The sequence below is a fragment of the Citrobacter freundii complex sp. CFNIH9 genome (genome assembly GCF_002903305.1).
GTDB classification, from domain to species: domain Bacteria; phylum Pseudomonadota; class Gammaproteobacteria; order Enterobacterales; family Enterobacteriaceae; genus Citrobacter; species Citrobacter portucalensis.
Window position 1 is genome coordinate 3,783,418 of the sequence record NZ_CP026238.1, and the last position, 57,671, is coordinate 3,841,088.

Annotated in this window: 41 protein-coding genes, 1 tRNA gene, 3 rRNA genes, 1 pseudogene and 1 other annotated feature (2 of these 47 only partly in view); of the genes and pseudogenes, 25 read left to right on the forward strand and 21 right to left on the reverse strand. The window is 52.8% G+C overall.

What is annotated here, in order from left to right; translation table 11 throughout:
* Positions 1–693: pseudogene (locus tag C2U43_RS19310) on the reverse strand (LysR family transcriptional regulator); it reaches 204 nt to the left of the window's first position.
* 102 nt (positions 694–795) lie between these two features.
* Here C2U43_RS19310 and eamB point away from each other — a divergent pair.
* Entirely contained in the window at positions 796–1,383 is a 588-nt protein-coding gene (eamB, locus tag C2U43_RS19315) for a cysteine/O-acetylserine transporter (RefSeq protein WP_079935361.1), read from the forward strand.
* Positions 1,384–1,462: 79 nt separating this feature from the next.
* On the opposite strand, the gene grcA is transcribed toward eamB, so the two are convergent.
* Complete coding sequence (grcA, locus tag C2U43_RS19320) at positions 1,463–1,846, reverse strand: autonomous glycyl radical cofactor GrcA (RefSeq protein ID WP_003037563.1); 384 nt, start codon at positions 1,844–1,846, stop codon at positions 1,463–1,465.
* A 317-nt stretch (positions 1,847–2,163) separates the two neighbouring features.
* Between grcA and ung the strand changes: the two genes are divergently transcribed.
* On the forward strand, positions 2,164–2,853 hold the full coding sequence (gene ung, locus C2U43_RS19325) for a uracil-DNA glycosylase (RefSeq protein ID WP_060683405.1): 690 nt from the start codon (positions 2,164–2,166) through the stop codon (positions 2,851–2,853).
* Positions 2,854–2,886: 33 nt separating this feature from the next.
* Here the strand turns inward: ung and C2U43_RS19330 are convergent, their stop codons facing one another.
* Entirely contained in the window at positions 2,887–3,966 is a 1,080-nt protein-coding gene (locus tag C2U43_RS19330) for a tRNA/rRNA methyltransferase (RefSeq protein ID WP_103285651.1), read from the reverse strand.
* Positions 3,967–4,173: 207 nt separating this feature from the next.
* On the opposite strand from C2U43_RS19330, the gene trxC reads away from it, so the two are divergent.
* The 5 genes from trxC (at position 4,174) to C2U43_RS19360 (ending at position 9,896) form a co-directional block, all read left to right on the forward strand.
* Complete coding sequence (gene trxC, locus C2U43_RS19340; protein WP_103285652.1) at positions 4,174–4,593, forward strand: thioredoxin TrxC; 420 nt, start codon at positions 4,174–4,176, stop codon at positions 4,591–4,593.
* A 69-nt stretch (positions 4,594–4,662) separates the two neighbouring features.
* Positions 4,663–5,361, forward strand: a complete 699-nt coding sequence (gene tapT / locus C2U43_RS19345; RefSeq protein WP_003835347.1) for a tRNA-uridine aminocarboxypropyltransferase — start codon at positions 4,663–4,665, stop codon at positions 5,359–5,361.
* A 36-nt stretch (positions 5,362–5,397) separates the two neighbouring features.
* The gene (locus tag C2U43_RS19350) at positions 5,398–8,058 is read left to right on the forward strand and encodes a bifunctional acetate--CoA ligase family protein/GNAT family N-acetyltransferase (protein WP_103285653.1); all 2,661 of its coding nucleotides are present in this window, start codon (positions 5,398–5,400) and stop codon (positions 8,056–8,058) included.
* Between the two features lie 114 nt (positions 8,059–8,172).
* Entirely contained in the window at positions 8,173–9,528 is a 1,356-nt protein-coding gene (gene pssA, locus C2U43_RS19355; RefSeq protein ID WP_003835350.1) for a CDP-diacylglycerol--serine O-phosphatidyltransferase, read from the forward strand.
* Between the two features lie 32 nt (positions 9,529–9,560).
* Complete coding sequence (locus C2U43_RS19360) at positions 9,561–9,896, forward strand: YfiM family lipoprotein (RefSeq protein ID WP_008785509.1); 336 nt, start codon at positions 9,561–9,563, stop codon at positions 9,894–9,896.
* Here C2U43_RS19360 and C2U43_RS19365 read toward each other — a convergent pair.
* From C2U43_RS19365 to rluD, 8 genes are all read right to left on the reverse strand, one after another.
* Positions 9,893–11,191, reverse strand: coding sequence for an MFS transporter (locus tag C2U43_RS19365; protein ID WP_103285654.1), 1,299 nt, complete (start codon positions 11,189–11,191; stop codon positions 9,893–9,895). The two genes, C2U43_RS19360 and C2U43_RS19365, sit on opposite strands and share 4 nt — an antisense overlap.
* A 749-nt stretch (positions 11,192–11,940) precedes the next feature.
* Positions 11,941–12,056, reverse strand: a 5S ribosomal RNA gene (gene rrf / locus C2U43_RS19370).
* Between the two features lie 97 nt (positions 12,057–12,153).
* A 23S ribosomal RNA gene (locus tag C2U43_RS19375) occupies positions 12,154–15,061 on the reverse strand.
* A 221-nt stretch (positions 15,062–15,282) separates the two neighbouring features.
* A tRNA-Glu gene (locus C2U43_RS19380) sits at positions 15,283–15,358 on the reverse strand.
* 85 nt (positions 15,359–15,443) lie between these two features.
* Positions 15,444–16,985: ribosomal RNA gene (locus C2U43_RS19385) — 16S ribosomal RNA — on the reverse strand.
* The 16S, 23S and 5S rRNA genes sit together here with 1 tRNA gene alongside, the layout of an rRNA operon.
* Positions 16,986–17,428: 443 nt before the next feature.
* The gene (gene clpB, locus C2U43_RS19395) at positions 17,429–20,002 is read right to left on the reverse strand and encodes an ATP-dependent chaperone ClpB (protein WP_103285656.1); all 2,574 of its coding nucleotides are present in this window, start codon (positions 20,000–20,002) and stop codon (positions 17,429–17,431) included.
* A gap of 129 nt (positions 20,003–20,131) precedes the next feature.
* A complete protein-coding gene (gene yfiH / locus C2U43_RS19400; protein ID WP_008785512.1) occupies positions 20,132–20,863 on the reverse strand; it encodes a purine nucleoside phosphorylase YfiH in 732 nt (243 codons plus the stop codon).
* The gene (gene rluD / locus C2U43_RS19405; RefSeq protein ID WP_103015414.1) at positions 20,860–21,840 is read right to left on the reverse strand and encodes a 23S rRNA pseudouridine(1911/1915/1917) synthase RluD; all 981 of its coding nucleotides are present in this window, start codon (positions 21,838–21,840) and stop codon (positions 20,860–20,862) included. The genes yfiH and rluD overlap by 4 nt, the downstream gene beginning before the upstream one ends.
* 131 nt (positions 21,841–21,971) lie before the next feature.
* On the opposite strand from rluD, the gene bamD reads away from it, so the two are divergent.
* The 4 genes from bamD (at position 21,972) to pheA (ending at position 24,728) form a co-directional block, all read left to right on the forward strand.
* Positions 21,972–22,709 carry an outer membrane protein assembly factor BamD gene (gene bamD / locus C2U43_RS19410; protein WP_003826460.1) on the forward strand — a complete coding sequence of 246 codons (738 nt, stop codon included), beginning with the start codon at positions 21,972–21,974 and terminating at the stop codon, positions 22,707–22,709.
* Between the two features lie 269 nt (positions 22,710–22,978).
* The gene (gene raiA, locus C2U43_RS19415) at positions 22,979–23,317 is read left to right on the forward strand and encodes a ribosome-associated translation inhibitor RaiA (RefSeq protein WP_003031244.1); all 339 of its coding nucleotides are present in this window, start codon (positions 22,979–22,981) and stop codon (positions 23,315–23,317) included.
* A gap of 102 nt (positions 23,318–23,419) precedes the next feature.
* Positions 23,420–23,545 (forward strand) — a sequence feature (Phe leader region).
* Positions 23,421–23,468, forward strand: a complete 48-nt coding sequence (gene pheL, locus C2U43_RS19420) for a pheA operon leader peptide PheL (protein ID WP_100250063.1) — start codon at positions 23,421–23,423, stop codon at positions 23,466–23,468. It overlaps the preceding feature by 48 nt.
* 22 nt (positions 23,546–23,567) lie before the next feature.
* Positions 23,568–24,728, forward strand: coding sequence for a bifunctional chorismate mutase/prephenate dehydratase (gene pheA / locus C2U43_RS19425; protein ID WP_103285657.1), 1,161 nt, complete (start codon positions 23,568–23,570; stop codon positions 24,726–24,728).
* A 96-nt stretch (positions 24,729–24,824) separates the two neighbouring features.
* Here pheA and tyrA read toward each other — a convergent pair whose 3' ends face one another.
* Positions 24,825–25,946 (reverse strand): bifunctional chorismate mutase/prephenate dehydrogenase, encoded by a 1,122-nt coding sequence (tyrA, locus tag C2U43_RS19430; RefSeq protein ID WP_003826456.1) that lies wholly within the window; start codon positions 25,944–25,946, stop codon positions 24,825–24,827.
* 10 nt (positions 25,947–25,956) lie between these two features.
* Positions 25,957–27,027, reverse strand: a complete 1,071-nt coding sequence (gene aroF, locus C2U43_RS19435; protein ID WP_008785515.1) for a 3-deoxy-7-phosphoheptulonate synthase AroF — start codon at positions 27,025–27,027, stop codon at positions 25,957–25,959.
* Positions 27,028–27,242: 215 nt separating this feature from the next.
* On the opposite strand from aroF, the gene C2U43_RS19440 reads away from it, so the two are divergent.
* The 4 genes from C2U43_RS19440 to C2U43_RS19455 all read left to right on the forward strand — a co-directional run bounded on the left by C2U43_RS19440 (position 27,243) and on the right by C2U43_RS19455 (position 30,008).
* A complete protein-coding gene (locus C2U43_RS19440) occupies positions 27,243–27,617 on the forward strand; it encodes a DUF2799 domain-containing protein (protein ID WP_103285658.1) in 375 nt (124 codons plus the stop codon).
* A gap of 158 nt (positions 27,618–27,775) precedes the next feature.
* Positions 27,776–28,294, forward strand: coding sequence for a YfiR family protein (locus tag C2U43_RS19445; protein ID WP_003826451.1), 519 nt, complete (start codon positions 27,776–27,778; stop codon positions 28,292–28,294).
* A complete protein-coding gene (dgcN, locus tag C2U43_RS19450) occupies positions 28,287–29,513 on the forward strand; it encodes a diguanylate cyclase DgcN (protein WP_003826449.1) in 1,227 nt (408 codons plus the stop codon). Before C2U43_RS19445 ends, dgcN begins: the two co-directional genes overlap by 8 nt.
* 12 nt (positions 29,514–29,525) lie before the next feature.
* Positions 29,526–30,008, forward strand: a complete 483-nt coding sequence (locus C2U43_RS19455; RefSeq protein ID WP_003826447.1) for an OmpA family protein — start codon at positions 29,526–29,528, stop codon at positions 30,006–30,008.
* Between the two features lie 131 nt (positions 30,009–30,139).
* Here C2U43_RS19455 and rplS read toward each other — a convergent pair whose 3' ends face one another.
* The 5 genes from rplS to ffh form a co-directional block, all read right to left on the reverse strand.
* Positions 30,140–30,487, reverse strand: coding sequence for a 50S ribosomal protein L19 (gene rplS / locus C2U43_RS19460; protein WP_002914145.1), 348 nt, complete (start codon positions 30,485–30,487; stop codon positions 30,140–30,142).
* Positions 30,488–30,526: 39 nt separating this feature from the next.
* Positions 30,527–31,294, reverse strand: a complete 768-nt coding sequence (gene trmD, locus C2U43_RS19465) for a tRNA (guanosine(37)-N1)-methyltransferase TrmD (protein WP_003031232.1) — start codon at positions 31,292–31,294, stop codon at positions 30,527–30,529.
* A gap of 44 nt (positions 31,295–31,338) precedes the next feature.
* A complete protein-coding gene (rimM, locus tag C2U43_RS19470; RefSeq protein ID WP_003031230.1) occupies positions 31,339–31,887 on the reverse strand; it encodes a ribosome maturation factor RimM in 549 nt (182 codons plus the stop codon).
* An 18-nt stretch (positions 31,888–31,905) separates the two neighbouring features.
* Entirely contained in the window at positions 31,906–32,154 is a 249-nt protein-coding gene (gene rpsP / locus C2U43_RS19475) for a 30S ribosomal protein S16 (RefSeq protein WP_103285659.1), read from the reverse strand.
* Between the two features lie 249 nt (positions 32,155–32,403).
* Positions 32,404–33,765 (reverse strand): signal recognition particle protein, encoded by a 1,362-nt coding sequence (gene ffh, locus C2U43_RS19480; RefSeq protein ID WP_003031226.1) that lies wholly within the window; start codon positions 33,763–33,765, stop codon positions 32,404–32,406.
* 165 nt (positions 33,766–33,930) lie between these two features.
* Here ffh and C2U43_RS19485 point away from each other — a divergent pair, with 165 nt between their 5' ends.
* Both C2U43_RS19485 and C2U43_RS19490 read left to right on the forward strand, forming a co-directional pair.
* Positions 33,931–34,722: a cytochrome C assembly family protein gene (locus C2U43_RS19485; RefSeq protein WP_003031224.1), complete on the forward strand. Its 792-nt coding sequence runs from the start codon at positions 33,931–33,933 to the stop codon at positions 34,720–34,722.
* An 18-nt stretch (positions 34,723–34,740) separates the two neighbouring features.
* Complete coding sequence (locus C2U43_RS19490; protein WP_008785520.1) at positions 34,741–36,030, forward strand: HlyC/CorC family transporter; 1,290 nt, start codon at positions 34,741–34,743, stop codon at positions 36,028–36,030.
* A gap of 49 nt (positions 36,031–36,079) precedes the next feature.
* On the opposite strand, the gene grpE is transcribed toward C2U43_RS19490, so the two are convergent.
* Positions 36,080–36,673, reverse strand: a complete 594-nt coding sequence (grpE, locus tag C2U43_RS19495; RefSeq protein ID WP_003826408.1) for a nucleotide exchange factor GrpE — start codon at positions 36,671–36,673, stop codon at positions 36,080–36,082.
* Between the two features lie 122 nt (positions 36,674–36,795).
* On the opposite strand from grpE, the gene nadK reads away from it, so the two are divergent.
* The 3 genes from nadK to bamE all read left to right on the forward strand — a co-directional run bounded on the left by nadK (position 36,796) and on the right by bamE (position 39,915).
* Positions 36,796–37,674, forward strand: a complete 879-nt coding sequence (gene nadK, locus C2U43_RS19505) for an NAD(+) kinase (protein ID WP_003826406.1) — start codon at positions 36,796–36,798, stop codon at positions 37,672–37,674.
* A gap of 85 nt (positions 37,675–37,759) precedes the next feature.
* Entirely contained in the window at positions 37,760–39,421 is a 1,662-nt protein-coding gene (gene recN, locus C2U43_RS19510) for a DNA repair protein RecN (RefSeq protein ID WP_103285660.1), read from the forward strand.
* Positions 39,422–39,570: 149 nt separating this feature from the next.
* A complete protein-coding gene (gene bamE / locus C2U43_RS19515) occupies positions 39,571–39,915 on the forward strand; it encodes an outer membrane protein assembly factor BamE (protein ID WP_008785524.1) in 345 nt (114 codons plus the stop codon).
* 50 nt (positions 39,916–39,965) lie between these two features.
* On the opposite strand, the gene C2U43_RS19520 is transcribed toward bamE, so the two are convergent.
* Positions 39,966–40,262, reverse strand: coding sequence for an RnfH family protein (locus tag C2U43_RS19520; protein ID WP_008785525.1), 297 nt, complete (start codon positions 40,260–40,262; stop codon positions 39,966–39,968).
* On the reverse strand, positions 40,246–40,689 hold the full coding sequence (gene ratA / locus C2U43_RS19525) for a type II toxin-antitoxin system toxin RatA (protein WP_003826396.1): 444 nt from the start codon (positions 40,687–40,689) through the stop codon (positions 40,246–40,248). The genes C2U43_RS19520 and ratA overlap by 17 nt, the downstream gene beginning before the upstream one ends.
* Positions 40,690–40,843: 154 nt before the next feature.
* Here ratA and smpB point away from each other — a divergent pair, with 154 nt between their 5' ends.
* From smpB to C2U43_RS19550, 5 genes are all read left to right on the forward strand, one after another.
* The gene (gene smpB / locus C2U43_RS19530; protein ID WP_003031211.1) at positions 40,844–41,326 is read left to right on the forward strand and encodes an SsrA-binding protein SmpB; all 483 of its coding nucleotides are present in this window, start codon (positions 40,844–40,846) and stop codon (positions 41,324–41,326) included.
* 583 nt (positions 41,327–41,909) lie between these two features.
* Positions 41,910–53,117 (forward strand): BapA/Bap/LapF family large adhesin, encoded by an 11,208-nt coding sequence (locus C2U43_RS19535; RefSeq protein WP_103285661.1) that lies wholly within the window; start codon positions 41,910–41,912, stop codon positions 53,115–53,117.
* A gap of 100 nt (positions 53,118–53,217) precedes the next feature.
* On the forward strand, positions 53,218–54,627 hold the full coding sequence (locus C2U43_RS19540; protein WP_008785529.1) for a TolC family outer membrane protein: 1,410 nt from the start codon (positions 53,218–53,220) through the stop codon (positions 54,625–54,627).
* The gene (locus tag C2U43_RS19545) at positions 54,624–56,810 is read left to right on the forward strand and encodes a type I secretion system permease/ATPase (protein ID WP_103285662.1); all 2,187 of its coding nucleotides are present in this window, start codon (positions 54,624–54,626) and stop codon (positions 56,808–56,810) included. The genes C2U43_RS19540 and C2U43_RS19545 overlap by 4 nt, the downstream gene beginning before the upstream one ends.
* A gap of 7 nt (positions 56,811–56,817) precedes the next feature.
* A protein-coding gene (locus tag C2U43_RS19550; RefSeq protein WP_085951585.1) for an HlyD family efflux transporter periplasmic adaptor subunit crosses the window boundary here: on the forward strand, positions 56,818–57,671 show its 5' portion. It continues 310 nt past the right edge of the window; 854 of the gene's 1,164 nt are visible here — the first part of the coding sequence; the start codon lies at positions 56,818–56,820; its stop codon lies beyond the right edge, outside the window.

Genomic DNA, 57,671 nt, shown 5'->3' on the forward strand with positions numbered 1-57,671 from the left:
ATTTGCCGATACGCACTGCTTAATGCTTTCAATGCTCCATAACTCAATGGTATTTTCCAGCGTAATCTGTCGTTTACGCAGTAGCCCCTCGAAGCGTTGTCTGAAAATACATTGCGGCTCATTAATGATAAAACTGCAGGGAATGTGCTGGTTATGCTGAGTAAAATCAACGTGCTGAAGCAGTGGCGAAGCAACTAATGCCAGTGACTGATCGCCAAGCGGCATCAACTCCAGGGCATCGTCATTACCCACCCGATAAAAGACCCCCAGATCAACATCATCACTGAGCAATGCATCGCGAATGACATAACAGTTGAGCGACTGTAAAGACAGCCGCACATGGGGCGCACGTTGTTTAAATCGCTGTAAAACCTGCGGCATTTTATACGCCAGCAGCGTTTCGCCTGTTGCGACACGTAGATCGCCGCTCGGCTGCGCATCCTGATGTGCCGACTGTCGAATCGATGCCATCACGCGCGTCAGGTCATGGATATGCGGCATCAGCCGTTTTCCCTCACTGGTGAGACACATCCGGCGACCAATTTTTTCAAACAACTGCACCGAAAGCTCTTGCTCAAGCTGTTGAATATGAAAGGTAACCGTTGATTGCGTACAGCACAGTTTTTGTGATGCCCGCAGAAATGAACCCTCTTCCACCACCGTTTTTAGCGTAATAAACCGACGTAAATCCATCCGCACCAACCCATCGAAAATATCGAACTCAGAATGCAAAAACATTCATTTTTTTTAATATTTTGCCTCGGGTACTGTCTACCAAAACAGAGGAGATAACAAGTGACCCCCACGCTTTTAAGTGCATTCTGGACCTATACATTGATTACCGCGCTAACCCCCGGACCAAACAACATCCTTGCGCTCAGCGCCGCGACGTCACACGGTTTTCGTCAGAGTACACGCGTACTGGCCGGAATGAGTCTGGGCTTTTTAATCGTCATGATGATGTGCGCCGGGATTTCATTTTCACTGGCGGTCATGGATCCAGCCATCATCCATTGGCTTAGTTGGGCTGGGGCCGCTTATATCCTGTGGCTGGCGCTGAAGATCGCCACCAGCCCGACCTCGAACGATAGATTGCAGTCAGAGCCGATTAGCTTCTGGGCAAGTTTTGGCTTGCAGTTTGTTAACGTGAAAATCATTTTGTACGGCATTACCGCGTTATCCACGTTCGTATTACCGTACACTCAGGACGCCCACTGGCTGATTGGGGTGAGTATTCTGTTAGCGCTGATCGGCACCTTCGGGAATGCCTGCTGGGCGCTGGCGGGCCATCTTTTTCAGCGCGTTTTTCGCCGTTACGGTCGACAGTTGAATATCATTCTGGCGCTGCTGTTGGTGTATTGCGCGGTGAGGATCTTTTACTAACAGATGCAAAAAAGCGGAAGACGCACTGGCATCTTCCGCTTTTTGATTCTCTACTAAACGGGGTTATTCCCCGTGAGCCTTACAGGCTCTCAGTAAAGGTACGAGCAATAACGTCGCGCTGCTGTTCTGGGGTCAGAGAGTTGAAACGCACTGCATAACCAGAAACACGGATGGTCAGCTGCGGATATTTTTCCGGATGCTTAACTGCATCTTCCAGCGTTTCGCGACGCAGAACGTTCACGTTCAGGTGCTGACCACCTTCCACGCGGACTTCCGGCTGTACGTCTACCGGTACTTCACGGTATTCGATTTCGCCCAGTTTGCTGACTGCAACGACTTCATCAGCATTGAAACCTGCTTTCGCAACGATGCAGCGTGCTTCGCCTTTTTCGCTGTCCAGCAGCCAGAAAGAGTTCAGCAGGTCGTCGTTTGCAGCTTTAGTAATCTGGATACCTGTAATCATTTGATGCCTCCCCGGCAAAATTATTTGATCTCGGTTGGCCGTCATCCGGCCAATTGGTAAAACCATTGTTGCTTGAGTGTATATATACCCCTCACACACCCTTGAATCTTTGATTTAAATCAACAAAAACCACACATGGAAAGTGGTGATAGGTGGATTTTATTGTTTTACATCAACTTACGCCATGTGTGCAGCTAAACTTTTTACATAAATTTTCAACTATCTTTAAGGGGTAGACCATTGAGTAACGTACAGAATTTTGCGACGTCGAAAGAAGCAGTTAAGCTAGGGGGATTGAAAATTCGCAGGAGAGCGAGATGGCCACCGAATTAACCTGGCACGATGTGCTGGCTGAAGAGAAACAGCAGCCTTATTTTGTTAACACGCTGCATACCGTTGCCGGCGAACGTCAATCGGGTATGACAATTTATCCACCGCAAAAAGATGTGTTTAACGCTTTTCGCTTTACCGAGCTTGGTGATGTGAAAGTCGTCATCCTGGGTCAGGATCCTTACCACGGTCCAGGCCAGGCACACGGTCTCGCGTTCTCTGTTCGCCCCGGTATTGCCACTCCACCCTCGTTGCTGAATATGTACAAAGAGCTGGAGGCAACAATTCCAGGCTTCACGCGCCCAACGCACGGATATCTGGAAAGCTGGGCACGCCAGGGGGTACTGTTACTTAACACAGTACTCACCGTCCGCGCCGGCCAGGCACATTCTCACGCCAGCCTTGGGTGGGAAACATTTACCGATAAAGTCATCAGTCTGATTAACCAACATCGGGAAGACGTGGTTTTCCTGCTCTGGGGTTCTCACGCACAGAAGAAAGGCGCGATTATTGATACGCAGCGTCACCATGTGTTGAAAGCGCCCCACCCATCACCGCTCTCTGCGCATCGCGGTTTCTTTGGCTGCAATCACTTTGTACTGGCGAATGAATGGCTGGAACAACGAGGTGAAAAGCCAATTGACTGGATGCCGGTATTACCCGCAGAAAGCGAGTAAAAAAATGCCAGCGATTCGCTGGCATTTTTATTATCAGGCTTTGTTCTGACGCCACCACTCCGCGAGCAGCACGCCTGTTGCCACAGAAACGTTGAGCGTTTCTACCTTGCCAGTGCCGTCAATTGCAACGCACAGATCGTCGGCTGAGCATGCTGCTTCTGGCAGAGCTTCACGCTCACGCCCTAATACCAGCACCATTTTTTCCGGCAGCGTGGTAGTAAACAGCGGTTTGCCTTTCGCGCTTGAGGTCATCACAACCGTGTAACCCGCATGGCGGAAGTCGTCCAGCACATCAACAATGCTGTCGCCGGTAATCGGCTGAACGTGCTCTGCACCACCTTCAGCGGTACGGATGGCCGCACCTGATTCCAGCAGCGCCGCATCCTGAACCACTACGCCTTTCACACCGAAGTGCGCGCAGCTACGCATCATGCCGCCCAGGTTATGCGGGTTAGCGATATCTTCCAGTGCCAGCACGCAATCTTGCGCCCCTGCCTGACCGACCCACTGCTTAACGGTAGTACCGTTACGTTTTTTGATCAGGAAACAGACGCCACCGTGGTGTTCTGTGCCAGAGGCTTTCGCCAGCTCGGCTTCGTCAACCACGTGATAGGCTTTTCGGTTTGCCGCCATCCAGCGTAATGCTTCTTTAAAGCGCGGGGTTACGCTCTGAACAAACCAGGCGCGGACGATGGCGTCCGGACGACTCTGGAACAGAGCCTGACAGGCATTCTCACCGTAAACGCGGGTTTCTTCCGCACGCTGACGGCGTAATACTTCAGGATCGATAAAGCTCTTACCGCTAATACCGCCGTGATCGGCTTTATCCGCAGCGTCATCATTCGGTGCGCGGGACACGGTACGCCACGGTGAATCTTCACGTCTGCGGTCACGTTCTACATCGCGGTCACGACCACGTTCACGACCGCGTTCGCTGTTCGGACCCTTTCGGTCATCACGGGCAGGGCGACGACCGCCTTCGGCTCGGGAAGTACCGGGGCGACCGCCGCCTTTTCCGGTACGTGGATTTTGGGTGCGTTTATCCGAGTCATCGTCACTGCGGACGTACATCACTTTGACCTTGCCGTTTTTGTTCTTCAGTTCGTCGCTCATGTTTTTCTCCACCTGCTCTGCGCGAAGCGCGCAGATTACCCGATGTGCACGTCGTTAGCCATTATTTCATTTAAAAGCTAAGGACTATTGTACTCATTGAATAAAACGCATTGTTGTTTAGAACAGACTCCCCGATAATATGTAACATAATAGAAACATACTGGCGTTCCTGCCGTGAAGTCCACTCCACTCATCCAGAGGTTAGTTATGAATACCGTTTGTACCAGCTGCCAGGCTATCAACCGCATCCCCGACGATCGTGTCCAGGAAGCGGCTAAATGCGGACGCTGTGGTCACGACCTGTTTGATGGGGAGGTGATCAATGCGACCGGTGAGACACTGGATAAACTGTTAAAAGACGATCTCCCGGTGGTCGTTGACTTTTGGGCCCCCTGGTGTGGTCCATGTCGTAACTTCGCCCCGATTTTTGAAGATGTCGCGGAAGAGCGTAGCGGTAAAGTGCGTTTTGTTAAAGTGAATACGGAAACCGAGCGTGAACTCAGCGCCCGTTTCGGTATCCGCAGTATTCCGACCATTATGATTTTCAAAAAAGGGGAAATTGTCGACATGCTTAACGGCGCTGTACCAAAAGCCCCATTTGATAGCTGGCTTAACGAATCATTATAATCTCTACGGGGCGCATCTTGTGCCCCGTTTTCACCTCTGCGACAATAGCGTTTTTCAACGTGTTTCCCCATGACCGATAACGCTGTTCTTCAGTTACGCGCAGAGCGCCTCGCGCGCGCCACGCGTCCTTTCCTTGCCCGAGGTAATCGCGTTCGCCGCTGTCAGCGCTGCCTGCTGCCGCAGAAACTCTGCTTGTGCGCAACGCTGGCACCCTCTGAGGCAAAAAGTCGCTTTTGTCTGGTGATGTTTGATACCGAGCCGATGAAGCCCAGCAACACGGGGCGTTTGATTGCTGATATTCTGCCCGATACCACGGCTTTTCAGTGGTCACGCACCGAGCCGCCGCAGGCGCTGCTGGAACTGGTGAAAAATCCGGATTACCAGCCGATGGTTGTATTCCCGGCCTCCTATGCGGGTGAAGAGCGTGAAGTGATTTTCACGCCACCAGCCGGTAAGCCACCATTGTTTATCATGCTCGACGGTACCTGGCCTGAGGCGCGTAAAATGTTCCGCAAAAGCCCGTACCTCGATAACCTACCGGTGATCTCCGTTGATTTATCACGCCTTTCTGCTTACCACCTGCGTGGCGTTCACGCTGAAGGGCAATATTGCACTGCTGAAGTGGCCATCGCCTTGTTGGATCTGGCGGGAGATACGCAAGCCGCAGAAGGGTTAAGCGATCATTTCACTCGCTTTAAAACCCGCTACCTGGCAGGAAAAACTCAACATCAGGGAAGCGTCACAGCAGATTCATCAGAAAACGTTTAAAATCATTCGGTCACTGGTGTCATTAAGGAAGCCGATATGAGTCAGCGTGGTCTGGAAGCACTACTGCGACCGAAATCCATTGCGGTGATTGGGGCGTCAATGAAGCCTAATCGCGCGGGTTACCTGATGATGCGTAACCTGCTTGCCGGCGGTTTCAATGGGCCTGTTTTACCGGTGACGCCCGCATGGAAAGCGGTGCTGGGCGTACTGGCATGGCCCAATATCAACAGCCTGCCCTTTAGCCCGGATCTCGCCGTGTTGTGCACCAATGCCAGCCGTAACCTTGCGTTACTCGAAGCGCTTGGCGAGAAAGGCTGTAAAACCTGCATTATTCTCTCAGCTCCCGCGGCGCAGCACGCAGAGCTGCTGGCCTGCGCATCACGCTACAACATACGTTTGCTGGGCCCCAACAGCCTGGGACTTCTCGCGCCCTGGCAAGGGCTTAACGCCAGCTTTTCCCCCGTCCCGATTAAGCGCGGCAAGCTGGCTTTTATCTCTCAATCCGCTGCCGTATCCAACACCATACTCGACTGGGCACAGCAGAGAGAAATGGGCTTTTCTTACTTTATCGCGCTGGGTGATAGCCTGGATATCGACGTTGATGAGCTGCTGGATTACCTGGCGCGCGACAGCAAAACCAGCGCGATATTGCTGTATCTCGAGCATTTAAGTGATGCCCGACGCTTTGTTTCCGCCGCCCGCAGCGCCTCGCGCAATAAACCTATTTTGGTGATTAAGAGCGGTCGTAGTCCAGCGGCGCAGCGTTTACTGCATACCAGCGCCGGGATGGACCCTGCGTGGGATGCCGCTATTCAGCGTGCCGGTTTATTACGCGTGCAAGACACTCACGAGCTGTTTTCGGCGGTCGAAACCCTGAGCCACATGCGTCCACTACGTGGCGACAGGCTGATGATCATCAGCAATGGGGCCGCGCCTGCCGCACTAGCATTAGATGAACTGTGGTCAAAAAATGGCAAGTTGGCGACGTTGAGTGAAGACACCTGCCAGAAATTACGCGATGCATTGCCTGAACATGTTGATATCGCCAACCCGCTGGATCTGCGTGATGACGCCAGCAGCGAACACTACGTTAAGACGCTGGATATTTTGCTCGCCAGCCAGGATTTCGACGCGTTGATGGTGATTCATTCACCCAGTGCAGCCGCTCCCGGAACCGAAAGCGCACTGGCATTGATTGAAGCGGTAAAGCATCACCCCCGAGGAAAATTCGTCTCGTTGCTGACCAACTGGTGCGGAGAGTTTTCCTCTCAGGAAGCCCGCAGACTGTTTAGCGAAGCCGGACTGCCCACCTACCGCACGCCGGAAGGTACCATCACCGCATTTATGCATATGGTGGAGTATCGGCGAAACCAGAAGCAGCTACGAGAAACGCCTGCGCTGCCTGACAGCCTGACCTCCAACACCGCCGAAGCGCATAATCTGTTACAGCGTGCGATTGTTGAAGGAGCGACATCTCTTGATACCCATGAAGTGCAGCCGATTTTACAGGCTTATGGCTTACACACGCTGCCAACGTGGATCGCCAGCGACAGCGCGGAAGCCGTACACATCGCGGAGCAAATCGGCTACCCGGTGGCGCTCAAGCTGCGTTCTCCTGATATTCCGCATAAATCAGAAGTTCAGGGGGTGATGCTCTACCTGCGTACAGCCACTGAAGTGCAACAGGCCGCCAATGCAATTTTCGATCGGGTAAAAATGGCCTGGCCGCAGGCACGCATTCACGGCTTATTAGTGCAAAGTATGGCGAATCGCGCCGGCGCTCAGGAACTTCGCGTCGTCGTTGAACACGACCCGGTATTTGGCCCGTTGATTATGCTGGGTGAAGGTGGTGTTGAATGGCGACCGGAAGAGCAAGCCGTGGTGGCATTGCCGCCATTGAACATGAATCTGGCGCGTTATCTGGTGATCCAGGGGATCAAAAATAAAAAGATCCGCGCGCGCAGCGCACTGCGCCCATTGGATATCGCCGGGTTGAGCCAACTTCTGGTGCAGGTCTCCAACCTGATCGTCGATTGCCCGGAAATTCAGCGTCTGGATATTCATCCGCTGCTGGCCTCGGCCGGAGAATTTACCGCGCTGGACGTTACGCTGGATATTGCCCCTTTCACGGGAGATAACGAAAGCAGACTGGCTGTACGTCCCTACCCTCATCAACTTGAAGAGTGGGTGGAGTTGAAGAACGGCGAGCGCTGTCTGTTCCGCCCCATTTTGCCGGAGGATGAACCTCATCTTCAGCAGTTCATTTCTCAGGTGACAAAAGAAGATCTTTATTATCGCTATTTCAGTGAGATCAACGAATTTACCCACGAAGATTTAGCCAATATGACGCAGATCGACTACGATCGGGAAATGGCCTTTGTTGCGGTGCGTTGTAAAGATAATCACGAAGAGATCCTCGGCGTAACGCGAGCAATCTCGGATCCTGATAACGTAGACGCTGAGTTTGCCGTACTGGTTCGTTCCGATCTCAAAGGGCTTGGACTGGGTCGCCGATTGATGGAAAAATTAATTGCCTATACTCGAGATCACGGACTTATACGTTTGAATGGTATTACGATGCCGAACAATCGTGGGATGGTCGCCCTGGCCCGAAAACTCGGGTTTGTTGTTGACGTCCAGCTCGAAGAGGGAATTGTTGGGCTAACGCTTGATCTGGCCCAATGTGAGGAATCGTGAGTAAGGTACTGGAAATGTTGACCACATTAATGGGTACTGGTGGTATCATTGCCCGCTTATGTCGTCTGCATAGCACAGAGGACCCTTCAATGAACAGAGAAGAAATGCACTGTGATGTTGTCAAAATTTAAGCGTAATAAACATCAACAACACCTTGCCCAACTACCCAAGATTTCTCAGTCAGTTGATGATGTAGATTTCTTTTATGCTCCCGCTAATTTCAGGGAGACTCTGCTGGAAAAAATAGCCAGCGCGACGCGACGGATCTGCATTATTGCGCTGTACCTGGAACAGGATGACGGTGGTAAAGGCATACTTGACGCTCTCTATGCGGCAAAACGGCAGCGTCCTGAACTGGATGTCCGGGTGCTTGTCGACTGGCACCGAGCCCAGCGCGGTCGTATTGGGGCTGCGGCATCCAATACCAATGCTGACTGGTATTGCCGAATGGCGCAAGAAAACCCTGGTATCGATATTCCTGTCTATGGCGTTCCGATTAACACCCGTGAAGCGCTTGGCGTCCTGCATTTCAAAGGCTTTATCATTGATGACAGCGTCCTGTACAGCGGGGCCAGTCTGAACGATGTTTACCTGCATCAGCATGATAAATATCGCTATGACCGTTATCAGTTGATTCGCAACGCGCAAATGGCCGATATCATGTTCGATTGGGTGACGCAAAACCTGATGAACGGTCGCGGCGTTAACCGTCTTGATGATATCAACCGCCCTAAAAGCCCAGAAATTAAAAACGACATCCGCCTGTACCGTCAGGAACTGCGCGATGCGTCATTCCATTTTCAGGGTGATGCTGATAACGAACAGCTTTCGGTTACGCCTCTGGTAGGCCTTGGGAAATCCAGTCTGTTAAATAAGACCATTTTCCATCTTATGCCCTGCGCGGAGCACAAGCTTACAATCTGTACCCCTTATTTCAACCTTCCCGCCATACTGGTGCGCAATATCATTCAACTGCTGCGTGAAGGGAAAAAGGTTGAAATCATTGTCGGTGATAAAACCGCCAACGACTTTTTCATCCCGGAAGATGAGCCATTCAAGATCATCGGTGCGCTGCCTTATCTGTATGAAATAAATCTGCGCCGTTTCTTGAGCAGATTGCAGTATTACGTGAATACCGACCAGCTGGTCGTACGCTTATGGAAAGATGATGACAATACCTATCATCTGAAAGGTATGTGGGTTGATGATAAATGGATGCTGCTCACCGGCAACAACCTTAACCCTCGTGCCTGGCGTCTGGATCTGGAAAACGCCATCCTTATCCACGATCCTAAGCAAGAGCTCACCCCTCAGCGCGATAAAGAGCTGGAGCTTATCCGTACGCATACTACCGTCGTTAAGCACTATCGCGACCTGCAAAGCATTGCTGACTATCCAGTCAAAGTGCGTAAGCTCATCCGTCGACTACGCCGTATTCGTATCGACAGATTAATTAGCCGTATTCTGTAATCAAGACCCCGTCCAGTGACGGGGTTTTTCATATGGAGGTAACGGTGCGCCTGTTCATTCTTACCAGTGTCCTTGCCATTTCGGGCTGCAGCCATATGGCTAACGACCAGTGGAGCGGGCAAGACAAAGCTCAACACTTCATCGCCTCCGCCATGCTTGCCGCAGCCGGCAATGAATATGCCCAACATCAGGGCAACAGCCGCGATCGCAGTGCGGCTATCGGCCTGATGTTCTCAGTCAGCCTAGGTGCGTCAAAAGAGCTATGGGACAGCCGTCCCGCAGGGAGCGGCTGGAGCTGGAAGGACTTCGCCTGGGATGTTGCAGGCGCATCTACCGGCTATGCGGTCTGGCAACTGGCACATTACTAGAGGCGCAGACCTTTCCCTTTCCCATGCAGCATTAGCGATACTAAAAACGCAACTACTGCCAGCGCAGTGACGTACCAGAAGAATGTCGTTTCCATACCGACAGACTTCAGGGACAACGCGACATATTCGGCTGAACCGCCAAACAGCGCATTGGCCACCGCATAAGATAAGCCGACCCCAAGAGCGCGTACCTGTGCCGGGAACATTTCGGCCTTCAGAATACCGCTAATTGACGTATAGAAACTGACGATTAACAGAGCACACATCACCAGAGCAAACGCCATATACGGGGATGTTACGCTTTGCAATGCTGTCAGAATGGGAACGGTGAAAATCGCGGCCAACGCGCCAAAACACAGCATTGAAGTACGCCGGCCAATTTTATCTGACAAGGCGCCGAACAGCGGTTGTACCAGCATGAACACACACAGTGCCGCCGTCATAATCCCACTGGCTACGTTGGCATGCATACCTGCTGTATTAACCAGGTACTTCTGCATATAGGTTGTGAACGTATAAAAACACAATGATCCCGCGGCGGTAAAACTAAGCACCATGACAAAAGCTTTGCGATTACGCCACAGACCTTTCAGGGAACCCGCTTCTTTCAGCGCGCGAACATCCTGTTTCGAGGTTTCATCCAGTTGGCGACGCAGCCATAGCGCAACAATAGCCAGCACGGCGCCCAACGCAAATGGAATACGCCAACCCCACTCTCTGAGCGCTGAGTCTTCTAACGTGTGCTGTAATATGACCACAACCAGTAATGCCAGTAACTGTCCGCCGATTAACGTTACGTACTGGAATGAAGCATAAAAACCTTTCTTACCTTCAACGGCGACTTCACTCATATAGGTCGCGCTGGTTCCGTATTCACCACCGACAGATAACCCCTGGAATAGCCTTGCCAGCAGTAATAGCGCAGGCGCCCAGGTACCGATAGTTTCATATCCCGGTAGACAAGCGATCACCAACGATCCCATGCACATCATACAAACGGACAGCAACATGGACTTTTTACGCCCATGCTTATCCGCGATACGGCCAAACAGCCAGCCTCCAATTGGTCGCATCAAGAAGCCAGCGGCAAAAACGCCAGCGGTTTGTAAGAGTTGTGTGGTGGTATTTCCTGATGGAAAAAAGATATGAGCAAAATAAAGAGAGCAGAATGAATAGATATAGAAATCAAACCATTCGACCAGATTCCCTGATGATGCTCCGACAATCGCCCATATACGACGACGGGTATCGCCGTCTGCCAGCGCCCCGTTCTCAGTTACACTACTATCAGCCATTAGAATTGTACCCCTGCCAACGATCGCGTGAATTTATCAATGATGGTTGTGTGTTTTTTAGTGAATAAAATGTTATATAATTGTTATATCTTATTGTGCGGTAAAGATCACGATTTTAATTAGCAGAGAAAGGATTCAGATATGTTCGAGGGAGAGATCCGTGTAGTAGATCGAGACAGTGGTCGATTAAGGCTGTTACGCCGTATCCGGCAATGTACCGCCGCGTTGCCTGATGCGCTGCGCTTATCAGGCCTACAAAATACGTTCAGCCCAGCCCCTGTAGGCCGGATAAGGCGGTACGCCACATCCGGCAATGTACCGCCGCGTTGCCTGATGCGCTGCGCTTATCAGGCCTACAAAATACGTTCAGCCCAGCCCCTGTAGGCCGGATAAGGCGGCACGCCGCATCCGGCAATGTACCGCCGTGTTGCCTGATGCGCTGCGCTTATCAGGCCTACAAAATACATTCAGCCCTGCCTCTGTAGGCCGGATAAGGCGGCACGCCGCATCCGGCGGTTTTCATTCCACACAGACGCAAAAAAGCCCATCCGTCAGGATGGGCTTCTTCACTTTATTTGATGCCTGGCAGTTTATGGCGGGCGTCCTGCCCGCCACCCTCCGGGCCGTTGCTGCGCAACGTTCAAATCCGCTCCCGGCGGATTTGTCCTCCTCAGGAGAGCGCTCACCGACAGACAACAGATAAAACAAAAGGCCCAGTCTTTCGACTGAGCCTTTCGCTTTTATTTGATGCCTGGCAGTTCCCTACTCTCGCATGGGGAGACCCCACACTACCATCGGCGCTACGGCGTTTCACTTCTGAGTTCGGCATGGGGTCAGGTGGGACCACCGCGCTACAGCCGCCAGGCAAATTCTGTTTATCAACACACCTCCCGGGCATGTCGATGTCATCTGTAATCAAGCTGAATGTCGATGTCTCTTCGCCAAAACATCTTCGGCGTTGTAAGGTTAAGCCTCACGGTTCATTAGTATCGGTTAGCTCAATGTATCGCTACACTTACACACCCGACCTATCAACGTCGTCGTCTTCAACGTTCCTTCAGGACTCTCAAGGAGTCAGGGAGAACTCATCTTGGGGCAAGTTTCGTGCTTAGATGCTTTCAGCACTTATCTCTTCCGCATTTAGCTACCGGGCAATGCCATTGGCATGACAACCCGAACACCAGTGATGCGTCCACTCCGGTCCTCTCGTACTAGGAGCAGCCCCCCTCAATTCTCCAGCGCCCACGGCAGATAGGGACCGAACTGTCTCACGACGTTCTAAACCCAGCTCGCGTACCACTTTAAATGGCGAACAGCCATACCCTTGGGACCTACTTCAGCCCCAGGATGTGATGAGCCGACATCGAGGTGCCAAACACCGCCGTCGATATGAACTCTTGGGCGGTATCAGCCTGTTATCCCCGGAGTACCTTTTATCCGTTGAGCGATGGCCCTTCCATTCAGAACCACCGGATCACTAAGACCTGCTTTCGCACCTGCTCGAGCCGTCACTCTCGCAGTCAAGCTAGCTTATGCCTTTGCACTAACCTCCTGATGTCCGACCAGGATTAGCTAACCTTCGTGCTCCTCCGTTACTCTTTAGGAGGAGACCGCCCCAGTCAAACTACCCACCAGACACTGTCCGCAACCCGGATTACGGGTCTACGTTAGAACACCAGCCATTAAAGGGTGGTATTTCAAGGATGGCTCCATGCAGACTGGCGTCCACACTTCAAAGCCTCCCACCTATCCTACACATCAAGGACCAGTGTTCAGTGTCAAGCTATAGTAAAGGTTCACGGGGTCTTTCCGTCTTGCCGCGGGTACACTGCATCTTCACAGCGAGTTCAATTTCACTGAGTCTCGGGTGGAGACAGCCTGGCCATCATTACGCCATTCGTGCAGGTCGGAACTTACCCGACAAGGAATTTCGCTACCTTAGGACCGTTATAGTTACGGCCGCCGTTTACCGGGGCTTCGATCAAGAGCTTCTCCTTACGGATAACCCCATCAATTAACCTTCCGGCACCGGGCAGGCGTCACACCGTATACGTCCACTTTCGTGTTTGCACAGTGCTGTGTTTTTAATAAACAGTTGCAGCCAGCTGGTATCTTCGACTGATTTCAGCTCCATGGGTAAACCACTTCACCTACATATCAGCGTGCCTTCTCCCGAAGTTACGGCACCATTTTGCCTAGTTCCTTCACCCGAGTTCTCTCAAGCGCCTTGGTATTCTCTACCTGACCACCTGTGTCGGTTTGGGGTACGATTTCGTGTTACCTGATGCTTAGAGGCTTTTCCTGGAAGCAGGGCATTTGTTACTTCAGCACCGTAGTGCCTCGTCATCACACCTCAGCGTTAATAAGGTACCGGATTTACCTGGAACCTCCGCCTACATGCTTAAACCGGGACAACCGTCGCCCGGCTAACATAGCCTTCTCCGTCCCCCCTTCGCAGTAACACCAAGTACAGGAATATTAACCTGTTTCCCATCGACTACGCCTTTCGGCCTCGCCTTAGGGGTCGACTCACCCTGCCCCGATTAACGTTGGACAGGAACCCTTGGTCTTCCGGCGTGCGGGTTTTTCACCCGCATTATCGTTACTTATGTCAGCATTCGCACTTCTGATACCTCCAGCATACCTCACAGTACACCTTCAACGGCTTACAGAACGCTCCCCTACCCAACAACACATAGTGTCGCTGCCGCAGCTTCGGTGCATGGTTTAGCCCCGTTACATCTTCCGCGCAGGCCGACTCGACCAGTGAGCTATTACGCTTTCTTTAAATGATGGCTGCTTCTAAGCCAACATCCTGGCTGTCTGTGCCTTCCCACATCGTTTCCCACTTAACCATGACTTTGGGACCTTAGCTGGCGGTCTGGGTTGTTTCCCTCTTCACGACGGACGTTAGCACCCGCCGTGTGTCTCCCGTGATAACATTCTTCGGTATTCGCAGTTTGCATCGGGTTGGTAAGTCGGGATGACCCCCTAGCCGAAACAGTGCTCTACCCCCGAAGATGAATTCACGAGGCGCTACCTAAATAGCTTTCGGGGAGAACCAGCTATCTCCCGGTTTGATTGGCCTTTCACCCCCAGCCACAAGTCATCCGCTAATTTTTCAACATTAGTCGGTTCGGTCCTCCAGTTAGTGTTACCCAACCTTCAACCTGCCCATGGCTAGATCACCGGGTTTCGGGTCTATACCCTGCAACTTAACGCCCAGTTAAGACTCGGTTTCCCTTCGGCTCCCCTATTCGGTTAACCTTGCTACAGAATATAAGTCGCTGACCCATTATACAAAAGGTACGCAGTCACACCCCGAAGGATGCTCCCACTGCTTGTACGTACACGGTTTCAGGTTCTTTTTCACTCCCCTCGCCGGGGTTCTTTTCGCCTTTCCCTCACGGTACTGGTTCACTATCGGTCAGTCAGGAGTATTTAGCCTTGGAGGATGGTCCCCCCATATTCAGACAGGATACCACGTGTCCCGCCCTACTCTTCGAGTTCACAACATATGCACTTTTGTGTACGGGACTTTCACCCTGTATCGTGCGACTTTCCAGACGCTTCCACTAACACACATGCTGATTCAGACTCTGGGCTGCTCCCCGTTCGCTCGCCGCTACTGGGGGAATCTCGGTTGATTTCTTTTCCTCGGGGTACTTAGATGTTTCAGTTCCCCCGGTTCGCTTCATTACGCTATGTATTCACGTAATGATAGTGTGACGAATCACACTGGGTTTCCCCATTCGGAAATCGCCGGTTATAACGGTTCATATCACCTTACCGACGCTTATCGCAGATTAGCACGTCCTTCATCGCCTCTGACTGCCAGGGCATCCACCGTGTACGCTTAGTCGCTTAACCTCACAACCCGAAGATGTTTCTTTCGATTCATCATCGACTTGCAAAAATTTGAGAGACTCGAACACACCATTTTTCATTTCTTATTACGGAGAAATGAAACAGTGTGTCGTTTCAATTTTCAGCTTGATCCAGATTTTTAAAGAGCAAATATCTCAAACGTGACTCGAAAGTCAGTTTTGAGATACTTCGGTCGGCGACTTTCACTCACACATACCAGCAAGTGGCGTCCCCTAGGGGATTCGAACCCCTGTTACCGCCGTGAAAGGGCGGTGTCCTGGGCCTCTAGACGAAGGGGACACTGAAGTCTCAATCGCAAGACGCCTTGCTATTTACTTTTCATCAGACAATCTGTGTGAGCACTACAAAGGCAGGTTCTTTAAGGTAAGGAGGTGATCCAACCGCAGGTTCCCCTACGGTTACCTTGTTACGACTTCACCCCAGTCATGAATCACAAAGTGGTAAGCGCCCTCCCGAAGGTTAAGCTACCTACTTCTTTTGCAACCCACTCCCATGGTGTGACGGGCGGTGTGTACAAGGCCCGGGAACGTATTCACCGTGGCATTCTGATCCACGATTACTAGCGATTCCGACTTCATGGAGTCGAGTTGCAGACTCCAATCCGGACTACGACATACTTTATGAGGTCCGCTTGCTCTCGCGAGGTCGCTTCTCTTTGTATATGCCATTGTAGCACGTGTGTAGCCCTACTCGTAAGGGCCATGATGACTTGACGTCATCCCCACCTTCCTCCAGTTTATCACTGGCAGTCTCCTTTGAGTTCCCGGCCTAACCGCTGGCAACAAAGGATAAGGGTTGCGCTCGTTGCGGGACTTAACCCAACATTTCACAACACGAGCTGACGACAGCCATGCAGCACCTGTCTCAGAGTTCCCGAAGGCACCAAAGCATCTCTGCTAAGTTCTCTGGATGTCAAGAGTAGGTAAGGTTCTTCGCGTTGCATCGAATTAAACCACATGCTCCACCGCTTGTGCGGGCCCCCGTCAATTCATTTGAGTTTTAACCTTGCGGCCGTACTCCCCAGGCGGTCGACTTAACGCGTTAGCTCCGGAAGCCACGCCTCAAGGGCACAACCTCCAAGTCGACATCGTTTACGGCGTGGACTACCAGGGTATCTAATCCTGTTTGCTCCCCACGCTTTCGCACCTGAGCGTCAGTCTTTGTCCAGGGGGCCGCCTTCGCCACCGGTATTCCTCCAGATCTCTACGCATTTCACCGCTACACCTGGAATTCTACCCCCCTCTACAAGACTCTAGCCTGCCAGTTTCGGATGCAGTTCCCAGGTTGAGCCCGGGGATTTCACATCCGACTTGACAGACCGCCTGCGTGCGCTTTACGCCCAGTAATTCCGATTAACGCTTGCACCCTCCGTATTACCGCGGCTGCTGGCACGGAGTTAGCCGGTGCTTCTTCTGCGAGTAACGTCAATTGCTGCGGTTATTAACCACAACACCTTCCTCCTCGCTGAAAGTACTTTACAACCCGAAGGCCTTCTTCATACACGCGGCATGGCTGCATCAGGCTTGCGCCCATTGTGCAATATTCCCCACTGCTGCCTCCCGTAGGAGTCTGGACCGTGTCTCAGTTCCAGTGTGGCTGGTCATCCTCTCAGACCAGCTAGGGATCGTCGCCTAGGTGAGCCGTTACCCCACCTACTAGCTAATCCCATCTGGGCACATCCGATGGCAAGAGGCCCGAAGGTCCCCCTCTTTGGTCTTGCGACGTTATGCGGTATTAGCTACCGTTTCCAGTAGTTATCCCCCTCCATCGGGCAGTTTCCCAGACATTACTCACCCGTCCGCCACTCGTCACCCAAGGAGCAAGCTCCTCTGTGCTACCGTTCGACTTGCATGTGTTAGGCCTGCCGCCAGCGTTCAATCTGAGCCATGATCAAACTCTTCAATTTAAAAGTTTGATGCTCAATGAATTAAACTTCGTAATGAATTACGTGTTCACTCGTTGAGACTTGGTATTCATTTTTCGTCTTGCGACATTAAGAATCCGTATCTTCGAGTGCCCACACAGATTGTCTGATAAATTGTTAAAGAGCAGTGCCGCTTCGCTTTTTCTCAGCGGTGCGGGGTGTGCATATTACGCCATCCCGCTACGAAGTCAAGCATTTAATTTCGCTTTCTTCGCCGGAGTTCTCAATGGAACTCCGCTGACCCGGCGGCTTGTAATCCGTTGTTCCGTGTCAGTGGAGGCGCATTATAGGGAGTTATTTCAGGCTGACAAGTTAAAAATATAAAAAACTTATCAAGTGATTACTTTTCAATCAACACATCCATTTCTGCCTGGATTTTAAACAAAAACGAGCCCCGCAGGGCCCGTTTATTGTTGTTTTGTGACTTACTGCACTGCCACTATACGATCGTCATTCACTTCCAGACGAATCGTTTTGCCTGGAATCAGTTCACCAGACAGAATTTGCTGCGCCAGCGGGTTTTCGATCTGCTGCTGGATAGCACGTTTCAATGGACGCGCGCCATACACCGGATCGTAACCATTCGCGCTCAGCAGTTTAAGCGCCTCGTCAGAAATATGTATTTCATAGCCACGCTCTTCCAGACGTTTGTACAGACGCTGCAACTGGATCTGAGCAATAGAAGCAATGTGCTGCTCACCCAGCGGATGGAATACGACAACCTCATCTATACGGTTGATGAATTCCGGGCGGAAGTTATGGCTCACGACGCCCAGCACCATATCTTTCATGTGACCGTAATCCAACTCACCGAAGCGTTCCTGGATCAGATCGGACCCCAGGTTCGAGGTCATGATGACAACCGTATTACGGAAGTCGACCGTTCTCCCCTGTCCGTCAGTCAGACGACCATCATCAAGCACCTGCAGCAGAATGTTGAACACATCCGGATGCGCTTTCTCCACTTCATCCAACAAGATGACGGAGTAAGGACGACGACGTACTGCTTCCGTCAGATACCCACCTTCTTCATAACCGACATATCCCGGAGGTGCCCCGACCAAACGAGACACGGAGTGTTTCTCCATAAACTCGGACATATCGATACGCACCATTGCATCGTCACTGTCGAACATAAAGTTTGCCAGCGCTTTGCACAGTTCGGTTTTACCGACACCGGTTGGACCAAGGAACAGGAATGAACCAATCGGACGATTCGGATCGGACAAGCCCGCGCGGCTACGACGAATGGCATTAGAAACGGCTTCCACCGCTTCGTTCTGACCAATCACGCGGCTGTGCAGCTCCTGCTCCATACGCAACAGTTTTTCTCGTTCGCCTTCCAGCATGCGAGCAACAGGGATCCCCGTCCAGCGCGCCAGTACCTCAGCAATTTCCGCATCCGTAACTTTATTACGCAGCAGACGCATGGTTTTGCCTTCAGACTGGGTGGCTGCTTCCAGCTGTTTTTCCAGTTCAGGAATTTTGCCGTACTGCAGTTCAGACATCCGCGCCAGGTCGCCAACGCGGCGCGCCTGTTCGATGGCGATTTTTGCCTGCTCCAGCTCAGCCTTGATAGTTTGCGTTCCCGAGAGGGAAGCTTTTTCAGCTTTCCACTCTTCCTCTAACTCAGAATACTGGCGTTCTTTGTCGTCCAGCTCTTCGTTGAGCATATCGAGACGTTTTTTACTTGCCTCATCAGACTCTTTCATTAATGCCTGCTGTTCCAGTTTGAGCTGGATAATACGGCGGTCGAGTCTGTCGAGTTCCTCCGGCTTGGAGTCAATCTGCATACGAATGCTGGATGCCGCTTCGTCAATAAGGTCGATAGCTTTATCCGGCAACTGACGATCGGCAATATAGCGATGAGACAGCGTAGCAGCCGCAACAATCGCCGGGTCAGTAATCTGCACATGATGGTGCAGTTCATAACGTTCTTTCAGGCCACGCAAGATTGCGATGGTGTCTTCCACTGAAGGTTCAGCCACAAACACTTTCTGGAAACGACGTTCCAGCGCCGCATCTTTTTCGATGTACTGGCGATACTCATCAAGCGTTGTTGCGCCTACGCAGTGCAGTTCCCCGCGAGCCAGTGCTGGTTTCAGCATGTTCCCGGCGTCCATTGCGCCATCGGCTTTACCCGCCCCAACCATGGTATGCAATTCGTCGATAAACAGAATGACGTTGCCTTCCTGTTTCGAGAGATCGTTCAGCACACCTTTTAAACGTTCTTCGAACTCACCACGATATTTGGCCCCAGCCACCAGCGCGCCCATATCCAGCGCCAGTACACGACGGCCTTTTAAGCCTTCCGGCACTTCACCATTGATGATGCGTTGGGCCAGCCCTTCAACGATGGCGGTTTTACCGACACCGGGTTCACCGATTAACACCGGGTTATTTTTAGTACGACGTTGCAGCACCTGAATGGTACGGCGAATTTCTTCATCACGGCCGATGACCGGATCGAGTTTGCCCTGTTCGGCACGTTCAGTCAGATCGACGGTATATTTTTTCAAGGCCTGACGTTGGTCTTCAGCCCCCTGGTCATTCACGCTTTCACCTCCACGCATTTGTTCAATTGCCTGAGTGATATTGGCGGTCGTCGCGCCTGCTGATTTTAATAAGTCGGTCAGCTTACCGCGTGACTCAAGCGCCGCCAGAACGAACAGTTCTGACGAAATAAAGTTGTCCCCACGTTTTTGCGCCAGCTTGTCGCAAAGATTCAGTACACGCACCAGTTCCTGAGAAGGCTGCACATCGCCACCGGTACCTTCTACCTGTGGCAAACGGCTCAACGCCTGGTCAATGGCTGTACGTAACTGGCCAGCATTAATGCCAGCAGACGTTAATAAAGGACGTACCGATCCCCCTTCCTGATTCAGCAAGGCGCTCATTAGATGAAGTGGTTCGATGAATTGATTGTCGTGCCCCAATGCGAGTGACTGGGCATCGGCAAGAGCAAGCTGGAATTTATTAGTAAGACGATCCAGACGCATAACTCCTCCCATAACAGGTCAAAATTGCTACTGGAGATTAAATGAGGTCATCCCTCAATTATTCAAGGTGAATGACCTGAATTATGTGAAAAGAAAATTACACGTACCGGATCGTCTTGATTCTTTAGGTTATATCAGCCAAATAAAACTTGCCATACGACCCGTGGTATTGTCGCGACGATAAGAGAAGAACGTCTCACTTTCGCTGAAGGTGCAACGGTCGCCGCCGTGGATGTTCTCGACTCCGACACTGGAAAGACGCTGGCGCGCAAGCTGGTAGATATCCGCCAGATACTTATCGCCGCGCGGTACAAATGCAAGGTCCGCTTGCGGATCTTTCGTCATGAACGCCTCGCGGACTTCTGGTCCAACTTCAAACGCGTTTGGACCTATCGCCGGGCCTAGCCAGGCAATAATGTTTTCAGGTTTGTCGGCAAAACACGCCACCGTCTCTTCCAGCACGCCGGCGCATAATCCGCGCCAACCCGCATGGGCCGCAGCAACTTCCGTTCCGGCACGATTGCAAAACAACACCGGCAAACAATCAGCGGTCATCACCGCACACACGGTGCCCGGCGTGTTGCTGTACGACGCATCTGCGCGTTTGCAGGCGTAAGGCTCGCCGGTCAGTTTCAGGACATCCTTACCGTGGACCTGCTCCAGCCAGACTGGCTTTGACGGCAGATTGCCCGCAGCAAACAGTCGTTTGCGGTTCTCTTCAACATGCTCCGGGTTATCGCCGCAATGGGCGCCCAGATTCAGCGAATCGTAAGGCGGCATACTGACTCCGCCAATACGGGTAGAACTACACGCCGCGACACCTTGCGGTATCGGCCACTGCGGGACAATTAGCTTACTCATAGCCAGGCAATATCATCCTTATGTTCTTCGAAATCAGCGCGCATCACTTCAATCAACTGCACCATATCTTGTGGGATCGGCGCATGCCATTCCATTTCGATACCGGAAATCGGGTGATACAAACGCAGCATGGTCGCGTGCAGCGCTTGACGGTCGAACTTACGCAGTACGGAGATAAATTCGTCAGAAGCGCCTTTCGGTGGACGTGGACGACCGCCGTAAACCTGATCGCCCACCAGCGGATGAGTGATATGTGCCATGTGCACGCGGATCTGGTGCGTACGTCCGGTTTCCAGACGCAACCGCAGACGCGTGTGCACACGGAAGTGTTCCATAATGCGATAGTGCGTTACCGCCGGTTTCCCCATTGGGTGTACCGCCATGTGCGTACGCTTGGTCGGGTGACGGCTAATCGGTTCCTCAACGGTTCCGCCAGCAGTCATGTGGCCAATTGCCACGGCTTCGTACTCACGGGTAATTTCGCGCAGCTGCAACGACTCCACCAAACGTGTTTGCGCCGGAACCGTTTTTGCCACCACCATTAATCCGGTCGTGTCTTTATCCAGACGGTGCACGATACCTGCACGAGGAACATCCGCGATTGGCGGGTAGTAATGCAGTAACGCATTCAATACCGTACCATCGGGATTCCCGGCGCCCGGATGCACTACAAGGTCACGGGGTTTGTTGATGACAAGAATGTCGTCATCTTCATAAACGATATCCAGTGGGATATCCTGAGGTTCAAAACGAACCTCTTCATCAATTTCTGCATTGATGGAGACACGCTCTCCACCCAACACTTTTTCTTTCGGTTTATCGCAAAGTTGGCCATTTACCAGTACGCGCTGGTCGAGGATCCATTCTTTTATGCGCGATCGCGAATAATCAGGGAACAATTCGGCCAAAGCCTGATCTAAGCGTTGACCGAGCTGATTTTCGGAGACTGTTGCGGTGAGTTCTACTCGTTGTGCCATAAACTGCTTCTTCGTTTAACGTTGGGTTTTACGGCTTTGCCGTTTAATATAGTGTGCTATTGTAGCTGGTCTTAACCGGGAGCAGGAACAGAGAATCTCCCGTATTACATTTTGAGGAAAGTCAAAACGTCATGACGCGCATGAAATATCTGGTGGCAGCAGCCACGTTGAGCCTGTTTTTGGCGGGTTGCTCTGGTTCAAAGGAAGAGGTGCCCGATAATCCGCCAAATGAAATCTACGCGACTGCTCAGCAAAAGCTGCAGGACGGTAACTGGAAACAGGCAATAACGCAATTGGAAGCGTTGGATAACCGTTATCCATTTGGACCGTATTCTCAGCAGGTGCAATTAGATCTCATCTACGCCTACTACAAAAACGCCGATCTGCCACTTGCTCAGGCTGCCATCGATCGTTTTATCCGTCTTAACCCGACACACCCTAACATTGATTATGTCATGTATATGCGTGGCCTGACCAATATGGCGTTGGATGATAGCGCACTGCAAGGATTCTTTGGTGTTGATCGTAGCGATCGCGATCCGCAACATGCCCGAGCTGCGTTTAATGACTTTTCCAAACTGGTGCGTGGGTATCCGAATAGCCAGTACACCACTGACGCCACCAAACGTCTGGTGTTCCTGAAAGACCGCCTGGCGAAGTATGAATACTCCGTTGCAGAATACTACACTGCCCGCGGCGCATGGGTTGCCGTGGTAAACCGTGTGGAAGGCATGCTGCGCGACTACCCGGATACTCAGGCAACACGTAATGCCCTGCCGTTGATGGAAAACGCTTATCGCCAGATGCAGATGAATGCGCAGGCTGAAAAAGTCGCGAAAATCATTGCCGCCAACAGCAGCAATACCTGATTTGCCTCAGAATGCAAAACGGCAGCCCAAGGGCTGCCGTTTTTTTATCCGTTAACGCCTCAACTGAAGCGGTTTAGCTCCGACGCATCCCATCAAATATGGCCTGCTTTCAGGTATTCCTCAAGTAAAAAATCGCCTGTTCCTGCGGTGCCTCACAAAAAGGTTTTCTTGACAAAAAGCGACAAAATAATGTGATTCGTATCACACATTTTGACATTAGGAACGGTATGCTGGAATCACCAAGACGGGAAAGACAAGAGGTAAAATTTATGACAATGAACATTACCAGTAAACAAATGGAAATTACTCCGGCAATTCGCCAGCATGTCGCAGACCGTCTCGCCAAACTAGAAAAATGGCAAACTCATCTGATTAATCCACATATCATTCTGTCTAAGGAGCCACAGGGTTTCATTGCTGATGCCACCATCAATACACCGAACGGACATCTGGTCGCCAGCGCAAAACACGAGGATATGTACACAGCAATTAACGATTTGATCAACAAGCTGGAACGGCAGCTCAATAAAGTGCAGCACAAAGGCGAAGCCCGTCGTGCAACAACTTCAGTCAAAGACGCCAACTTCGTCGAAGCAGAAGAAGAGTAGTCCCTTACATTGAGTGTATCGCCAACGCGCCTTCGGGCGCGTTTTTTGTTGACAGGGTGAAAACAGTACGGGTACTTTACTGACGTAGCCAAAGGAAAATTACATGAAACTTGTCCCGTTCTTCTTCGCATTCTTTTTTACCTTCCCCTGAATGGGAGGCGTTTCGTCGTGTGATAAAGAATGCGAAGACGAACAATAAGGCCTCCCACAACGGGAGGCCTTTTTTATTGATAACAAGAAAGGCAACACTATGACATCGGAAAACCCATTGCTGGCGCTGCGCGATAAGATCAGCACGCTGGATGAAAAATTACTGGCCCTGCTGGCTGAGCGACGTGGACTGGCCGTAGAAGTTGGTAAAGCCAAACTGCTTTCGCATCGTCCGGTTCGTGATATCGACCGTGAACGTGACCTTTTGGACCGACTCATTCAGCTTGGCAAAGCACATCATCTTGATGCTCACTACATTACTCGCCTGTTCCAGCTCATAATCGAAGACTCCGTCCTGACTCAACAGGCACTGCTCCAGCAGCACCTGAACAAAATTAACCCACACTCCGCGCGCGTGGCCTTCCTTGGGCCAAAAGGGTCATATTCTCACCTCGCAGCACGTCAATACGCTGCCCGCCATTTTGAACAATTTATTGAAAGCGGCTGCGCAAAATTTGCCGATATCTTTAATCAGGTCGAAACCGGACAGGCTGACTATGCTGTGGTACCGATTGAAAACACCAGCTCCGGTGGGATTAACGACGTTTACGACCTGCTGCAGCACACCAGCCTGTCTATCGTTGGCGAGATGACCATTACGATAGACCACTGTGTACTGGTGTCTGGCACGACGGATCTTGAGACCATTGAAACGGTATATAGCCATCCGCAGCCGTTCCAGCAGTGCAGCAAGTTCCTGAATCACTACCCGCACTGGAAGATTGAGTACACTGAAAGCACCTCTGCGGCGATGGAAAAAGTTGCGCAGGCTAACTCACCGCGTGTGGCGGCCCTGGGGAGCGAAGCCGGAGGCGTACTGTATGGATTGCAGGTTCTCGAGCATATTGAGGCTAACCAGTCGCAAAACATCACCCGCTTCGTGGTGCTGGCACGCAAAGCAATCAATGTTTCCGATCAGGTTCCGGCAAAAACAACCCTGTTGATGGCGACGGGGCAACAAGCCGGTGCGCTGGTTGAGGCGCTGCTGGTACTGCGTAACCATAATCTGATTATGACTAAACTGGAGTCACGCCCGATTCACGGCAATCCGTGGGAAGAGATGTTTTATCTTGATATCCAGGCCAACCTGGAGTCGCCCCAGATGCAAAAAGCATTGAAAGAGCTGGGTGAGATTACGCGTTCGATGAAAGTACTGGGATGCTATCCAAGTGAGAACGTGGTGCCAGTCGATCCGAGCTAACGTTTGGCAATGCCGGATGGCGCTACGCTTATCCGGCCTACGGTTCATACGATTTTTGAAGGCCGGATAAGGCGAAGCCGCCATCCGGCATCTTAATTAAGGACGGCTATCATTCGCCTGGCGTAACAAAGTACGGCTTTCACTCTGGAAGCGTTTCGCATAATCGCCAAACCAATGCTCCACCTTACGGAAACTGTCGATAAACGCTTGCTTATCGCCCTGCTCCAGTAAACCGATCGCCTCGCCAAAACGTTGGTAGTAGCGTTTAATCAGCGCAAGGTTGCTCTCAGACGACATAATAATATCGGCATAGAGCTGCGGATCCTGGGCAAACAGACGGCCAACCATCGCCAGCTCAAGCCGGTAAATCGGCGAAGAGAGCGCCAGCAGCTGCTCCAGTTGAACGTTCTCTTCCGCTAAATGCAGACCGTAAGCAAAGGTCGCAAAGTGACGCAGTGCCTGAATAAACGCCATGTTCTGGTCATGTTCAACGGCGCTGATCCGATGCAGTCGCGCACCCCACACCTGAATCTGTTCCAGAAACCACTGATAAGCTTCCGGCTGACGTCCGTCACACCAAACGACGACCTGCTTGGCCAGACTGCCGCTGTCCGGACCAAACATTGGGTGTAACCCCACCACCGGGCCATCATGTGCAGCCAGCATCGCCTGCAAAGGACCATTTTTCACCGAAGCCAGATCCACCAGAATGCAGTCAGACGGCAGACGCGGTAGTTTGGCGATCACCTGCTCGGTGACGTGGATCGGCACACTGACGATCACCATGCCAGCATCAGAGACGATCTCCGGCGCGCGATCCCAGTCCTGCTGTTCCAGGATCCGCACCTGGTAACCTGACAGGGTGAGCATTTTTTCGAACAGACGCCCCATCTGACCGCCGCCGCCGACAATCACCACCGGCCGCAGAGAAGGACAAAGCGTTTTAAACCCTTTGTCGTTCTCACTGGAGTAGGACTCACGCATAACGCGGCGTAGCACATCTTCAATCAGGTCCGGCGGCACGCCAAGGGCTTCCGCTTCCGCCCGGCGAGAGGCCAGCATAGAGGCTTCCCGTTCCGGCACGTAGATCGGCAGCCCAAAGCGGCTTTTTACTTCACCTACTTCGGCAACCAGCTCCAGGCGGCGTGCCAGTAAATCCAGCAACGCCTTGTCGACTTCATCAATTTGATCGCGTAATGCGGTCAATTCAGCAACCATAACCAACCTCTTATGCTACACGCGCCGACAGCTGGCCGTTTAAATCCTGGCTAATTTCACGCAGCAGCGCATCCGTCATTTCCCAGCTAATGCAGGCGTCAGTTACGGATACGCCGTATTTCATTTCGCTGCGCGGCTGTTCGGAAGACTGGTTGCCTTCGTGAATATTACTTTCAATCATCAAGCCAATGATCGAGCGATTGCCATCTTTGATTTGTGCAATCACGGATTCAGCCACGGCAGGCTGACGGCGGTAATCTTTATTGGAATTACCATGACTGCAATCTACCATCAGAGAAGGTCGTAGTCCCGCCTGCTCCATCTCTTTTTCGCACTGGGCGACATCTGCCGGGCTGTAGTTCGGCGCTTTACCTCCGCGCAAGATCACGTGACCGTCCGGATTCCCCTGTGTTTGCAGCAGTGCAACCTGCCCGGCCTGGTTAATACCGACAAAGCGGTGCGACTGCGCAGCCGCACGCATGGCGTTAATGGCGGTCGCCAGGCTACCGTCGGTACCATTCTTAAAGCCAACCGGCATCGAAAGACCGGAAGCCATTTCACGGTGAGTCTGCGATTCCGTAGTACGGGCACCGATTGCGGACCAGCTAAACAGGTCGCCCAGGTATTGCGGGCTATTTGGATCCAGCGCTTCAGTTGCCAGCGGCAGTCCCATATTTACCAGTTCAAGCAGCAGCTGACGCGCAATTTTCAGACCTGCTTCAACATCAAAAGAGCCATCCATATGGGGATCGTTAATTAACCCTTTCCAGCCGACAGTGGTACGGGGTTTTTCAAAATAGACGCGCATCACCAGGTAGAGGCTATCGCTGACCTCTGCGGCAAGGGCTTTAAATCGACGAGCATACTCAATAGCCATTTCAGGATCGTGAATGGAGCATGGGCCACATACGACCAGCAGGCGCGGATCGCGACCGGAGATAATATCTGAGATGGTTTTACGCGACTGGGCGATTTGCGCCTCTTGCTCATGGCTCAGCGGAAATTCAGCTTTCAGCTGCTCCGGAGTCATCAGAACCTGTTCGTCGGTAATATGTACGTTGTTCAGCGCGTCTTTTTGCATGATGGTGATCCTGTTTAGCTCGTTTGCGATAGTTGATCCTCAGCGAGGAGGAAATAACGATATCACAACAGGTAAAGATTTCAATCCACAATCCGTAAATTTTAATTTACATGATGTTATTTCAAGGCAAAAACAGCCCTTGCAAATGTACATTTAAATTTACACCACCGAATTTTCAGATCCACTATGCTTAAAAAAACGAAGGAGCACAGGCAATGAAGCAACTCATCAGCATCTTGTTTCTATTACTTCTTAGCGGATGTCAGATAGACCCCTACACCCATGCCCCTACCTGGACTGGTACCGACTGGTACGACGCCGGGATACAAGATGCCATTTCGGGTTATGCCGTTAAAGATAATGAAACGCTTGCCGACAACTACAATGACCCCGACGTCGATCGTACGGAATACCTTAAGGGTTACGCCGAGGGACAACGTAAAACCTGCCAGCAGGATTTTGTTTATGCCAGAGGCCTGACCGGGAAAACTTTTCCGCCCAGTTGCGATACTGTCGAAAATGTTGACCAGTTACACAGCGCCTGGCAGCAAGGGGCAAACGAGGGTGCTACCTCGATAAGGTTAAATTAAACAATGGTTTATATTTTATAAACCATTAGGATTTAACTTAAATCACCAATAGCATTATTCCAGGAATAATGACGGCTTAGGAAAATAATGTTATTTTGTTGCAAACAATCTTGAATGTATTTCGACGTTTTACAGCAAACGCTGGTAGGTAACTATTCATGAGCTATTCTTACCGACTCATACTTCTACTGGCACTGCTCCTGACCGGATTACCGCTGTATGCCCAAAGCGTTACGGAAGAAGCAAAATCGGTACGCGCTATGGTTTCCGGCATCGTCAGTTATACACGCTGGCCTGCACTTTCCGGGCCCCCAAAACTGTGTATTTTCTCTTCATCGCGTTTTTCCAGTGTCCTGAAAGATACCAGTGCAGGCGCATTACCCTATCTTCCCGTCATCATCCGTACGGAACAAGAAATATTAGTTTCGCAGTGTGACGGTTTTTATTTTGGAAAAGAATCCCCTACTTATCAGGTGGAATTAAAGAATAAATATCCGACTAAGGCATTGTTATTAATTGCTGAACAGAACCCCGAATGCGTTATTGGCAGCGCCTTTTGCCTCATAATTAAAGACGAAGATGTGAGATTTTCCGTAAATATGGATTCCCTTTCACGCAGCGGCGTAAGGGTCAGTCCAGACGTATTGATGCTTGCACGGAATAATAAGCATGGATAAGGGCCATTCTCCCATAGCACGCCCGACGTTTAAGCGAACATTACGGCGTATCAGCATAATCAGCGTTCTGGTAACCATGATGCTGATCTGGCTGCTGCTCAGCATTTCTTCCGTGCTGGCATTAAGACAGTATGCGCAAAAGAATCTGGATCTGACTGCCGCTACCATGACCCGTACGCTCGAAGCTGCATTAGTCTTTTCTGATAGTGTTGCAGCAACTGAAACGCTGGCGGCACTGGGTCAGCAGGGGCAATTTTCCGTTGCAGAAGTTCGTAATAAAAACCAGAAGGTGATCGCCACCTGGCGCTATAACGCGCAGGATACCACTGAAAAGATCAGCGGGATGATCAGCCACTGGCTGTTCCCACAACCGGTCACTCAGCCGATTTTGCACAATGGCAACGTCATCGGTGAAGTACGATTGACTGCGCGCGATAGCGTTATCAGTCATTTCATCTATTTGTCGCTGGCCGTCCTTACCGGGTGCATTCTGTTGGCATCCGGAATTGCATTAATGCTCACTCGCTATTTACATAATGGCGTTGTGGATGCACTGCAAAACATTACCGAGGTGGTACATGATGTTCGTACCAACCGTAACTTTTCACGGCGCGTATCAGAGGAACGCATTGAAGAGTTTCATCTCTTCGCCCTGGACTTTAATAGTTTGCTGGACGAGATGGAGGAGTGGCAACTTAAACTGCAGGCAAAAAACGCTCAGCTGTTGCGTACTGCACTACATGATCCTCTGACGGGTCTGGCAAATCGCGCCGCATTTCGCAGCAGCATAAATGCCCTAATGAATGATGATGCCGCCCACAGCAGCTCGGCATTATTATTCCTTGATGGCGACAATTTTAAATTTATTAATGATACCTGGGGCCACGCAGCGGGGGATCGGGTCCTGATTGAAGTCGCAAAAAGGTTATCCGAGTTTGGGGGGAGTCGCCATTACCCATACAGACTTGGCGGCGATGAGTTCGCTATGGTGCTGTACAGCGTTCATTCTGAATATGAGGTTCAGCGGATCTGCGCGGCACTGTCACAAGAGTTTAACCGACCTTTTGACCTGCATAATGGTCATCTGGCAAGCATGACGCTCAGTATTGGGTTTGCGCTGACGTGGGAACATGCTTCTGCCGAAAAATTACAAGAACTTGCCGATCAAAATATGTATCAGGCTAAACATTTGCGTTCTGAACGCATTATTAAAAAATAAGGAATTACACACATGCTAAAACGTTTATTATCCCCGTTTCTTCTGCTTTTACTGATTCTGGCTGGCTGTCAGGCACCTCAGGGAAAATTTACCCCAGAGCAAATTGCGGCCATGAAATCATACGGATTTACTGAAGCATCAGGAGACTGGTCTCTCGGCCTGTCTGACACTATCCTGTTTGACAAAAATGACTATAAACTCCGTCCTGAAAGTGAAAAACAGATCAAGGAAATGGCATCCAAACTGGCAGCTACCGGGCTAAATCATGCTCGCCTGGATGGTCATACTGATAACTACGGTGAAGACAGCTATAACGAAGCTCTGTCACTCAAACGCGCTAATGTCGTTGCCGATGCCTGGGCGCAGGGCGCTAATATTCCCCGCACCAACCTGACTACTCAGGGACTCGGGAAGAAATATCCCATTGCCAGCAACCAGACATCAAAAGGTCGCGCTGAAAACCGCCGCGTGGCGGTCGTGATCACGACACCATAATCGTCCCCCAACTGGCTGCGCGCCGCGCAGTCCTTCCATTGCCATAAAGAACAAAAGAGTAAACGTCGGGATAAAAAAAGGGCCAGCCTTTCGGCCAGCCCTTTTCTAACAGGATGTCGCTTGCGCGAATCTTAGTTAAGACGCTCTTTGATACGAGCAGACTTACCAGTGCGCTCACGCAGGTAGTACAGTTTAGCTTTACGAACAGCACCACGACGTTTAACAGCAATGCTGTCAACTACCGGAGAGTGAGTCTGGAAGACACGCTCAACGCCTTCGCCGTTGGAAATTTTACGAACAGTGAATGCAGAGTGCAGACCGCGGTTACGAATAGCGATAACCACGCCCTCGAATGCCTGCAGACGTTTTTTGGAACCTTCAACAACCCATACTTTCACTTCCACGGTATCACCCGGACGGAAGGAAGGTACGTCCTGCTTCATCTGTTCTTGTTCAAGTTGCTTAATAATGTTGCTCATAATTTAATCTCTTATCCTGGGTAAACTGATATTGGGGGCTTACGCCTGCCCATCATGTTTATGTTGCTGTTGTGCGTGTTCCTTTTTGAACTCCGCCAGCAACCTTGCTTGCTCTTCAGTCAGAGCCAGGTTTTCCAGAAGTTCAGGTCTTCTAAGCCAGGTCCGGCCCAGCGACTGCTTCAAACGCCAGCGACGTATCTCAGCGTGGTTCCCCGACAGTAACACCGCCGGTACTTCCATCTGCTCTAACACTTCAGGTCGGGTATAGTGCGGGCAATCCAGCAACCCATCAGCAAACGAATCTTCGATTGCCGAAGCTTCATGACCCAGTACCCCCGGAATAAACCGGGACACGGAGTCGATCAGCGTCATTGCCGGTAACTCACCACCGCTGAGTACGTAATCGCCGATTGACCATTCTTCGTCAATTTCGGTTTGAATCACGCGCTCATCTATTCCTTCATAGCGACCACATACCAGAATCAGCTTTTGATTCGTGGCCAGTTCGCTAACGCCCGCTTGATCAAGCTTGCGTCCCTGAGGTGACAGATAAATCACCTTTGCGCCTTCACCAGCCGCAGCTTTTGCTGCATGAATGGCGTCCCGTAAAGGTTGCACCATCATTAACATCCCCGGTCCGCCGCCGTAAGGACGATCGTCCACGGTACGGTGCCGGTCATGAGTAAAGTCACGAGGACTCCAACTCTGGATGTTCAGCAGGCCATTTTTTACTGCCCGGCCAGTTACCCCGTAATCGGTAATTGCGCGGAACATTTCTGGAAACAGGCTAACGATACCTATAAACACAAGCCAATCCCCATAACGCCGACTTTTACCGTTTATCCGGTGGTTTAAAAACCAGGATCCCAATCTACTTCGATAGTACGAGTAGCGAGATCGACTTTCTTGATAACCTGCCCATCGAGGAACGGCACAAGACGTTCCTTGATACCAAACGCATCTTTCAGGTTTGCCTTGATGACGATGACGTCATTCGAACCGGTTTCCATCATATCGACGACTTTACCGAGATCGTAGCCTTCAGTAGTCACTACCTGGCAGCCCATAAGGTCTTTCCAGTAGTAGGAACCATCTTCCAGCGCTGGCAACTGCGAGGAATCCACGACAATTTCGCAATTAGTCAGTAGATTCGCCGAATCACGATCGTCAACGCCTTTCAGCTTGATGATCAGATCCTGATTGTGGTGCTTCCAGCTTTCCAGCTGTACTTGCTGCCACTGACCCGCCTTCTGGATAAACCAGGGCTGATAGTCAAAAATGCTTTCGGCGTCTTCAGTGGAAGAAAACACTCTGAGCCAACCACGGATACCGTAAGAAGACCCCATTTTCCCCAAAACGATGGGTTCCACAGGAGCCTGTGCGGCGAGTTGCTTGCTCATCATGACCACCGTGACAGATTAAGCTGCTTTGTTTACTGCTTTGATCAGCGTAGCTACGCGATCAGAAATAGTCGCGCCCTGGCCAACCCAGTGAGCGATGCGATCCAGATCCAGGCGAGTGCCTTCTTCTTTTTCGCTAGCGATTGGGTTAAAGAAGCCAACGCGCTCGATGAAGCGACCGTTGCGTGCATTACGGCTGTCGGTAACAACAACCTGGTAGAACGGACGCTTTTTAGCGCCGTGACGAGCTAAACGAATAGTAACCATAACATCCTCTTGTGTGAATAAAACACCCTGGCCCCATCGAGGAACGGAGCCCGGGTGTCATATTAAAAGCCCGAAAATTTTACTGATTTCTGGGGAAAATGCAATCAGCAGTTGATAACTCTGCTATAAAAGGCCGTTGGCGGTGCCATCAGTTCGGCGCCGGCGTGCGCGCAGCCACCGGAGCGTACACGCAGTACGTGAGGATGGCGAGCACACCCCGGTGCCGAAATGGCAAACAAGCCAGGCCGATTAGCGGCCTGGGAATCCTGGGGGCATCATCCCCTTCATACCACGCATCATCTTCGCCATTCCGCCCTTCTTCATTTTCTTCATCATGCGCTGCATGTCGTCGAACTGTTTCAGAAGGCGGTTTACGTCCTGTACCTGCATACCGCAACCGGCAGCGATACGGCGTTTACGGGAACCTTTGATAATTTCCGGCTTAGCGCGTTCTTTCATCGTCATCGAGTTGATGATGGCTTCCATACGCACCAGCACTTTATCGTCCATCTGCGATTTCACATTGTCAGGGATCTGACCCATGCCCGGCAGCTTGCCCATCAGGCTTGCCATACCGCCCATGTTTTTCATCTGGTTGAGCTGTTCAAGGAAATCGTTGAGATCGAATCCATCGCCTTTTTTCAGCTTGCTGGCTAATTTTTCTGCCTGCGCGCGGTCAACCTTGCTTTCGATATCTTCGATCAGCGACAGCACGTCGCCCATGCCGAGAATGCGCGAAGCAATCCTGTCCGGATGGAACGGCTCCAGTGCTTCGGTTTTCTCGCCGACGCCGAGGAATTTAATCGGCTTACCGGTAATATGACGAATAGAGAGCGCCGCGCCGCCACGGGCATCACCATCAACTTTTGTCAGCACTACGCCGGTTAACGGCAGCGCTTCGTTAAAGGCTTTTGCGGTATTCGCGGCATCCTGACCGGTCATGGCGTCGACCACAAACAGCGTTTCTACCGGCTTGATAGAAGCGTGGACCTGTTTGATTTCGTCCATCATCGCTTCGTCAACGTGCAGACGACCGGCGGTATCCACCAGCAGCACGTCGTAGAATTTGAGTTTGGCTTCTTTCAACGCGGCGTTAACGATATCGACCGGCTTCTGGCCGACATCCGACGGGAAGAAGTCGACACCGACCTGCTCGGCCAGCGTTTCCAGCTGTTTGATCGCCGCCGGGCGATAAACGTCCGCAGAGACCACCAGCACTTTCTTCTTGTGCTTCTCGCGCAGGAATTTACCCAACTTACCGACGCTGGTCGTTTTACCCGCACCCTGCAGGCCCGCCATCAGCACCACGGCTGGCGGCTGTGCAGCCAGATTCAGGGTCTGGTTTTCTTCGCCCATTGCCGCAACCAGTTCGTTACGGACAATCTTGACGAACTCCTGACCCGGCGTCAGGCTTTTGTTAACTTCATGACCAACCGCTTTCTCTTTTACGCGATTGATAAACTCACGCACTACCGGCAGCGCTACGTCAGCCTCCAGCAGCGCCATGCGCACTTCGCGCAGCGTCTCTTTAACGTTGTCTTCAGTAAGGCGTCCACGGCCACTGATATTGCGCAGCGTGCGCGACAAACGATCGGTTAAATTATCAAACATTGTCTCTCGCCTGGGGTGGAAACGGTCGGTCGCGACAGCGACACATCAACAGAAATTTGTCGCAGTATAACATGAAGCCGCCTTTGTTGTTATGCAACGGTTGGAGCAGCGGTCACGTAACGCTATACTGCTTTTCTTTATCACTGGCCAACTGTCGACACCTATATGCCCGTTTTTGCTCTGCTCGCCCTTGTCGCCTACTCAGTCAGCCTCGCGCTGATTATTCCCGCTCTGCTGCAAAAAAACAGCGGCTGGCGGCGTATGGCTATTCTCTCTGCGGTCGTTGCGCTGGTAAGCCATGCTATCGCCCTGGAAGCGCGTATCCTACCCGGCGGTGAAAGCGGACAAAACCTGAGCCTGTTGAACGTCGGCTCGCTGGTAAGCCTGATGATCTGTACGGTAATGACCATCGTCGCGTCCCGCAATCGTGGCTGGCTATTGCTGCCCATTGTCTACGCCTTTGCGCTGATAAACCTGGCCTTCGCCACATTTATGCCTAACGAGTTCATCACCCATCTCGAAGCTACGCCAGGCATGATGATTCACATCGGGCTATCACTGTTCGCTTACGCCACGCTGATTATCGCCGCGCTCTACGCGCTACAGTTGGCATGGATCGATTACCAACTGAAAAACAAGAAACTGGCCTTCAGCAATGAGATGCCGCCACTGATGAGTATTGAGCGCAAGATGTTTCATATCACCCAAATTGGCGTGGTTCTGCTGACGCTCACCCTGTGCACTGGCCTGTTTTACATGCATAACCTGTTCAGTACCGAGAACATTGATAAAGCCGTTCTCTCTATCGTGGCATGGTTTGTCTATATCGTTCTGTTGTGGGGGCATTACCATGAAGGTTGGCGCGGACGTCGCGTCGTATGGTTTAACGTCGCAGGCGCTGGCATTCTGACGCTGGCCTATTTCGGCAGCCGTATCCTGCAGCAGTTCGTGAGTTAAATCTTTAAGGAACCCTACGTGGAACACATCTCCACCACCACGCTCATTATCACGCTCCTCATCATGGTGGTCATTTCCGCCTATTTTTCCGGTTCTGAAACCGGAATGATGACCCTGAATCGCTACCGCCTACGCCATCGGGCCAAACAGGGAAATCGCCAGGCAAAACGCGTTGAAAAGTTACTTCGCAAGCCGGATCGCCTGATAAGCCTGGTGCTCATCGGTAATAATCTGGTGAATATTCTGGCCTCCGCACTCGGCACCATTGTCGGTATGCGCCTGTATGGCGATGCTGGCGTCGCCATTGCCACCGGGGTACTGACGTTTGTGGTGCTGGTTTTTGCCGAAGTGCTGCCAAAGACGATTGCCGCGCTATATCCGGAAAAAGTTGCCTATCCGAGCAGCGTCCTGCTGGCTCCGCTACAGATTCTGATGATGCCGTTAGTATGGCTACTCAACACCATTACGCGGCTTCTGATGCGCATGATGGGCATCAAAACGGATATCGTAGTGAGCGGTTCGCTGAGTAAAGATGAACTGCGAACGCTGGTGAATGAATCGCGCTCGCAAATCTCACGCCGTAACCAGGATATGCTGTTGTCAGTGCTGGACCTGGAAAAAGTCAGCGTCGATGACATCATGATCCCGCGTAATGAAATCATCGGCATTGATATTAACGATGACTGGAAATCAATCGTGCGTCAGCTTTCGCACTCCCCGCACGGTCGTATTGTGCTGTATCGCGACTCGCTCGACGATGCCATCAGTATGCTGCGCGTACGTGAAGCCTGGCGATTGATGGCCGAGAAAAAAGAGTTCACCAAAGAGACCATGCTACGCGCCGCCGACGAAATTTATTACGTTCCGGAAGGCACACCACTCAGCACCCAGCTCATTAAATTTCAGCGCAATAAGAAGAAAGTGGGCCTGGTCGTTAATGAATATGGCGATATTCAAGGACTGGTTACGGTCGAGGATATTCTGGAAGAGATTGTTGGTGACTTCACGACCTCAATGTCACCGACGCTTGCCGAAGAAGTCACACCGCAGAATGACGGTTCGGTGATCATTGACGGTAGCGCCAACGTTCGTGAAATCAATAAGGCGTTTAACTGGCACCTGCCGGAAGATGACGCACGTACCGTGAACGGTATTATTCTTGAAGCGCTGGAAGAGATCCCGGTTGCTGGCACACGTGTGCGTATTGGGCAGTACGATATCGATATTCTCGACGTGCAGGATAATATGATTAAACAGGTGCAGGTGTTGCCCGTCAAACCGCTGCGGGAAAGCGTATCGGACCAGTGAGAGTAATCCAGACCGGGTAGCGCATCAGCATTACCCGGTCTGAGGCTAATTAGCCTTTGGCTTTCGCCACAGAGACCATCGCCGCACGGATGGTACGTCCGTTCAGGGTATAGCCTTTCTGCATAACCATCAGCACATTACCGGCAGCAACGTCGTCAGACTCTACCATTGCAATCGCCTGGTGCACGTTCGGGTCCATCGGCACGTCGATATCCGCAACTACCTGTACGCCGAACTTCGCCACAACATCCAGCATTGACTTACGAGTCAGCTCAATACCTTCGACCATAGCCGCCATAGCGTCATTGTCTTTGTCCGCAACTTCCAGCGCACGGTCCAGGCTATCCAGCACCGGCAGCAGTTCGTTGACGAATTTTTCCAGTGCAAACTTATGCGCTTTTTCTACGTCCAGTTCGGTACGACGACGCAGGTTTTCCATTTCCGCTTTGATACGCAACACGCTGTCGCGCTCGCGCGTTTCGGCTTCAGCAAGCTGAGCTTCCAGATTCGCAATTTTTTCATCGCGCGGATCCACCTGCTCAGCAGAAGCGTCTGGTTCAACCGCCTCAACTTCTTCGTGCTGATCCATGATAATTTCTTCCGGGGCTTGCCCCTCAGGCGTTTTCTGTTCTTTACTACTCATGAATTTCTCCGCGTTTTTTTCGCATTCATCTCGCTAACTTGGCTTATTATGGGGATCAGATTCAGGGATTCAAGGGAAGTACTCACATTGTCACTAATCTTCGTTACAAGGACCTCGAGAAAATGAACAAACATTTCAAGTGTATTGGCATTGTGGGGCATCCACGTCACCCCACTGCACTGACCACACATGAAATGCTCTACCGTTGGCTGTGCGCCAAAGGTTATGAGGTTATCGTTGAGCAACAAATCGCCCACGAGCTGCAGCTGAAAAATGTGAAAACCGGTACGCTTGCAGAGATTGGCCAGCAGGCAGACCTCGCCGTAGTAGTCGGCGGCGACGGCAATATGCTGGGCGCCGCACGCACCCTGGCACGTTATGACATCAAGGTTATTGGCATTAACCGCGGTAATCTTGGTTTTCTGACCGACCTTGACCCAGACAATGCCCACCAACAGTTAGCTGACGTGCTGGAAGGCCACTACATCAGCGAAAAGCGCTTTTTACTTGAAGCCCAGGTGTGCCAACAGGATTGCCAGAAGCGTATTAGCACTGCGATCAATGAAGTTGTGTTGCACCCCGGAAAAGTGGCGCACATGATTGAATTTGAAGTCTATATCGATGAAATTTTTGCCTTCTCCCAGCGTTCGGACGGCTTGATTATTTCCACACCGACCGGCTCTACCGCCTACTCGCTCTCTGCCGGAGGTCCGATCCTGACGCCTTCACTGGATGCTATTACGCTGGTCCCGATGTTCCCGCATACGCTTTCCGCACGACCGCTGGTGATCAACAGTAGCAGCACCATTCGCCTGCGCTTCTCTCATCGCCGTAACGATCTGGAAATCAGTTGCGACAGCCAGATCGCCCTGCCTATACAGGAAGGTGAAGACGTATTAATTCGCCGCTGTGATTATCATCTGAACCTGATACACCCAAAAGATTACAGCTATTTCAACACATTAAGCACTAAACTAGGCTGGTCAAAAAAATTATTTTAATTTAACGCCAACCTCTTTACTGTATAAAAAACCAGTTTATACTGTATGTAATTACAGTTATGGTTTTTCATACAGGAAAACAGCTATGTTGGCACAACTGACCATCAGCAATTTTGCTATCGTTCGTGAACTTGAGATCGATTTCCAGAACGGAATGACCGTTATTACCGGTGAAACCGGTGCGGGTAAGTCCATTGCCATTGATGCTCTCGGTTTGTGCCTGGGCGGACGCGCAGACGCCGACATGGTACGTGCAGGCGCCACGCGAGCCGACCTCTGCGCGCGATTCGCCTTAAAAGACACCCCCGCGGCTCTGCGCTGGCTGGAAGAAAACCAGCTTGAGGAAGGCCGTGAATGTTTGCTGCGTCGTGTTATCAGCAGCGATGGACGTTCACGCGGCTTCATTAACGGCACTGCCGTACCGTTGTCACAGCTGCGCGAGCTGGGCCAGTTGCTTATTCAAATCCACGGTCAGCATGCGCATCAGCTCCTGACAAAATCAGAACACCAAAAGTCTCTGCTGGATGGTTACGCCAATGAAGCGTCCCTGACTCAGGAAATGGCTGCGCGCTACCAGCTGTGGCACCAAAGCTGCCGTGACCTGGCGCATCATCAACAACAGAGTCAGGAACGCGCAGCCCGGGCGGAACTGTTGCAATACCAGTTAAAAGAACTGAACGAATTCAACCCGCAGCCGGGTGAATTTGAGCAAATTGATGAAGAGTACAAGCGTCTGGCTAACAGCGGGCAATTGCTCACCACCAGCCAACAGGCGCTGGCTATCCTGGCGGATGGCGAAGACATCAACCTGCAAAGCCAGCTGTACACTGCAAAGCAGCTGGTCACTGAACTGGCAGGCATGGACGGCAAACTTTCCGGTATCCTGGATATGCTGGAAGAGGCCACGATCCAACTCAGCGAAGCCAGCGACGAGCTGCGCCACTATTGCGATCGTCTGGATTTGGACCCTAACCGTTTGTTCGAACTTGAACAGCGTATTTCCAAACAAATCTCATTGGCCCGCAAGCATCATGTTGCCCCTGAAGCGCTGCCACAGTTCTATCAGTCATTGCTGGATGAACAACAGCAGTTAGACGATCAGGCCGACTCGCTCGAAACCTTAACCCTGGCGGTGAACAATCACCACCAGCAGGCTCTGGAAACGGCAAAAATGCTGCACAAACAGCGCCAGCATTATGCTCAGGAGCTGGGACAACTGATTACAGAGAGCATGCATACTCTCTCAATGCCGCACGGTGTCTTTTGCATTGATGTGAAATTTGAGGAACAACATTTGAGCGCAGACGGTGCCGATCGCGTAGAGTTTAAAGTGACCACTAACCCAGGCCAGCCGTTGCAGCAGATTGCGAAAGTGGCTTCAGGTGGGGAACTGTCGCGCATTGCGCTGGCTATTCAGGTTATTACCGCACGCAAAATGGAAACACCGGCGCTGATTTTCGATGAAGTGGATGTCGGTATCAGCGGCCCGACTGCTGCGGTAGTGGGAAAAATGCTGCGTCAGTTGGGCGAGTCAACTCAGGTAATGTGCGTTACTCACTTGCCGCAGGTTGCTGGCTGTGGTCATCAACACTTCTACGTCTGCAAAGAAACGGATGGCGCGATGACCGAAACACACATGCAGCCGCTTGATAAACGCGCTCGCCTGCAGGAATTAGCCCGCCTGCTTGGCGGTAGCGAAGTGACGCGCAATACCCTCGCAAATGCAAAAGAACTGCTGGCGGCATAAACTTTTTTACCTTGTTAAGGTCTGAGTTCAACATAAAATCGCCGACCGACCCGACAGCAAAAGGTTTTAAAGTGGTGAAAGGTCTATTATCATCGGCATATTACATATGAGCCGCGTACTGCTCGGGCCCGAAAAGGAATCAAATCACTATGCGCTGTAAAACGCTGACTGCTGCTGCAGCAGTACTACTGATGTTGACTGCAGGCTGTTCCACTCTGGAGCGAGTGGTTTACCGCCCTGACATCAACCAGGGAAATTATCTGACACCTACCGATGTCGCCAAAGTGCGCACGGGTATGACGCAACAGCAGGTTGCTTATGCTCTGGGTACACCAATGATGTCCGATCCTTTTGGCACTAACACCTGGTTTTATGTGTTCCGTCAGCAACCTGGTCATGAAGGCGTAACCCAGCAAACACTGACGCTGACCTTTAACAGCAGCGGCATTTTGACGAACATTGATAACAAACCTGCTTTGACCGACAACAAGTAGGATTAACAGATCAAAAAAAGGTGCTCAATGAGCACCTTTTTTATTGTCTGCTATTTTTTAGCAGATTTCTCTGCTCGCTGTCTGCGCAGCTCTTTCGGATCGGCAATCAGTGGCCGGTAAATTTCCACCCTATCACCGTCCTGGAGAACATCAGCAAGCTTTACCGGACGGCTGTAAATGCCCACTTTATTTTTGCTGAGATCGATATCGGTACGTAATTCCAGCAGCCCGGAAGCGCGGATAGCCTCTTCCACCGTAGCGCCCTGTTGCAGCGTCACACGCTGTAGATACTGTTTCTCGGGTAGCGCATACGCCACTTCAACAACAATTTTAGCTGACGCTGACACTGTAAACCTCTTTCGCGCGGACCGTGAAGGCCTGCACCATGTTCGAAGCCAGCTCTTTAAAGATACGACCAAATGCCAGCTCGATTAACTTATTGGTAAACTCAAAATCGAGATGAAATTCAATGCGGCACGCTTCATGACTCAGTGGCGTAAACTTCCATCCGCCAATGAGTTTCTTGAACGGTCCGTCGACCAGATGCATCAGGATGCTCTGGTTACTGGTCAATTGATTGCGCGTGGTGAACGTTTTGCTAATCCCTGCTTTCGAGACATCCACCGCTGCGGTCATCTGTCCCGGAGTCGACTCCAGCACACGGCTACCGGTGCATCCCGGTAAAAACTGGGGATAGGATTTAACATCATTCACTAGCTGATACATCTGTTCCGCACTGTAAGGTACTAAAGCGGTCCGGCTAATCTGAGGCATAACAATTTCCATCAATATCAATCACACAAATAATACCATTTATCCCCCGCTAAAAAAAACGCTATAGCCTAACTCGTGCTAAGATAGCGCCTTGCGCCCCGCTGGATGAAATGGGGTGTTTTTCGATTCCAGATTACCTATACTGAGCGGCATTATGACGAAGAAAAAAGCACACAAACCTGGCTCAGCCACAATCGCGCTTAACAAGCGCGCACGACACGAATACTTTATTGAAGAAGAGTTCGAAGCAGGACTCGCTCTGCAAGGTTGGGAAGTCAAATCCCTGCGGGCGGGTAAAGCTAACATCGGCGACAGCTACGTCATCCTTAAAGACGGCGAAGCGTTCCTGTTTGGCGCCAACTTCACGCCAATGGCTGTTGCCTCAACGCATGTGGTATGTGATCCCACCCGTACCCGTAAGCTGTTGTTAAACCAACGTGAGCTCGACTCCCTGTATGGTCGAATGAATCGTGACGGTTATACCGTTGTTGCGCTTTCACTGTACTGGAAAAATGCCTGGTGCAAAGTGAAAATTGGCGTCGCGAAAGGTAAGAAACAGCACGACAAGCGCTCCGATGTGAAAGAACGCGAATGGCAGTTAGATAAAGCGCGTATTATGAAAAATGCTGGTCGCTAAACGCTATTCTCCTGTGACCAGTCTCTCATCCTGAGACTGGTTCTTATTTTTTAGTTATTGAAACCCACTCAATACATTCATCAGGTTTATGGTTTATTTGTGCTGAATCGTTCAGGTATGAAATAAACTCCCCAGGCATTACCTTAGCGCCCCATAGTCTAATAAAATAAAACTTCAAGACCATGTCACCTATATTCAAACTTATTTAATAACACTATTATTACTGTTGTTTATTATATCAGCCCTCATTTCAATTAAAATACAAAATCTTTAAATACAACAAGTTAACCAAAAACAAATCATTAAATACACACCGGAAAGTATACTTTTCAATTAGCTAAATATATTTTTAATATGGATAAGTTGCAGAATACATTCTTTCTGACTATATCATCTAATACGAAAGAACTATTCAGCTAACAGGGCCCGAACGTATTTGATAAGTAAATGAACCTCTGCATGACCTAATCAATGTAATTACATGTGTAAATTCATCTTTATGGTGAACGGGGCCCCTGTCTGCTCATTTTCCCAGCGCGCTGTTGCGGATTAATACTCCCGACATGCCATCAGGAGTGAACATATGCGTCTACTCGCCGTTGTATCAAAATTAACTGGCGTTTCCACAAATGTTGAATCCTCTGAAGTTACGCTCAGTTCGCCTTCTATCGTGAAACTGTCGGTGTCACGTGAGGAGGTAAGTCAACTGACTCGCGTGAATCAGGATCTGGTTGTCACTCTCCGCTCAGGTGAAACCATCACCATTAAGAACTTCTATGTCGGAAAAGGTGATGCGCAAAACCAGCTTGTTCTGGAAGACAGTAATGGCGCGCTGTGGTGGGTTCAGGATACTGATGGGGCATTCCATTTCCAGCATCTGGACGATCTCACTCCGCTAATGACTGCTGAGGGAAGCCATGAAGGCGGCGCCGTCTGGCCGTGGGTTCTTGGTGGGATCGCGGTAGCAGGCGGAATTGGCCTCGCGGCGGGTGGTGGAGGTGGCGGCGGTGGTGGCGGCGGGAGTGATAATAATGCCGGCAACGGAAATGGCGGAAATGGCAACGGTAATGGCAACGGTGGTAATGGGGATGGTGGTTCACCGCCAACAACAACCCCTAACATGCCTGACGTACCCGTTATCACCAGCGTAATCGATAATCAGGAGCTGATTACTGGCCCTGTTAATCAGCAGGAATCCACCAACGATAATACGCCTACTCTCCAGGGCACCGGCCCCGCAAATGCCACATTGCATATTTTTGATAACGGCGTCGAAATAGGCCAGGTCACTATCGATGCCAACGGCAACTGGTCGTTTACGCCATCCTCTCCACTCGCAGACGGTACCCACAAGTTTACCGTCAGTGCATCAGACGGTACGGGCAGCAGCGACATGTCGGACAGTTGGGAGATTATTGTCGATACGCTTGCCCCCGACGCCCCTGTGGTCACAGAAGTAACTGACGATTCAGGTTCCATTAAAGGCTTGATAGGTAATAACGGTGTAACCGACGATGCCACGCCAACACTCACAGGCACTGGTGAAGCGGGCTCTTACATCAGCATTTCTGATAATGGCATTCTGATTGGCATGGTTCAGGTGGATGACAATGGTAACTGGACGTTTACACCTGACACGCCGCTTAGCGACGGTGTTCACAATCTGACGCTGACGCAAACTGACGATGCGGGTAACGTGAGTACGGAAACGAGTGTACCGACATTCACCGTCGATACTACCCCGCCTGAAGGCGCGGTCATTTCCTCCGTAAACCTGCAAGGCACCGAGGTAACCGGTAGTGCTGAGGTAGGAAGCCAGGTCATTATCATCGGTAGTAATAATCAGGTTTTGGGTTCAACTACCGTTGATCAAACCGGCAATTTCGTCATCGCGATTTCACCTTCACAGACGCACGGTGAAGCGCTGATCGCGAAGATTCAGGACCAGGCAGGCAACGTCGGGCCAGACACGTCCTTCAATGCCACCAACTCTGGCTACCCGGGCGTGCCTGTTATCATCAGCATTGTGGATGATGTTACCCCCTCAACTGGGCCATTGAACAATAATCAGGCCACCAACGACCCAACGCCTACGATCTCGGGTACCGCAGACGCCAACAGCACGGTTAACATTTATAACAACGGCGCGCTTGTTGTAAGCGTGCTTGCCGATTCCAGCGGCAACTGGACCTGGACCTCCAACACCAACTTGCAGGACGACTCATACTCCTTCACCACCACAGCAACCAACCACCTGGGCACGGGAGGAACGTCAGCGGCATTCAATATCACTATCGATACTCAGCCACCGTCAGCGCCGGACGATCTGAACGTATCTGCCGACGGCTCTGTCGTCACCGGTACAGCCGAACCAGGAAATACCGTGACCATCAATAATAATAACGGTCTTCAGATCGGCAGCGGCGTCGCCGGAACGGATGGCTCATTTACCATCACCATTAACCCGCCTCAGACCAATGGTGAAACCATTACCGCTATCGCCACCGATCCTGCCGGGAACCCAAGCCTACCGGAAACCGCGCTCGCGCCAGACATCACGGCCCCGCTGCCGCCAGCTAATCTGGTGATTAATCCTACAGGCGATCAGGTTACCGGCATGGCGGAACCCAACAGTACGGTACATATTCTGGATCCTGGTGGCGCGATAATTGGAACAGTAACCGCCGGCTCGAACGGAGAATTCACCGCCACGCTGGTTCCGCCGCAGACCAACGGAGAACATCTTGTCGCCAACGCGACGGATGCTGCTGGCAATACCAGCGGCAACAGCGCGATTACCGCCCCGGATACCACGGCGCCTGACGCGCCAACCGGCGTCACCGTCGCCGGGGACGGTGGTTCTGTAAGCGGACATGCTGAAGCGGGAAGCACCGTCACCGTAAAAGACAGCAATGGTAATCAGATCGGCACAGGCCAGGCAGACAGCGGCGGCAACTTCACGGTGTCGATTACGCCGTCGAAAATGAACGGCGAAACGGTAAAAGTTACCGCAACGGACAGTAGCAATAACGAGAGTCAGCCAACTTCCGCGGTGGCTCCGGATATTACCGCCCCCGGAACACCCATCATCACCGCCGTGACGGATGACCAGCCCATGTACCAGGGCCCTCTCAATAACGGCGATGTCACCAACGATAGCAAACCTAAGCTGGAAGGCACCGCCGAAGCAGGTTCTCAGGTCAAAATTTACGATAACGGCACCCTGCTGACGACCGTTGTCGCTGATATCAACGGTAACTGGAACTATACGCCAGTCTCGGCGCTAAGCGAGGGCGCTCACATCTTCACGGTGACCTCCACAGACGCCGCGAATAACACCAGCAGCGCGGCAAGCTGGAAAATAATTGTCGATACAATTGCGCCAACTGTTCCAGTGATAACGTTGGTTAACGATGACGTTGGCAGCATTACGGGCAGCGTTGCAAATAACGGTTGGGTCACCAACGACAATACGCCAACCATCTCGGGTACCGGTGAGCCTGGTTCACTGGTAAACCTGTACGATGGCATTCAGTTATTGACGGTTATTCTTGTCGACAGCTCGGGTACCTGGAGTTATACCGTTCCGGGGAATCAGGTGCTCAGTGATCGCACCCATCAGTTTACGGTATCGGCAACTGATGCCGCCGGTAATGTCATCACCTCACCCACAGTGGTCAGCATTACCGTAGATACCCAACCACCAGGCGCTCCTGTCATTTTGGCTGCTACCGACGACGTTGGGAATGCACCGATCGATCTGCCTACCGGAAGCCGTTCAAACGATACCTTGCCAGAGCTGAAAGGAACCGGAACAGACGGTTCTAAGATCACTCTTTATGATGGAGCTACGCCAATTGGAAGCACGACTGTTTTGCCCGGAGGCACCTGGAGTATTCAACTCGACCAACCGCTCAGTGAAGGCACACACAATTTATCCGCTATTGCCACGGACGTTGCAGGCAACGCCAGCAATGCCGGGACCTTTACGCTAACGATTGATACCACCCCACCAGCAGCCCCGGTTATCAGCTCCGCAGAAGGTCTGATTGGCACAAATCTACAAACGCTGAGTAACGGCAGCAGTACCAAGAGCTTGAATCCCGAACTCTCCGGAACCGGCGAGCCCGGCGCGAAGATTACGATTTATGATAATGGCGGTTCCATTGGTACCGTCACCGTACAGCCAGACGGCACCTGGACATTTACCCCAACCTCACTCACCGACGGGCCGCATAAGTTCACCGCTACAGCGACTGACGTTGCAGGCAACACGGGGATCCCATCGGCCAGCTTTACCTTGACGGTAGACAACACACCTCCCGCACAACCAGCCGCGCCAATCATTACCGACGATGTGGCTCCAGTAACAGGTGTGGTCACTAACGGCAACACCAACGATACTACGCCAACCTTTAGCGGCACCGGTACGGCGGGTGATGTTATTTCGGTGTATCTCGACGGCAATACTACACCACTGGGCACCACCAAGGTTGGTGCAGACGGCACATGGAGCTTTACGCCGACCACGGATATTAACCCGGACAGTTATCAGGTCACCATCACCGCAACCGATCCAGCAGGCAACGTCAGCCAGCCGTCGACTGCCGTCACCCTGAACATTGATATTACGCCTCCCGCAACGCCTACGATCGAGGCGGCAGATGACAACGCAGGCACTATTCAGGGAGATATTGCAGAGAACGGCACAACCGATGACAGTACGCCGACCGTGCGAGGAACAGGAGAAAGCGGCTCGATCATTACGCTGTATAACGGCACGACGGTTATCGGCACCACGACCGTAGTGAATGGTTTGTGGAACATCACACCGACGACGGCGCTGCCCAACGGCACCTACACGCTGACGGCAGTCGCCACCGATGCTGCAGGCAACCCCAGCGACACCTCAAACAGCATTTCGTTTACGGTGAATTCGACACCGCTTACCGCCCCGCAGGTGACGGATATTGCAGATGACGTCGGCGTGATTACCGGTACACTCGGCAATGGAAGCGTGACGGACGATCTCTCCCCCACCGTCAGCGGAACGGGAACACCGGGCAGTACGATCCTAATCTATGATAATGGCAATCTCATCCCGCTAAACATCACGGTGGGAGCCGATGGCAAATGGAGCGTGGACGTTCCGCTTTCGCCCAATGTGCAACATACGCTGACCTTTGGCGCGCAGGATGCGGCAGGCAATAGCCTCCCGGCGGGCAACCCGGTAATTATAACAACCGATACGCAAGCGCCGACTGCCCCCATCGTAACCACCATAGATAATAACGGTACGCTGGTGAGCGGGACGGCCGAAAAAGGCAGCACCGTTATTATCAGAAATGGCACCACGGTCCTCGGCCAGGCCGTTGCTGACAGCATTACCGGCGCATACACCGTCACGATTTCACCGGCTCAGACGGCGGGTGAAGCATTGAACGCGATCGCTCAGGATCCGGCGGGCAACCAAAGCGGAGAAACATCGTTTACCGCCTCAATCTCGGGCCTTCCACACCCACCGACTCTGCAAATCATCGACGATGTTCCTTCCGGTTTAACTGAAATTGGTAACGGAAAAACGACCAATGACACGCAGCCAACCTTACAAGGCGTGGCAACAGCCGGCGCTGATGTAAATATCTACCAAAACGGAATCCTGCTGATCACCGTCCCGGCTGACGCGAGTACCGGTGCCTGGAGCTACACCATCCCCAGCGCGCTGGCGGACGGCACGACTTGGAACTACGCTGTCTCTCAAACGGTGAATGGCGACACCAGCGGCCAGTCGCCAAACTATGCCATTACCATCGATACCACCGCGCCGCTCGCGCCAAGCATCACCGCCGTTACTGATGATGTGGCTCCGGTGACGGGCAATGTCGGCAGTGGACAAAGCACTAACGACACGCGCCCAACACTGAGTGGTACTGGCGAGATTGGGGCGACCATTACGGTTTATGACGGCGGCGTGTCCATCGGCACCACTACCGTTAACAACAGCGGAAACTGGAGCTTTACCCCGCAAAATGCCCTGAATGACGGCCCTCACACGTTTACCGTGCGCGCCACTGACGCGGCTGGCAATCAGGGGGCCCCATCCGCATCCTACCCAATAACGGTGGACACAGGCCTGCCTGGTGCGCCAGTTATTGTGTCAGTAACCGACGATGTAGGTGGAACAACCACGCTCATTTCCGGGCAGACAACCAACGATAATACGCCAACCCTGGAAGGTACCACCGAAGCGAATAGCGTGGTCACCATCCGCGATAACGGCACGGTGATTGGCACAACCACCAGCGACGGAAGCGGCAACTGGAGCTTTACGCCTTCTCCGGCGCTCGGCGAGGGCAATCACGCGTTGACCGCCACGGTCACGGACGCCGCGGGTAACGTCAGCCCGGCAACCGCGCCATTCTCTCTGTTGGTCGACACACTCCCACCAGTAGTGCCAACGATTGTGTCAGTCATCGACGATCAGCCGGGAAGCACTCAGTTGACCAACGGTCAACTGACCAATGATGCCCAACCTACACTGAATGGCATTACCGAACCCAATGCCATTGTCACTATTCTCAGTAATGGTACGATCATTGGCACCGCAAATGCCGATGGATCCGGTAACTGGAGCTTCACCCCTACAAACGCGCTGGCGCAGGGCGAAAATATCTTTACCGTGACGGCGACGGATGCAGCTGGCAACACCAGCGGAGCCTCCACCTCATTCACCATTTTGGTCGATTCAATTGCCCCATCTGCACCGGTAATTCTGACCGTTCAGGACAATACCGCTCCGACAACCGGGCCTATCTCCAACGGGCAAATCAGCAACGAAAGTCGCCCGGCGCTCAGCGGTACCGGTGAAGTTGGCGCGACGATTACCGTCCTGAGCGATGGTCAGGCCATTGGCACCACCATCGTCGGCGCAGGCGGAAGCTGGAGTTTTACACCCTCCGCGGCATTGGGTAACGGCCAGCATACTCTGACCGTCACGGCTACAGACAGCGCAGGCAATACCAGTCTGCCTTCTGGTGGCTTTACCTACACCGTCGATACTATGGCACCGACAGCACCAGTGATTACTCAGGTTGCGGATGATGTCGGCCCGCTGATCGGTAATCTGAACAACGGTCAGGCCACGAACGATCCACTCCCGACGCTTAGCGGTACGGCTGAAGCCAATTCCACGGTGAGAATTTACGATAACGGATCGTTTATCGGCTTTACCACAGCGGATGGTACGGGCGCCTGGACCTTCACACCGGGAACCCAACTTGGCAATGGTAACCACGCGCTGACGGTAACAGCCACCGACGCGGCCGGAAACATCAGCCCGACGTCTGCAGGATTTAACATCGTTGTTGATACCGTCGCCCCGCTTGCGCCAACGATTATCCAGGCGTTTGATGACGTGCAGCCGGGAACCGGAACGCTATCGAACGGAGCCTTTACCAACGACACCCGTCCCGTACTCAGCGGTTCAGCGGAAGCCGGTGCCCGGGTAGCCATCTACGATAATGGCGCGCTGCTGGCAACGGTGACTGCGACGATAGACGGCACCTGGGAATATCTGACCACCACACTTGGCAACGGTCAGCATGTGTTTACCGCTATCGCCACCGACGCCGCCGGGAACGTGAGTCCTGTCTCAGGCGGGTTTACGATTAATGTCGACACCATTGCACCATCCGTCCCGCTGCTGGTCTCTGTGGTGGATGATATCGCAGGCGGCGTGTTCAATGCAGCGCTCAGCAACGGACAGCTGACCAACGATGCGCGCCCGACGCTGAACGGCACCGCCGAGGCAGGCAGTACCGTCAGCATCTATGACGGAAGCACCCTGTTGGGTACCGCGCTGGTGCAAAGCAATAACAGTTGGTCGTTTACCCCAACCACACCGCTGGCAAATGGATCGCACACCTTCACAGTCACCGCCACTGATGCGGCGGGCAACACCAGCGGCGCGACGGCAGGCTTTAGCGTGGTGGTTGACACCACGGCGCCGACGCAGCCTTCAATCAGCAACATTATTGACGATGTCGGGCCAAACACCGGGCCGATTGGCAGCAATCAGCCGACCAACGACGCGCGCCCAACGTTAAACGGCATCACGGAAGCCAACGCGCGAGTTGATATTTATGATAACGGCAGCTTTGTCACCAGCGTAACGGCGGACGGCAGCGGCAACTGGAGCTACACCCCGACTACCGCGTTGGCACAAGGTACCCACTCGTTTACCATCACTGCAACGGACAGTGCGGGTAATACCAGTGGCATATCGTCTGCGGCAGCGATCGTGGTCGATACCGTTGCCCCGGGTATCCCAACCGGGCTGGCGGTAAACGCCAACGGCACCGCGCTCACCGGCGTAGCCGAACCAAACAGCACGGTCATTATTACCTCCAGCGGCGGAACGGTGCTCGGCACGGCAACCGCCAACGCCTCCGGTAATTTCACCTTCACTCTGAACCCACCGCAAATCAGTGGGCAAACTCTGCTGGTCAGCGCACAGGATGCCGCAGGCAACATCGGTACGGCGGGTAACGTGCTGGCACCGTTTACCGGCGTACCGCCTGCGCCTGTTATTGCCAGCGTGCTCGATGACGTCGGCACTATCATGGGACCCGTCGCTCCCGGTAAAACCACCAATGACACCCTGCCAACGCTCAGCGGAACGGCGCAGGCTAACGCCGTCATCAATCTGTACAACAACGGCGTGCTAATGGGCTTCACGACCGCAGACGGTAACGGGATCTGGAGCTTTACCCCATCCGGTGCACTCAGCGAAGGTAACCATGCGTTTACCGCCACGGCAACCAACGCCAACGGCGCAAGTGGGTTGTCCGGTTCGTTCAGCGTGATCGTGGACACCACGCCACCGACCGCGCCAACGCTCCTGATCAGCGCCGATGGCGGTACCGTCAGCGGCGTCGCCGAAGCGGGAAGCACGGTCACCATTTCTCTGCCCGGCGGCACCAGCGTGACGGCAATCGCCAACAGCAGCGGTGTCTACAGCGTCAACCTGCCGGTTCGCCAGATTGAAGGGCAGTCGCTGTCCGCCACGGCGACCGATGCGGCGGGAAATACCTCATCGCCGACAAACGCTCTCGCACCAGTATTGCCGCTACTGGCTGAAGACAATGTCACCAGCCTGCCGCTACAAACCGATGTCACCGTCAGCACCGAGCATCAAAGCGATTATGGTTTCCTGTTGGTCAATGCGCTGGGAAATGTCGCCAACGTGCTGGGGAACGATACGGCAAGCGTGAATTTCAGCATCGCTTCTGGCGGCAGCGGATCCATTACAATCAATGCCGCAGCGACCGGCGTAGTGCTGTCGCTGTTAAACACACTTGAAGTCGTCATCCAGCGCTTTGACACCGCGCTGAATGCCTGGGTGACGGTGGTGGATACCGGAAAACCAGACTTTGCCAGCCTCCTCACTCTGGGCGCCTCAGGCGTAACGCTCAATTACAGCGGACTGACTGGCGGTGATTACCGCGTGGTCAGCTACAACACCAACTTGCTGGCGACCGGGGCATACACCAGCCTTGATGTCTCAGTGGTAAAAGCCAGCGCAGGAACCATCACCGGCGGTACTACCGAGTCTGGCAATATCATCACCGATACCGATCCCGCCAACGGGCAGGATAATGCCCCTTCCGGCACGCTGGTCACCGCCATCACCGACGGTAACGGCAACGTCGTGAACATCCCGGCGGGCGGCATTGATGTGCAGGGGAAATACGGCATCCTGCATATCAATCAGAACGGTAGTTACACCTATACCCTGACCAATACGTCAATCTCGGTGTATGGCCGTTCCGAAAGTTTCACCTACACGCTGACGCATGGCAGCGATCACTCCTCGGCAAAACTGGTGGTAACGCTCGGTCAGGCGCCCACCACCAGTACGGTAACCGCGGCAGACGATGTGGCTGCGCTGACTTACGGGACGCAGGTCATCGCGGTTGATCATGGCACATCACAGCAAACCGGCTTCACCCTCGCCAACGTCGGACTGGGTAATGTGCTGGATGTCAGTCTGGTTAACGGTTTAACCAATCCGATCAAATTTAATGTGGATGATGGCGCAACCCGCACGCTGACCGTCAAGGCCAGCGTTCTCGGCGTCACGGTTGGCGGTTTTGACCTCTATGTTTATCGCTTCAACGAGTCCATTCAGCAGTATGAGCAGTTCCGCGTGAAGCCCAACTGGGTCACGGCGCTGCTAGGAGGTAGCTCAACGGATTACACCATCACCCTGCCTGGCGGTGACTATCTGTTCCTGCTTAACGCCTCCGGCGGTCTGACGCTGCTGACCAGCTATACCCTGAATATCCAGGCCGATCACACCTACGCCGTCGACAGCCTGAGTGCGACAACCAATGGAAACCTGCTGGTCAACGACTCAGCTCCGGCCAATACCGTTATCACCGAAGTTAACGGTGTCACCGTAAACGGAACGGGCACTACCACCATTAACGGGCAGTACGGCACGCTGGCTATTGATGCGAAAGGGAACTATACCTACACGCTGAGAAGCGGACTGGGCGCAGACGGTATCAATACGCCGGACAGTTTCGTGTATAAGGTCAAAGCGCCAAATGGCGATACCGGCAGTGCATCGCTGAATATCAAACCAACCCCACAGGCGCTGGATGCAGTAAATGACGTCAGCAGCACGATGGCGGTTAGTACCCAGGCGGATACTTCCCGGTCGTTTACCGACGACAGCGTCGGGAACGCCAGCTGGAGTGCCCAACTCCTTTCACCCACCTCAAAAAGTGGTACTGGCGTCATTGAAATCGCTACGGGAACGGCGGTGCAAAACGCCATACTGCATTTTAACGTCGCGTCAGGTCTGACGCTGGGCGGGCTGACCGTCACCTGGGCGCTGTATGACAGCAACAACATCAAGATTGCCGGTAACTCTTTCAATGGCGGATTGCTGGTTGGTGGCAATATCGATATAGCCTTGAGCGGGATCGTACTGCACCCCGGCAACTATCGCCTCGACTATACCGGAAGCGTCGGGGGGCTGGGCCTGGGGAATATCACCATCACCCCCAGCGTGAAAGGTACGATAATCGACCTGCAAAACTTCGAGACTTCCACAGCGAACAGCGTCACCGGCAATATTTATGACGGAGACCATATTGCCAGCGTGCATACCTTGCTGACGGTGAACGGCACGGGCGGCAGTACCGTCACGCTTGATCCGCTGAGTAGCACGACCAGCACCATCATTAACGGGTTGTACGGCAAACTGACCATTGGCATTGATGGTCATTACACCTATGCCCTCAACAGCGATGTCTCGCTCTCCACCATCGTCACCAAAGAGACATTTACCTACACCCTTAACGACCAGAATGGCCATACCGATACCGCTACGCTGACCATCAATATGAATCCGCAAGTGGTGAGTACCGTCGATGCCGATCGCCTGACTGGCAGCGCCTACGGCGATACGCTGATTTATCACCTGCTCAACGCCAACGACGCTACCGGCGGCAACATTAGCAATGGTGCTACCGACACCTGGACCAACTTCTCACTGGCCCAGGGTGACAAAATCGATATCGGCGACCTGCTGGTGGGCTGGAACGGGCAGAACGCTACGCTCGGCAACTACCTCACCGTAACCACCAGCGGTAACAACACGGTGATTGCCATCGACCGCGACGGTACGGGCAACACATATCACTCAACCAATCTCATAACGCTGGAGAACGTACACACCACGCTCGATGAGCTGGTGCAACAAAATCACATCGTGCCCTGACGTTAACGCAATGCGTTAAAGCGCCATAACTACAGCCCCGGATGCCATGACGTCCGGGGCAATAACAGTCGTCGCTGCCGTATTTTGTAAGGGATAAACTATGAGAAATGTCGCGCCTGTTGCATTACTTCTGGCATTAACGCTCTGTACCCTGCGGGTGAATGCCGAAGATGAACCGCAAATTATTACGCCGGAAGGACTGGCCACCAGCCAGATGCTTCCCTCGCTGGACGGCGCGGTTGCCGATCTGCCGCTGAGCGCTGCCGCCCCCGGCAACCTGATGCTCAACGACGCGGTAAGTCGTGCCGTGAGCTGGCATCCTTCTATTCGTGAATCGATCGGCAAACTGCTTTCGCAAAACGAACAGATCGACGTGGCGAAATCGAAATATTACCCGCAGGTTTCTGCCGGAATGAATAACGGTTACAGCAATACCTATACCGACCACGGCTTTAGCCCGGCGCTGGTTATTTCGGTGTCACAAATGCTGTACGACTTCGGCAAAGTGGCAAGCCAGGTCCGCGCCGAGACCGCCGGAGCCGCACAACAGCAGGCGAATGTGTTACTCAGTATTGATACCATCGCCCACGCAACCGCCAACGCGATAGTCCAGGTGCAGACGTGGCAGCAAATGGTGGACGCCGCCGAAGAACAGCTCACCGCCTTAAACGACATTGGTCGACTGACCCGACAACGCAATGATGAAGGGGCAACCTCGCTGTCCGACGTGGTGCAAACCGATGCGCGTATCGAGTCTGCACGTTCTCAGCTGGCGCAGTATCAGGCCAATCTCGACAGTAGTAAGGCCACATTGATGAGTTACCTCGGCTGGAACTCACTTAACGGCATCAGCAACGAATTCCCGGCCAAACTGGACAGCAGCTGCGATGTGGTCAAACCGGAAGATAAACTGGTTCCCGCGGTTCTGGCGGCCTGGGCGCAAGCGAATGTGGCACAGGCAAATCTCGATTACGCCAACGCGCAGATGACGCCCACCATCTCTTTGGAACCGTCGGTGCAGCATTATCTCAACGACAAATACCCCAGCCATGAGGTGCTCGACAAAACCCAGTACTCCACGTGGGTAAAAGTTGAGATGCCGCTGTATCAGGGGGGCGGACTCACCGCCAGGCGCAACGCCGCCAGCCATGCGGTAGAGTCTGCACAATACTCCATCCAGCGCACCCGACTCGAAGTACGACAAAAATTACTGGAGTCCCGCAGCCAGGCAATGAGCCTCGCCACCGCCCTGCAGATTCTGCGCCGCCAGCAGCGACTGAGTGAACAAACACGCGAGCTTTATCAACAGCAGTATCTGGACCTCGGTTCGCGCCCGCTGCTCGACGTGCTTAACGCCGAGCAAGAGGTGTATCAGGCCCGTTTTGCCGAACTCCAGACTCAAAACCAGCTGCGCCAGCTCCAGCTGAACTGCCTCTATAACACTGGCTCGCTTCGCCAGGCGTTCGCCTTAAATAATCGCAGCATTCAATCGGTGGAGATCAAGCTATGAGCGACCTCGATTCACATGCAAAAGATGCGATTAGCGAACACGCTCTTAGCCAGTGGGCGCAGGCGATGACGCATATTGCCAATCACTATCGCGTGGCCTGTTCTCCCGGCGCAATCCAGGCCAACGCCCCGTGGTTTGCGGGAAAAAGCCGGGCCACAGCCCTGTCGCAACTGGCGCGTCAGGCGGGACTGTCATTTCATGCGCTGGATACCGCCACGCAGGCGTTCGGTCAGTGGCGTCTGCCGGTGGTGGTGGAACTGCGCGACGGCCAGCTAATGGTGATAGAACATTTCAACGGCGAAGATGCACTGGATGTATTTATCATCGCCGAAGAGGGCCAGCGTAACCGGCTCACGGTCGCAGAGCTTCTGCCGGAGATCGTGAGTATTACCGCGATGCGCCCGCTGTCGGCGCTGAAGGACAGTCGGGTAGACCGCTATATTTCGCGCTTCAAGCCCGACTGGATGCGCGAACTGGTGTTAAAAGACATTAGTCCTTATCTGCCGGTCATGATTGCCGCCTTTCTGATTAACGTTCTGTCGCTCGCCGGGATTATCTTTTCCATGCAGGTTTATGACCGGGTGATCCCCGCCCAGTCTTATCCAACGCTGTATGTTCTCTCCACTGGCGTTCTGGTGGCGGTGCTGTTTGGCTTTTTGCTGCGCGAAGCGCGTACCCACATAATGGACCTGCTCGGCAAACGCGCCGATATGCGCATTTCCGATCGCGTGTTCAGCCATGCATTGCGCCTGCGTAACAGCGCCGTCCCCCGCTCGACGGGGAGCTTCATTTCTCAACTGCGCGAGCTGGAACAGGTTCGCGAGATGATCACCTCCTCGACCATGTCGACCATTGTCGATCTGCCGTTTTTCTTTTTGTTTATCGTGGTGCTGGCTTTTATCGCCCCGCCGCTGGCATGGATAGCGCCCGTCGCGGCCCTGCTGATGCTCCTGCCAGGTTTGCTGTTACAGAAGAAGCTGGCGGTGCTCGCCAACCAGGCTGCCCATGAATCCACCCTGCGCAACGCGGTGCTGGTAGAAAGCGTCCAGGGGCTGGAAGACATCAAGCTGATGCAGGCGGAAAACCGCTTTTTACAGCAGTGGAACAGCTACATCCGCATTACCGGAGAGTCCGGGCTGCGCACGCGCAGGCTGACTCAGGGGCTGATTGGCTGGGGCATGTCGGTACAAAGTCTGGTCTACGCCGCGATCATTATGTTCGGCGCGCCGATGGTCATTGAAGGCACGATGACCACCGGCGCCGTGGTGGCCGCTTCGATGCTCGGTTCCAGAATGATTGCCCCAATGGCTAATCTGTGCGGCGTGCTGGCCCGCTGGCAACAGGTCAAGGCGGCGAAGATGGGGTTAGACAGCATCATGCAGCTTCCCACCGAAACGCAGTACGACGAAGACCGGGTGCATCAGGAGATTTTTCACGGCCATTATCTGTTTGAGAACGCACACTTTCGCTACCACAGCGACGATCAGCGCGTTCCGCTGCGCATCTCGCGCCTGGAGGTCATGCCCGGCGAGCGCGTGGCAATCCTCGGGCGTAACGGTGCCGGGAAATCAACCCTACTGCAGGCCATGGCGGGCGGAGTGGAGATTATCCAGGGCGATGTCCGGCTCGACAACCTGAGTCTGGCGCAGATCGATATGGCTGATTTACGCCGCAACATCGGTTTTCTTAGCCAGAATGCGCGGCTGTTTTTCGGCACCCTACGCGAGAACCTGACCCTCGGCGCGCCGCATGCCAGCGACGCGCAGATCTTCGAAGCGCTGGAGGTCAGCGGCGCAGCGGCCTTCGTTAAACAGCTCGCCAAAGGGCTGGCACATCCCATTATGGAGGGCGGCAACGGTCTGTCCGGTGGGCAACGGCAGTCAATCCTGCTGGCAAGAATGCTGCTGCGATCGCCCAATATCGTGCTGCTCGACGAACCCAGCGCCTCGCTGGATGAACATACCGAGCGGGAGTTTATTCAGCGCCTGAACCAGTGGCTGGGCAACCGCACATTGATTGTCGCCACCCATCGCGTACCGGTTCTGGAGCTGGTCGAGCGCGTGGTGGTATTAAAAGAAGGTCAACTGGTCATGGATGCCCCGAAAGCGCAGGCATTAAATGCGAGCCGGGCACCCGCCCCAACTCACGGTCGGGAGTGGAAAAATGAAAACCAATCCGCATGATGCCGCCATGGACGACCTCGATATCCGCCGCGAGCACCGTTTTTCCGGGGCCAGCCGTATTATTCTGCTCAGCACGCTGCTGTTTGCCGTCCTGGGTATCTGGGCATATTTCGGCAAGCTGGATGAAGTCTCAACCGGCAGCGGAAAAGTGATCCCCAGCTCGCGAGAGCAAGTCTTGCAGTCGCTGGATGGCGGCATTCTCGCCGAGCTTACGGTACGCGAGGGAGATAAAGTGCAGGCCAATCAAATAGTCGCCCGCCTCGACCCCACCCGTTCTGAGTCCAACGTTGGGGAGAGTGCAGCCCGTTATCGCGCCTCACTGGCTTCCAGCGCAAGGCTTAATGCCGAAGTTAACGATCTGCCGCTGGTCTTTCCCGATTCACTGCGCGCCTGGCCGGATCTCATCGCCTCCGAAACTCGCCTGTATAAAAGCCGCCGCGCGCAGCTTGCGGATTCAATGGCAGAACTTCAGGATGCACTGGTCTCAGTAAATAAAGAACTGGCCATCACCCAACGGCTGGAGAAAAGCGGTGCCGCCAGCCACGTAGAAGTGCTGCGCCTGCAACGACAAAAAAGCGATCTGGGATTAAAAATCACCGACCTGCGCTCACAATATTTCGTGCAGGCGCGGGAAGCGCTGTCAAAAGCTAACGCCGAAGTGGACATGCTGGCGGCTATTTTGAAAGGACGCGAGGATTCCGTCACCCGTCTGACCGTTCGCGCGCCGATGCGCGGTATCGTGAAAAACATCCAGGTCACCACCATTGGCGGCGTAATCCCGCCTAATGGCGAGATGATGGAGATTGTGCCGCTTGACGACCATCTGCTGATAGAAACCCGCCTGTCACCGCGTGATATCGC

What these genes read in the sequence shown, in the direction of transcription:
- dgcN (WP_003826449.1), top strand. Translation starts at nt 28,287, where the DNA reads ATGGATAAGGGCCATTCTCCCATAGCACGCCCGACGTTTAAGCGAACA.
- rluD (WP_103015414.1), bottom strand. Translation starts at nt 21,840, where the DNA reads ATGGCACAACGAGTAGAACTCACCGCAACAGTCTCCGAAAATCAGCTC.
- rimM (WP_003031230.1), bottom strand. Translation starts at nt 31,887, where the DNA reads ATGAGCAAGCAACTCGCCGCACAGGCTCCTGTGGAACCCATCGTTTTG.
- C2U43_RS19365 (WP_103285654.1), bottom strand. Translation starts at nt 11,191, where the DNA reads ATGGCTGATAGTAGTGTAACTGAGAACGGGGCGCTGGCAGACGGCGAT.
- C2U43_RS19540 (WP_008785529.1), top strand. Translation starts at nt 53,218, where the DNA reads ATGAGAAATGTCGCGCCTGTTGCATTACTTCTGGCATTAACGCTCTGT.
- C2U43_RS19440 (WP_103285658.1), top strand. Translation starts at nt 27,243, where the DNA reads ATGAAGCAACTCATCAGCATCTTGTTTCTATTACTTCTTAGCGGATGT.
- pssA (WP_003835350.1), top strand. Translation starts at nt 8,173, where the DNA reads ATGTTGTCAAAATTTAAGCGTAATAAACATCAACAACACCTTGCCCAA.
- bamE (WP_008785524.1), top strand. Translation starts at nt 39,571, where the DNA reads ATGCGCTGTAAAACGCTGACTGCTGCTGCAGCAGTACTACTGATGTTG.
- ratA (WP_003826396.1), bottom strand. Translation starts at nt 40,689, where the DNA reads ATGCCTCAGATTAGCCGGACCGCTTTAGTACCTTACAGTGCGGAACAG.
- clpB (WP_103285656.1), bottom strand. Translation starts at nt 20,002, where the DNA reads ATGCGTCTGGATCGTCTTACTAATAAATTCCAGCTTGCTCTTGCCGAT.
- raiA (WP_003031244.1), top strand. Translation starts at nt 22,979, where the DNA reads ATGACAATGAACATTACCAGTAAACAAATGGAAATTACTCCGGCAATT.
- tapT (WP_003835347.1), top strand. Translation starts at nt 4,663, where the DNA reads ATGACCGATAACGCTGTTCTTCAGTTACGCGCAGAGCGCCTCGCGCGC.
- C2U43_RS19455 (WP_003826447.1), top strand. Translation starts at nt 29,526, where the DNA reads ATGCTAAAACGTTTATTATCCCCGTTTCTTCTGCTTTTACTGATTCTG.
- C2U43_RS19445 (WP_003826451.1), top strand. Translation starts at nt 27,776, where the DNA reads ATGAGCTATTCTTACCGACTCATACTTCTACTGGCACTGCTCCTGACC.
- trxC (WP_103285652.1), top strand. Translation starts at nt 4,174, where the DNA reads ATGAATACCGTTTGTACCAGCTGCCAGGCTATCAACCGCATCCCCGAC.
- C2U43_RS19485 (WP_003031224.1), top strand. Translation starts at nt 33,931, where the DNA reads ATGCCCGTTTTTGCTCTGCTCGCCCTTGTCGCCTACTCAGTCAGCCTC.
- recN (WP_103285660.1), top strand. Translation starts at nt 37,760, where the DNA reads ATGTTGGCACAACTGACCATCAGCAATTTTGCTATCGTTCGTGAACTT.
- bamD (WP_003826460.1), top strand. Translation starts at nt 21,972, where the DNA reads ATGACGCGCATGAAATATCTGGTGGCAGCAGCCACGTTGAGCCTGTTT.
- grpE (WP_003826408.1), bottom strand. Translation starts at nt 36,673, where the DNA reads ATGAGTAGTAAAGAACAGAAAACGCCTGAGGGGCAAGCCCCGGAAGAA.
- nadK (WP_003826406.1), top strand. Translation starts at nt 36,796, where the DNA reads ATGAACAAACATTTCAAGTGTATTGGCATTGTGGGGCATCCACGTCAC.
- ung (WP_060683405.1), top strand. Translation starts at nt 2,164, where the DNA reads ATGGCCACCGAATTAACCTGGCACGATGTGCTGGCTGAAGAGAAACAG.
- aroF (WP_008785515.1), bottom strand. Translation starts at nt 27,027, where the DNA reads ATGCAAAAAGACGCGCTGAACAACGTACATATTACCGACGAACAGGTT.
- pheA (WP_103285657.1), top strand. Translation starts at nt 23,568, where the DNA reads ATGACATCGGAAAACCCATTGCTGGCGCTGCGCGATAAGATCAGCACG.
- ffh (WP_003031226.1), bottom strand. Translation starts at nt 33,765, where the DNA reads ATGTTTGATAATTTAACCGATCGTTTGTCGCGCACGCTGCGCAATATC.
- C2U43_RS19360 (WP_008785509.1), top strand. Translation starts at nt 9,561, where the DNA reads ATGGAGGTAACGGTGCGCCTGTTCATTCTTACCAGTGTCCTTGCCATT.
- yfiH (WP_008785512.1), bottom strand. Translation starts at nt 20,863, where the DNA reads ATGAGTAAGCTAATTGTCCCGCAGTGGCCGATACCGCAAGGTGTCGCG.
- C2U43_RS19535 (WP_103285661.1), top strand. Translation starts at nt 41,910, where the DNA reads ATGCGTCTACTCGCCGTTGTATCAAAATTAACTGGCGTTTCCACAAAT.
- tyrA (WP_003826456.1), bottom strand. Translation starts at nt 25,946, where the DNA reads ATGGTTGCTGAATTGACCGCATTACGCGATCAAATTGATGAAGTCGAC.
- C2U43_RS19330 (WP_103285651.1), bottom strand. Translation starts at nt 3,966, where the DNA reads ATGAGCGACGAACTGAAGAACAAAAACGGCAAGGTCAAAGTGATGTAC.
- rpsP (WP_103285659.1), bottom strand. Translation starts at nt 32,154, where the DNA reads ATGGTTACTATTCGTTTAGCTCGTCACGGCGCTAAAAAGCGTCCGTTC.
- C2U43_RS19545 (WP_103285662.1), top strand. Translation starts at nt 54,624, where the DNA reads ATGAGCGACCTCGATTCACATGCAAAAGATGCGATTAGCGAACACGCT.
- C2U43_RS19350 (WP_103285653.1), top strand. Translation starts at nt 5,398, where the DNA reads ATGAGTCAGCGTGGTCTGGAAGCACTACTGCGACCGAAATCCATTGCG.
- smpB (WP_003031211.1), top strand. Translation starts at nt 40,844, where the DNA reads ATGACGAAGAAAAAAGCACACAAACCTGGCTCAGCCACAATCGCGCTT.
- rplS (WP_002914145.1), bottom strand. Translation starts at nt 30,487, where the DNA reads ATGAGCAACATTATTAAGCAACTTGAACAAGAACAGATGAAGCAGGAC.
- grcA (WP_003037563.1), bottom strand. Translation starts at nt 1,846, where the DNA reads ATGATTACAGGTATCCAGATTACTAAAGCTGCAAACGACGACCTGCTG.